Genomic DNA, 44,352 nt, shown 5'->3' with positions numbered 1-44,352 from the left:
CGCGACCCTAACCTTGGTCCCGAATTCTCGGGATGCTCTACCACTGAGCTATTCCCGCTTAATTCATTAAAATTCCCTTTCTGAAAGGGCAACAAATATAAGGGCTATTTCTGATACTATTCAACTCTTTTTTGAAATATCTTTCAATTTTTTAGAATTGATTTCAATTCAAGAATAGCGGCCCGAATCAGACATCTGAAACGGGTTTTGATCAGATGGATATCTTTTGAACCGACCCGAGTAATCTACCAAGAAATTTACTGCCGTACACTTTCTGAACATGTCCCATGTCTGCAATGATCACCAGCAATTCCTTGCTTCGAGAAAAAGCTACGTTCAATAATCTGGGTACCGACAGTCCGTTCTTTTTCTCATCAAAGGGGCGAACCGAATAATGCCTCATACCACCGTTTTGCCATTCACCACTCATCACGGTATCGAAAATGATCACCGGTTTTTCCCTGCCTTGAAAGGTGTGAATAGTTCCTACCTCTACCTCCCTGTATCCCTTTTCCCACAGGTGATTTCTCACCTTATACACACTATTTCTGAAGGGAACGATAATACCTATGTCATCGGAAGTATGATTTTTTGTCAGTCGTTTTACACTTTCCTCAATGAGTCTCATATGAACTTCATTAACCGGTTTAAACCCTTTTTCTCCGGATTCCTGTTCCAGAACAGGATTATATTTTGCCGAATCGATCAAAGCCACTGATGAAGACTCACCATTATCCAGATCACGACCATCCGCCGGTTTGCCTGACTTCAATCTCCCTTCATAAAACACAGAACTGATCACGCCCGCCAGATCATCCTTCATTCGATATTGCGTATCAAAAAAGCTTGTGAAGTTCGGATTAAAATCATGCCAGTTGAACAGATCCTCAGTAGATTCCGATTTTGACACATAGGTAAAAATATCCTGTTCCAGGAAATCTCTTGATTTAGGGTGATCTGTGATTGCAATGGGAGGTAACTGCATCGGGTCTCCGGCAACAACAAGATGTTGCTTACTTTTTCCAGCCATCAGCAACATGTAAGGGATACCTGCCATGGATCCTTCATCCACTACAACGGCGTCATAGCTGATGTTGTAGAATAGTTCTGAAGTGCACACTTTGGCCAGTGTGGTAGCTACCAGTTGCTTTTTCTTCAACTCATACCGTTCGTTCAAATTCAGAAGTCGGTCAATTTCGATCTCAACAGCTTCTTTCCCCCCATATTCATCCATTTTATTGGCAGCAAGCTGACATTCAAGGTCCATTTTTTCAGGTACTTCCTCCCCATTCCTCATCAGGTCATCCACCGTTTCCTGAAGTTTTTCATAATTACTCAACAAATTTGAAAGCTGTACCGCATCTGCTTTGCGCCCATCAAGTTTTGTTTTGACCTGATGTTCAAATAAGATGTCCTCCAGACGTTTATCATCCAAAGCGGCTTCCCCAAAACGTGTCGTATTCTGAAGATCGAATGCCGGATCGATCTCATACAACGCGTTGATAACACTGAGCAAACCCACATCAACAGCCCGATTGGTATTCGAGACAAAAAGTACCCTTTTATTCTGATTCAATAAATTGGCCACTATATACCCAAGAGTTGCTGTCTTACCGGTTCCCGGAGGTCCCCACACATACAGAATATTATTCTTCAATGATTTCTCGATCGCATCTTTCTGAGCCGCATTTCTCAGATCATCCACTTGGATCTGAACCGAATCCTGATAGACTTTAAAATGCTCATCAGGCTCAAGAAGAGCTTTTAATTGTGGAACCTCCTCAGCTTTGTCCTGAAGCTTGAATAAATGCTCTTCCATTTTTTTAAGAACGAAATCATTCTCCCATTCCAGGAATACTTCGTCGATCCTGCTTCCTACATTTTCAGGGAATTCCAGACGTACTTTCTTGTCTTTGAACTCCACAATGTGAACTTTGTATTCCTTTGAATCCACTTTTGCCCTTATTTCCTCGGCAAAACGTAGGCCACGGTTCTGTGACTCAAACGAGTAGATGTACTCCCCTGATATTTTCTCCAGTTCCCCGGTAAAGAGTACATCCGTGGATGGAGTCTCCCTGACTGCGACGATCTCTTTTTCAATGGCGTCAATGGCCTGCTGAATAACTTTCTTGATCAAGTAATACTTTATTTAAAAATTAATTTTAAAACTTATTGGTCCCACAATTCTGCACGGATCATTTCCGAGCTCTTTTCAGAAAGAAGGTAATCAAGCCTAAGCCGGCTTTTTTGAGGGATCTTCTGCTCAACCAGCCTGGCACTGTCTGAGGTATATAGGATCAGGTCCGACTCACGCACAAATAGCGGAAGTGATTTCCCATAGATCGTACCGGCCACAAACGAACCCTCAAAATGCACCGAACGCTTTAATTCCTCAATGATCTTAGGGATCGTTTCCTCAGCTCCTGTCACTAATCCGATAGTATCAATCGCTGCCCGGTCAACCATAGATAAAAGAATATCCGGATCGTAATCATACACGATCGGAATGACCAGTAAACTTTCCCGCAGGCTTCGGAAATGGCTCATCAGGTGAATAGGCACAAACAAGGCATCGTATTTGGCAGCCTTTTCATATTCATTTACACTGATCACTTCGCTTTTTACCCCAACCTGTTTTTTAATGGCATCAGATAACATTCTTCCCAACTCGTGATTTTCACCGACACTGGCTGATGTTTGGATACGATCGGGCCATTCCATGAATCCAAGCTGTTCCTGAAATAACAATTCTATCTCTGATTCATCTAATCCATATCCCACCAGTTCTTCTACCAATGCCTGAACCTTCTCTCCACCAACTTCAAGACGGGCGGATTTATCCAATAACGGGGTTTGGTTCTTTACGGTGAAACCCCGTCCCTGTTCGCCGAGAATCAATCCCTCATCCTCAAGTATATGATAGGCCTTACGAACCGTGTGAAAACTGGCTTCCAGCTGCTGACCCAATTCCCGGGTGGATGGCAACACCTCACCCACCTGAAACTGTTTGGTGGCGATCATCAGCCGAATACGGTCTGCGATATGTTTAGCTGACGTTTTCACTATGATCCGTAAAAATCCTCAATGATCTCAAGATAGGCTTTGACGGTTTTTTCCATGCCCCAGAACAAAGATTTACTGATCAAGGCATGCCCGATACTTACTTCATTGAGGTTTGGGATGGTTTCAAGTAGATCCGGCAAATTCTCTAAGTTCAGGCCATGTCCTGCATTGGCTTTCATGCCCAGTTCGTTGATCAATGCCGCCCCTTTTCGAAGCCGGGTTAATTCATGCTGTTTTTTGCCATCGGGTGCATTCGCAAAAGTTCCGGTGTGTAATTCAATGGCATCCACACCCAACTTATGGGCCAGCCGAATATCCTCAGGGTTTGGATCCAGAAACAAACTTATCTCTATACCGGAATCCTTCAAACGGGGAATGACACGAGAATTAAAATCATCAAAAACAGACTCCATTTTGAGTCCGCCTTCCGTTGTCAACTCTTCACGACCTTCAGGAACGAGCGTGCACAAATGAGGCTGAACCTCAATACATATGTCCAGCATCTCGTCTGTTGCAGCCATCTCAAAATCGAGCTTTCCTCGTACATGATCTTTCAACCGAAACACATCCGCATCCCGAATGTGGCGGCGATCTCCCCTTAGATGAAAAACAATACCTGCAGCCCCGGCTTCTTCACACACTTTGGCTGCTTCAATTGGGTCCGGATATCCCTCACCCCGGGCATTCCTTAATGTCGCGACGTGATCGATATTGACGAGTAAATTCATTTATATATCCGTCTTTATTATAATTTGAATTACATCATCAAAAGTAAGCATATCCGTTTATATTTACAGGTAATGAAACAAGACGGTTTTAAGATCATATCAATTGCGACTCTCTGTTCTATGTTGACCATTTTGGCGGCATGTGGTACGGTAAAACGCGGTTCGTACCAAACGGTTCAACCTAAGGAATCGGTATCGGAGAAAGCCGATTCTGCTGATCTCAAGCCGATGATGAGTGTAAGCAATGCATCTTCAGACATCATGCGCGAGAGGCAGGAAATTCTGCAGCTGGCTTATAGCGACTGGAAAGGCATTCCCTATATTTTAGGAGGAACCGGGTACAATGGCATCGATTGTTCTGCCTTTATGCAGGTGGTTTACGAAGATTATTTTTCTGTGATGCTGCCAAGAACGACCCTGGAACAACTCGAATTTGGTGAACCGGTTGCAAAGCGACGTGTAACACCTGGAGATATGGTGTTTTTCAAAACCGGAAGGCGAACCTATCACGTTGGGATCATGATCAATGCGACAGATTTTTTGCATGCCTCAACCTCAGAAGGAGTTACGATCTCGAAGCTCACGCACCCATATTGGGAATCGGCCTTTCTTGCTTATCGCAGAGTTTTAAAACTTAGTACTAACGATTCTTAAATATCCTGTACATCATTTTCTCATAATCCGGCGACAAAGCTACATCCCGTCTTTTCATCATAGCCTTCATGGCGTCAACAGCTTTGTCAAATTGATACTCACCGAACTCAGCAGAACCAACCCAAGAAAAAGAGGGAATGTATTTAGGTGGAAAACCACCCATGAAAATATTGGAACTCACCCCGCAAATGGTTCCGGTATTTAACATAGAATTGATGGCTGTTTTGGAATGATCTCCCATCACGGTTCCCAGAAATTGCTGTTCTGTTTCCATTTCCTCACGCTTTTCCCAATCCGTCAACCTTACGGTACTGTAGTTATTTTTAAGATTGGAAGTATTGGTATCTGCACCCAAGTTTACCCATTGACCGAATATTGAATTCCCGGAAAATCCATCATGTGCTTTATTTGAGTATGAATGAAAAATACAGTTCGATACCTCTCCACCAACTTTACAAACCGGACCAATGGTCGTCCCTCCCGATATTCTGCCACCCATTTTTATAGTAGCCCCTTTACCCACTACAACCGGTCCTTTGATGATGCTTCCCGCTTCTATGGTAGCGTCATTCATGATAACCACAGGACCATCTTTAGCGATAATAATGGCCCCGGGTTCTAAACTCACATTTTCTCCAATGTATGTATTATCAGCATCATAGATTCCCGGATGCTGATATTTTTCTGTTTCCTCAACTGAATGTAGCCCGGTTAATGGTATGTCCTTTGAAATTTCGAAGCTATTAAGAGTCAGCATATCCCACACATTCTCCAGGTGAATAACGTCATTCAGGTCTGTTACTTTAAGCCCCTGACTATTAAACTCATTTTCCTTAAACATCTTAAGAGAAAGCTCCCCTGATATTAAAGCAACAGCAGCACCCCCTTTAAAAACCAATACTTCATTTTGTTCAAGATTGGCTATTTCACTTAGAAGATCCTTCGATGGCAAAAAACGTGAATTGATCCACAGAACGGGCTTATCAGACTCGATCTCATTCCGGCGAAATACTCCGGAGAGATCTTGTCTTAGAACTCTTGCGTATCGATTCAGGCCCAGTGAATGCAACCATTTTTGCCGTATCGTAAAAACACCTACCCGGAGGTCATCAACAGGACGCGTTAAAGTCAGTGGATGGAATCTTGTAGTGAGATCATCCTCAAAAAAACAGACCTGAACATCTAAATGGTTAGCCATATTTTCAAAAAATCGTAATCGTTATTCAATATTATTGCCCTTATATTTACGCATTATCGCAAACAAATAAAATTATTTAAGAAGTATATCATATGTGCGGAATAGTCGGGTACGTTGGTGAGAAACAAGCCAGCAAAGTTATTATTGATGGTCTCAAGAGACTTGAATACAGAGGATACGATTCAGCCGGTGTAGCTATTTTGAATGGCGCGCTGAACATCACCAAGGGTAAAGGTAAAGTTTCCAATCTGGAGAAATTAGTCGGGAAAGATGAAAAAGGAACTTTAGGCATCGGACATACCCGATGGGCTACCCACGGCGAGCCAAACGATATCAATTCTCATCCGCATACGGTTGAGAGTGGTAAGCTGGCTCTTGTTCACAACGGAATTATTGAAAATTACAGTACGCTTAAGAAGAAATTAAAGGAAGAGGGTTTTTCTTTTTACTCTGAAACAGATACTGAAGTTCTTGCCAAACTGATCGAAAGCTTTCTTAAAAAAGATGCTTCCTCCCTGAAAAAAGCCATTCAATTAGCTCTGCATCAGGTTCATGGAACCTATGGTATTGCCGTGGTGCATTCCGATTTCCCTGACCAGATCATTGTGGCTAGAAAGGGCTCTCCCCTTTTACTTGGTGTGGGTGATGGCGAAATGCTCATTGCATCGGACGCCTCTGCAGTTGCCGCCTATACGGATAAGGTGGTTTACCTTGACGATGGTGAATTAGCTATAATCACAAAAGATAACTTTACGGTAGAAACGGCCGATAATATTGAGCTCAGCAAAGAGATCCATGAGTTGTCTCTCAGTCTTGAAGAAATTGAAAAAGGCGGATACGACCACTTTATGCTTAAAGAGATCTTTGAGCAGCCTCGTGCTTTGGCTGATTGCCTTCGTGGACGTATAGATACAGATAAAGGAACTGTCACCTTAGGGGGTATAGAAGAGATCATGGACAAGCTTGTCAATGCTAACCGTTTGATCATTGCTGCCTGTGGAACCAGCTGGCACTCCGGTCTGGTGGGCGAATACCTGTTCGAATACCTTGCCAAAGTACCGGTTGAAGTTGAGTACGCTTCTGAATTCAGATATAAGGAGCCCTTGGTTGGACCCGGCGATGTTATGATCGTAATTTCACAAAGCGGGGAAACCGCAGATACCCTGGCTGCCCTGAGGGAAGCTAAAGAAAGAGGTGCCACCGTTATTGGAGTTGTCAACGTAGTCGGCTCAACCATAGCGAGGGAAACGGAAGCCGGCGTTTACATTCATGCCGGACCTGAAATTGGCGTTGCCTCAACCAAGGCTTTTACCGGTCAGGTAACCGTTTTAACCATGATGGCGATCAAGCTTGGTTTGGCAAAAGGAACCCTGAAAAAAGCTGAGGCTAAAAAGCTGATCAGTGAACTTGCTAAGATCCCGGCTAAGGTTCAGGAGATCCTCGATAACACCGATGAGATCAAAAATATTTCTAACCTGTTTTCCTATGCACCAAATTTCCTTTATCTGGGAAGATCTTACAGCTTCCCGGTTGCTCTGGAAGGCGCCCTTAAACTCAAGGAGATCTCCTATATCCACGCGGAAGGGTATCCGGCAGCAGAAATGAAACACGGCCCAATTGCCCTGATCGATGAAATGATGCCGGTGGTCGTAATTGCTGCAACACAGCATACCAACGACAAAATGATCAGCAACATTGAAGAAGTTAAAGCCCGCAAAGGCCGCATTATTGCTATCACCACACCCGATAATGATGAGGTGGTTGATCTTGCGGAATTTAAAACCGTGGTGCCGGAAACAATGGATGTTCTGACTCCACTCCTGACGGTCATTCCGCTTCAGCTCTTATCCTACTATGTAGCTGTGAACCGGGGCGCCAATGTGGATCAACCCAGAAACCTGGCCAAAAGCGTGACTGTGGAATAATTCACACATTAATTGTGAATAATTTTAGGTCTTTGAGTTACCTCATAACTGATTTCCCTGTTTTGAAATGAAATTAAGGGGAATCAGTTAAAATTTTTTCAAATTTTGAATGTGGATAACTTGATTTTAATGTGGATAATTCGTTCTATCCAACTCATCACAGCATCGTTACACCCACATACAATGAAAAACTGGAAGGCAATACTCTTTAAAGTGGTGGTTTTAGTGCTGGTAAGTATCGTAATATTTACCGGGTGACCACCTGTTGGTTTTGATTAACAATCTTACCTAATCATAGACCGTGGGATTGTTACATCCATTTTTCAGATTCCTTTAGCTCCGTCCTTTTATTCTATTTATCTTCTCTCTCTTTAAAAACCTCTTAAATAATATCTGATCCGAAATGGGGAAAATTGATCTAAGTTACCTTGAAAACATGAGCGGTGGAGATAATGCGATGATCGTGGAGATGATCGAATTATTTCTGCAGGAAACTCCTCTACATCTTGACAATCTGAAAGAGGCTGACCAAAACTCACAATGGAATAAAGTGGCTTCTGAAGCTCATAAGATCAAACCCATTATGCTTTATGTGGGACTGTCTGAACTTAACCTTGTTTGCAAGAAGATCGAGGATAACGCCAAGGGAGATCAGGATCCGGAGTTAAGCAATGAACTTATAAAACAACTTGAGGCCGGGTATAAGGACGTTTCCGGAGACTTAGAGACAAAGATCGAGGAACTACGGTAGTACCATTTGAATATGATCTATCCCGTCAACCGGATAGATCTCACCTTCCTCTTGAAACCCAAGGTTATTGTAATATTGTAAAAGTGCAGATTGTGCTTCAATTCTAACGCTCCCCCCTTCACACAACTCGATCCCTTTTCTGATAAGTTTTTCACCAAGTCCGGTTCCCCGATATTTTGGGGCTACAACGATCCTTCCTAAACTGGCTTCATTATATTTTAATCCGGGTTTAAAGATCCTTAAATAGGCAGCAAGAATATCCTGATCGTAGATCAGTAAATGTTCAGCTTTTTCATCATATCCATCGATATCTTCATAAAAGCATTCCTGTTCAATTATAAAAACCTGTTGCCTTAACCTGAATAGATCTTCAAGTTCATGGTTCAAGAGGTCCTTATAGGATTTAATTACGGTGTTCATATATCTTGAAACTATTTTAGGTATCTGTTCGTAAAGAAAAGCGATTTTTAACTAATAGGAAATATTATGATCTGGGCTTGGATTTTAAATAGCATCTCTGTTTATGCAACGGCTTCCCTGCTGGAAGGAGTCGAAATTAAAAATTTCTGGAGTGCCGTGTTTGTTGCTGCACTGCTTGCCATTGTCAATGTATTTATTAAACCTATTTTGATCATACTAAGCCTGCCCATAACCATTTTGACGTTTGGTCTTTTCGTATGGGTGATCAACGCTTTACTCATTATGGTGGTCGATAAAATGGTATCAGGATTTAAAGTGCGCAGCTTCAGCTGGTCACTGATATTTGGCTTAGTGATGTCAGTCATCAGCTGGGTTTTGTTTAAGATCTTTGGCTAAGAAGTTAAATTTCATATATACCTCAAACAAAAAAGGCTACCTGAATTGGTAGCCTTTCTTTGTTTAAAAATATATGGACCGGTGTTAAATATTATCACACACAGCCTGAGTAAAGGTTGAAGTGGTTCCTTCTCCTCCAATATCCGGAGTACAGTACACTTTTTTCTCAACCAATGTTTTATAAATTGCCTTTCTGATATTTTCTGCAACTGCTTTTTGATCAATATGCTCAAGCATCATCAGTGAGGAGAACAACAGGGCCAGTGGGTTTGCCAAATTCTTGCCTACAATATCCGGAGCCGAACCATGCACGGCTTCAAACATAGCAGCGTCGTCTCCAATATTTGCTGCGCCGGTCACTCCAAGTCCACCTACTAATCCGGAAGCCAGGTCAGACAAGATATCACCAAATAGGTTTGTGGTTACCACCACATCAAACTGTCGGGGACGCATCACCATTTGCATGGCCATATTGTCAACAATGAGATCTTCAAATTCGATCTCAGGATATTCTTTCGCAACTTTGCGCCCAACTTCAAGAAATAAACCGGTTGTTAGCTTAAGGATGTTTGCCTTATGAACAAGCGTTACTTTTTTACGTTCGTGCTGTTTAGCATATTCAAAAGCAGCTGTAATAATTTTACGGCTGGCTTCTTCTGTCACCACAGCTATGGCTTCAGAGTGTTTCTTGTTCTCACCCTCTTCTATCCACTGCTCTTTTCCAATGTACAAACCCTGTGTATTTTCACGGAACAGTACCAGGTCGACATCTCTGAATGGAGACTCGATACTTGGTAAGGTATGTGCCGGACGAATATTACTATACAAATTAAATTTTTGACGTAAGGCCACGTTCACAGACCTGAATCCAGCACCAACCGGTGTTGTAAGGGGACCCTTTAAAGCAATTCTGTGCTCCTCGATCGCTTCAATCGTTTCATCAGGTAGTGGTGTTCCCAGTTCCTCATGAGCAGTCAGGCCAGCTTTGGCTCTCACCCAATTAACATCAGCGCCTGCCTTTTCAAGGATGGTAGTTACCGAATTCGTGATCTCTGGTCCGATTCCATCTCCGGGAATCAATACAACGTTTTTCATTTAGTTCTTTTTTTCTTCAAAATTTCGGCTTCAAATATATTGATAATAATATCCAAATGTGATGCCTTTAACCGTCTTAAGGCTTTCTTTATAAACTTTTTAAGATGCATCTTGTCAAAACGCTAATAGTGGATCAGGAATGATATTTTTTCGAAATCAATTATCCTGAGAAAAGCCCATGAAACGTTCTATCATCTGGTTTAGAAATGATCTTCGGGTTCATGATAATGAGGCCCTGGTCAAAGCAGCTCAAGCTAACGAAATACTCCCCGTATTTTGTTTTGATCCCCGTTCATTTGGAACCACAGGCTTTGGCTTTCCCAAGACCGGTTCACACCGTGCACAATTCTTGTATGAATCGGTACTTAACCTTAAGAAAAACCTGCAAACACTGGGGGCTGATCTTCTCATCAAGAAGGGTAAACCGGAAGAGGTTATTCCTGAGTTGGTCAATGAATACACCATCGATCTGGTCTTCACATCAAAGGAGATCACCCGTGAAGAAACAGAGGTTGAGCAGGCACTTAAGGCAAAATTAGAAAACAAACTATCATTTGTATGGCAAAGTACCCTCTTTCATATCAATGACCTTCCTTTCACAAAAGAGCTGATCCCGGATGTTTTTACTAAATACCGTAAGAAGGTAGAAAAAGACTCAGAGGTCAGGAAAATGTTTAGTCCCCCGGATGGGTTGGATCTTGTTTCTATTGAAGGATCATTCGATATACCGGAAACCGACTCCCTCTTCCCTATTGCAGGGAAAAAGCAAAATGACAAACATGCGGTATTGAATTTTTCAGGAGGTGAAGAGATGGCTTTGAAGCGCCTGAATGAATACATATGGCAGGGTGATCATCTCAAGCATTATAAACAAACACGAAACGAACTTCTTGGAGCCGATTTCTCCTCAAAGTTCTCCCCCTGGCTGGCCAACGGTTCTCTATCACCCCGAAAAGTATATTACGAGGTGAAGAAATACGAGAATGAACGAACACAAAGTTCTTCAACCTACTGGCTGATCTTTGAACTGATGTGGAGGGATTATTTCCGGTTTTCGGCCTGGAAGTATGGAGATAAGATCTTCCGTTCATCAGGTATTCAGGGTAAAAACAGAAACTGGCACACAAACAGAGATAAATTTACCCGGTGGGCTGAAGGTAACACAGGAATTCCTTTTATTGAAGCTAACATGAGGGAATTGAAAGCAACCGGGTATATGAGTAATCGGGGCCGGCAAAACGTGGCTAGCTTTCTGGCTCAGAATCTTAATTTAGACTGGAGAATGGGAGCTGAATATTTTGAATCGCAACTGGTAGATTATGATCCATGTAGTAACTATGGTAACTGGGCGTATAACGCCACTGTTGGACATGACCCAAGAAATCGGTATTTCAATATAGTGTATCAGTCCAAAACCTATGACAGTAACGGGACATACATTCGAACCTGGATCCCGGAGCTTAATGAGGTGCCAAATGAGTTTATTCATGAACCCCATAAAATGTTTCCCGAACAACAAGCGTTGTATAACGTAGAAATTGGCAACACCTACCCTGAGCCTATGATCAACCTGGAAGAAAGTTATGAAGAAATCAAAGCAAGAAATTAAAAACCGGATATTGACCTTTACAAAGAAAAGAGGGCCCAAAAAATCGGTGTGCCCTTCTGAGGTTACCAGAGATCTGTTTTCTGACGTTTGGAGAAACCACCTTGATGAGGTCAAAGACGTTGCTGCCGGCATGCAACAAAGTAAGCTTATCCGTATCACCCAAAATGGCAAGGATATATCCATTGATAAAGCGAGAGGTCCCATCCGGCTGTCAATTTACACATCGGATGAGTAACAGGCAGACACAGACCTACCGTAAACCTAATCTGCCGGAAAAAACTTGTCCGGTTTGTAACCGGCCGTTCACCTGGAGAAAGAAATGGAAAAAAGACTGGGATCAGGTAACATACTGTAGTGAGCGGTGCCGCAGAAATAAGTAATCAGATACGGTTCCAAATGAATTCAGGCACACATTTAGCCACCCAGGCAAGAAGCCTCCACCGTTTTGTAACATAAAAGATGTTCTTTTTTTTCTCTATACCTCTGATCATCTGTGCCGCAGCTTTTCCAACATCTGATACCCAAAACATACCTTTTGCCCGCTCTGTCATTTCGGTTAGGATGTAGCCTGCCCTGATCTCAGTAAGTGTAATATCAGCTTCCACTCGTTTAGCCTTTTGTCTGAATCCGATCATGTAATTAGACAAAAAATGCTTTGAGGCGGTATAAGCTGCTGCCCTGTGATGTGCAAGCAAAGCAGCCATTGAGGACATACCAACGACCTGCCCTCCACCGTGTTTCTTGAAATAATCGAAGGCAAAGTGACAACCATGCGCAAAGGCAAGTGCGTTAACCTCTATGAGTTTGGATTCCGCCCGCCAAGGGGGCATCATCTGAATTCGGCCCATACCGGCATTGAGGATCATCATATCTAACCCACCCATTTCATCGATCAACTCGGTGTACATTTTTTCAGCAAGCTCATGATCCGTCACATCAAGTGTACGAAAGTATGCCCGCTCACCGATCTCTTCTTTTAGCTCCTCAAGGCGTTCAGTTCGCCTGCCCAGTAAACCTACCTTATTTCCCTTTGATGCATACTGAAGAGCCAACTCCTTTCCAATACCTGAGGTGGCACCTGTGATTATGATCTTTTTCATAGCTCACTCAAATAAAAATGGGCTTCAATCAGAAGCCCATTTCGTTTCAATTACTTAGCGATCTGTAAAGCTGGTATCTTGAATTTTGCATACTCGAAAGCACCGAACATGACACCGGCGTAGATCAGGTCTCCAGCAACGGTGTAGTGAAAGAATGGAATTCCTGCTGCATAACTCATCATCAAACCTTCAATGGTCTGCGGATACATAGGATTTCCCAACCATGAACCAAAGTTTGTAACAAGGAAAAAGATCATGGATGCAGCCAGGCTTCCTCCGATGATAGTTTTCATATTCACCTTTTTCAGAATGAATATTCCGGCGATAACGATCAGAGCTATGGAACCGTACATCCAATAAAATCCTGGGGTAAACAATGTGAAACCGCCGTAAAAACTTGAATAAAGTATGTTATTCACCAGTAGATCACTGATAAAGAATGCGAACAGTGGCAGTAAGAATGCGAGCTTCCTGTTCGTGAAGTATGCCGCTCCAAAAATTGCCATTGCTCCCATTGGGGCAAAGTTATAAGGGTGAGGAAACACACGTGAGAGTGCTGCAATTAAGATAAATCCGGATAAAACTAATAAGCGTTTCTTATTCATTGATCTGATTAGGCTTTATGTGAATCCCTAAAATAAAAAAAGCATCGCCTCAAATGAAACGATGCTTTGGTAAAATTCCGAAATAACTGAATTATTTGTCGGCATTCAGTTCTAAATTCAGGTCAACGGTCACTTCATCACCTATCACAGCGTCTGAAGCCCAGTCTCCGGTTCCAACCGTATAGTCTGTTCTGTCGATCATCATGGAGGATTTGATACCGGCAACCAAGGTTCCTTCTTTCATTGGGTTATCCATTACACCCAATAGAGTAAATGGCAATGCCACATCCTTGGTTACATCTTTGATCGTCAGTTTACCATTTGCTACAAACTCATTTTCACCGGTTTTTTCTATGTTATCACTCTTAAATGTGATGTGTGGCCATTTTTCAGCATTGAAGAAGTCTGCTGTCTTAAGGTGACCATCTCTTCTTTCATTTTCAGTATCGATGCTGTTTACCATGATCTTAACATCGATCATACTTTCATCCAGGTTTTCTGGATCAAAATTCACGGTAGCTTCGTAATCATGGAATTGACCGTTTACAGGAGTAAAAAAGTGGGTCACTTCAAAATTAATAGCACTGTGTGCTTTGTCGATCGTCCAGCTGGTGGCAGCGATCTTCACCATTGCAAGTGATGAAACTGCAAAAATTGTAATGGCAAGATAGGTTGTTAATTTATTGAGTGTCTTCATTTGTTTGTTTTGTTAGATTTTTTCTGTTTAGATGTACGTATAACATTTTTACCATGGCTACCATTTCATTCAATGTTAAATTAATTTTCCCGGTATGACTCCCTACAGATGCACTTATCGGAACAGATCTTACCTTAAATGTTTCATCATGTAAAATTACGGCGCTAAGAGAACATTTTACCCGCTAAATAGTTTGCATTAGTACAGAAAAGCACGTTAGTTCACTCTATCGAATCAATTATTAATTAAATAACGAAATGAAGAATTTTTTTAAACTTACAACCACATTAATTTTTGGGGCACTGTTTATCTCTGCAACGGCTTTTGCTCAGCAACAAATGGCTCCCCCACAGCCTGAACCTCTGAGCCCGGAGGAAGTCACTGACGAACATCTTACCATGTTATCTGATATCATGAAGGTTGGTGAAGGCATTCAAAAAGATGCTGAAACCAAGATGAGGGATGCCGTTGAAGAAACGAGTATGGAGTTTTCTCGATTTGAAGAGATCATGATGTCTCAGCAAAATCCTCAAATGGCCGGTCAGCTTGAGTTGACTGAAGATGAGCAGCAAACCATTCAGGAAATTCAGCCGCAACTGATGCAGATCAACCAGCAAGCACAGCAGCAATATATGCAGGCTATTCAGGAAGCCGGTATGGATCTTCAGACATTCCAGCAAGTGGCACAAGCTTTACAAGCACACCCTGAGGTTCAGCAACGTTTTGAGGCCATCAATGGCGAAAACGAAGAAGACCCTGAGAACTGATCTTTAAGGTTTTTTCTTAAACGACTTTAATTTTAGCCCGATGTAAACCATCGGGCTTTTTTTATGTCTGTATTTTTTTACTGACCCATTTCGAGTCATTCAGCAGAAACCTCCAGGGTAAATTTGCATCCGCCCCTGCATAATCTACACCGATCCGTTTATCTGAAAGAACCTTACCATCCCCAATTTCAATATCTCTGTCTTCGATCCATACCTTTTCACTTTGAAGACTAATTTTATCATGATCCGTTTTAATACCCAGTGCCTGTGACAATTTTCCCGGACCGTTACTTATGGAAGGCTCAAGCATTTTCCGGTTTCTTCTGCTTAGCATTTCTTCTACTCCGTTGTCCGGTTCAACCGCTCGAATTAAGACTGCATCAGCTAATCCCTCTCGGTTCGTGACCACATTGAACAAATGATGAATACCATAACATAAATACACATAGGCCCTGCCCGGCGGACCATACATGGTTTCAGTTCGCTTGGTTCTAACATCAGGATAGGCGTGACTGGCCTTATCTGTTCGGCCCTGGTATGCTTCAGTCTCAACGATCATTCCACTCGTGAGTTTACCGTTGATGTTAGTACAGAGAAATTTACCGATCAGTTCACGGCTGACCTGAACCACATCATCACGGTCATAAAATGCTGACGGTAGTATTTCTGGCATCAGGATATGGCGGTATAGGGGTTTTCTTCAATAGATGGCTTATTGAGCATATATACATCCTTGTACGCGCGACCTATGATAGCACTGATCACGAAAAGCAGCGCCGTGTAAAACGTCCAAACCGATAATATGATCAGCACGGCATATCCCTGATAAAAATACCTGTACGTTTCAAATGCATACTCGAGGTACATACTTACACCATATTTGGCTATTTCAAACAACAGGGTATAAACCAAAGCAGCAAAAAGAGCCACTTTTGGTTTGATCCTTCTTTCACTCACAAACCTGAATATCACATACATCAACAAGAAAGCCAGAACAATGGGCAGTAACAGATTCAGAAAATCATAGATCCAGGGTAATTCGATCGTTATCTCTGTGAATGGTACATTGATCCTGCTCAGGTTAAACAGTGAGATGGTTGAGACTGCCAGGCTGAAAACCAGAAACAGGACCCCGATCAAACTAAAGCCAAAGAAATTATAGATAACATCCATCACCGGGTGCTTTCTCTCTTTGATATCGAAGGTATCAAACAATACATGTTTAAGGCTGTGCAACAATCCCTGAGTAAAGAACAGGAGTACCACAATACCCACGATCCCGAAGATCTGACGGGCCCCCACCAGCGGCTCGATCAAAGTTTCAATAGTGATGGCTCCCCGAAATACATCTTCACTCTGTGTTTCGTAGGTAAAACTTGGGAAGAATTCCCTTCCATACCTAACGATCTCATTGAACGCCTCCTCGGCAGATAGATAATACCCAATAATTGAGATCAGGATCAGAACAAACGGTACCGCACAAATAAACAGATTAAATGTGATAGCCGAGGCATTAAAGAAAATATCTTTTTTTGCAGCCAGCTTTAATACCCGCTTTCCAAAGTCTTTATATTTTTGCAAAACCTTCCACCAATTGGTTAACGGTTAAAATTCGCAGGATAGCCAATCAATTACAAGCTACATTTAATCCTTAGTTTTTCAACCAATTCATTGGTAAGTTCCACCCTTAATAATCAGCAATCTATCAGCTAAAAAGACCTATTTCGAGTGCATGAGTGCTAAGAAAAAGCAAACTCCGCTTATGCGGCAATATTTTCAGATCAAGGACGAACATCCGGGAACCATACTGCTTTTCCGGGTGGGCGACTTCTATGAAACCTTTGCCGACGATGCTCAACTGATCAGCAAGGAGCTTGGCATCACTCTGACCAAACGAAACAACGGTGGCGACCAAACCCCACTTGCCGGGTTTCCGTATCATGCACTTGATAATTACCTCCCTAAACTGGTTAAAAAAGGCTATAAAGTTGCTGTTTGTGAGCAGACCGAAGATCCTGAACAGGCTAAAAAAGCCGGCCGAAAGATCGTGACTCGCGAAGTTACAGAGATAACCACACCGGGGGTTACCCTTTCTGAAAAGCTTCTGGATCACAAGCGAAATAACTACATTGCTTCCCTTCATTGGGATGGTTCAACCATCGGTGTTTCCTTTTCTGATATCTCTACGGGGGAGTTTGCCCTGAGCCATATCAAAGAAGAACATCTTGAGAATTTCCTGGCTGCCATTCAACCTTCTGAGATCCTGATCCGTCAAAAGAAAAAGAATAAGCTTGATGATGCCCTGAACCATCATAACATCACTTACATAGAAGATTGGGTGTATGATGGAGATTACGGATATGACCTGTTAACCAAACATTTTGAAACCCACTCTCTGAAAGGATTTGGGGTTGAAGAGCTTGAGATCGCACACGTTGCGGCCGGAGCCCTCATGCATTACATGCAGGAAACCCAAAAGGCTTATTTGCGTCACCTGCGCCGGCTTTATGCGTACGAGAGCAGTGAATTTATGAGCCTGGATGCAGCTACCAAAAGAAATTTAGAGCTGACTGCCAGTATTCAGGAAGGTGGAACTGAAGGAACACTCATCTCCATACTTGATGACACCTGTACAGCTATGGGTGGGCGGCTTCTCAGGCGATGGATCATGCGTCCCCTCAAACGGCTCAAGCCTATTCAACAACGTTTGGATGCGGTTGAAACCTTGTATGAGAATAGCGAGATCAGAAATACTCTGAGAGAAGAACTGGAGCAGATCGGTGATATGGAGCGGCTTATCTCACGGATCTGCGTGGGCCGTACCAATGCCCGCGATGTCGTTCAGCTGAAATTATCCCTGGCTCAGATCCCACGACTAAAAAGTCAGATCGCATCCATTGATGATCCGCTGCTTCAGGACATATCAGGGCGATTGAAATTACTGATCGAGGTTCAGGAAAGGATCAACACGGCTCTTAAGGATGATCCCCCCGCCAGTGTGCGCGATGGAGGCATGATCGAGGAAGGATTCAATGATGAACTGGATGAATTGCGGGATATTGCCAAAAATGGTAAGAAGTACATTGCCCAGATCAAGGATGAACTTGCCAAAGAACATAATATCTCATCCCTAAAGATCGGTTATAACAAAGTGTTCGGATACTACATTGAAGTGACCAATACCCACAAAGATAAGGTCCCCGATACCTTTATTCGCAAGCAAACCCTTGTAAATTCTGAGCGATATATCACCCCTGAGTTGAAAGAGGTTGAAGAAAAAGTACTTTCAGCAGAAGAGCGCAGTAAAACGCTGGAATACGAGCTTTTTGAAGAGATCCGGCTTTATGTTGCTGATTTTGCCGATGATATTCAGCAGGTCTCTCAAGCCGTGGCGGAACTGGATTGCCTGCAGGGATTTGCAGAGGTAGCTTTCAGAAACAATTATGCCAAACCGGAAGTTGGTGATCACGAAGAGATCGACATTAAAAAAGGCCGACACCCTGTGGTTGAGAAATCACTGCCTATGGGTGAACCGTTCATCCCGAATGATATCAAACTTGATACGGATAATGAGCAGATCCTCATCATCACCGGGCCGAATATGGCCGGTAAAAGTATCATCCTGCGGCAAACCGGACTGATCGTACTGCTTGCTCAGGTTGGAAGTTTTGTTCCTGCAAAATCTGCCAACATCGGCCTGGTCGATAAGATCTTTACCCGTGTGGGCGCCTCCGATAACCTGGCAGCCGGCGAAAGTACCTTTCTGGTTGAAATGAATGAGGCAGCCAACATTCTGAATAACGCCACCCCGAGATCCCTGATCCTGTTGGACGAGGTAGGTCGCGGAACTTCAACCTTTGATGGCCTGAGTATTGCATGGTCACTGGCAGAGTATTTACATAATCATGCTCCGGTTGCGGCAAAAACCTTGTTTGCCACCCATTATCACGAACTGAATGAACTCGAACAAATGTATGAACGGATCCGGAATTACAATGTTCAGGTAAAGGAGCACAACGGGAAAGTGGTATTCCTGCGAAAACTCATTCAGGGTGGAGCCGATCACAGCTATGGTATTCAGGTAGCCGATATGGCGGGACTCCCACAAGTGGTCATTGAACGGGCCAAGGAGATCCTGAAAAACCTGGAAAGTCATAGTCTTGATATCACCAATAAAAACGGTGCCATAGAAAATGAAGCATCCTCTAAGAAAGAAGCATCCAAAAATTTATCTGAGAAAGTTGAAAAACAACCTGAAACTTCTCAGATGTCGATGTTTCAGACCCATGTTGATCCCAGAATTGAAACTGTATTGAATAAACTGGAAGCCACCGACCCCAACCGTATGACTCCAATTGAAGCTTTAATGATGATCACGGAATTGAAAAAACTAGTGGATTAGATGGTGTTGTGGTGTTACAGTGTTGCGGATCTTAAAGGGATCCGCAACACTGTAACACCCAATATTTAATTTAGAAAAGAAAATCCTCCCTTGAAGGAGGTGCCAGAGTGAGTGAATACGAACTCTGGCGGAGGGTGCCTGTGGTAAAAGTTCGAAACCTTATCCCCAACACCCATCCCGGCTAAAGCCGTACTTCCCTCAAGGGAAGACTTTTTTGGCTACAAATTTTATAATAAGTCAGATCATATGACCGAAACCAAACCACACAAATCCGGATATGTTGCCATCATTGGGAAACCCAATGCGGGTAAATCAACCCTGATGAATTACATACTGGGTGCGAAGATCTCTATTACTACCCATAAAGCCCAAACCACCCGGCACCAGATCGTAGGCATCTATTCTGATGAGGACACACAGATCGTTTTCCTGGATACCCCCGGGGTGATCTCACCGAAATATGAGCTTCAAAAAGCCATGATGAAAACCGTGGAACGCGCACGATCGGATGCAGATGTCATTCTTTTTATTCATGATCCCATGGATAAGCACCCAACTGATGATGTGATCGAATTGATCAGGTCCATTAACAAGCCGATTTATTTAGTGGTCAATAAAATGGATGTGGCCAATGAAGAGAAAGCCCGAAAATCAGCTGAGGAGATCCAGGAAAAATTAAAGATCCGATCTACCCATTTTGTTTCAGCTACGGCTGGAACCGGCGTAAAGGAACTGATGGAAGACATTCGGACTAGCCTGTTACCCGGACCTCCATTTTATCCAAAAGAAGACCTCAGTGAGCACCCGGTTCGATTTTTTGTTTCAGAGTTAGTACGTGAGCAGATCTTTCTTCAGTTTCATCAGGAGATCCCCTATTCCTGTACGGTTGAAGTGGTTTCTTATGATGCAGAACCGGACATCGACCGGATACATGCCGATATCATCGTGAATCAAAAATCCCAGAAGGGGATGTTGATCGGCAAGGGTGGCTCAGCCATCAAAGAATTGGGTATCGAAGCCCGTAAATCGATAGAGGAATTTATTGGCAAGCAGGTTTATCTGGAGCTGCATGTGAAAGTCCGCGAAAAATGGAGAGAGAAGGAAGGTTGGGTTCGGAACCTGGGATATGGGAAATAGACATTGATCGCTCATAGGATCTCTAAATCCTGCCTCATCTTAGGAAGCGCATTGAACTGAAAGGGACTGAAAAACCCAATCAAATCAAACACATCCGTAACCGTAAAACTTTCATTTGCACGATCCAAAATCTTACCATAGCTTTTAAGCCATGAAATTAAACGAACTAAATATGACCAGCGCTTTTGCAACCATGTGTTGCATGTATATGTGTTTTAGACACATATAAGGGCTGTAATATGATTTAACGATTTTGACAAAGCCCTTTTGAATGTAACACAGAAGGGCTTTTTTAGTGACTTTAATTTTCAACGTTCTTTAAACATACTGTTGCATTCTCATTACGAAAGGTGGAGGGATCAGGTCCTGTGAAGCCTTGGCAACCGTTTCCCGCTCATAAACATTTATGTGCGGGGGAAAAGGTGCCACATCCTGTTTCGCACATAATAATCTATGTGTCGGAAAAAGATGAGTTCGATAAGACCCGGTTTTTGTAAGAAAAGCCTCTTTCGGATTCATCTCTGAAAGAGGCTTTTTTTGTTAGTTCAAATTAAGTCTCGCAGAGGAGGATCATCAGTTTTGAAGATTCAAAACAAACAACTAACACTTACTCAAACAACCCATTATCATGAGCAACGAAAAAGATACACGAGACTTCAAATTCGAAACCCTGCAGCTTCACGCCGGTCAGGAACCTGATTCAGAAACCGGTTCCCGCGCAGTACCAATTTATCAAACCACCTCCTACAATTTTGACAGTACTGAACATGCCGCCAACCTTTTTGCCCTGAGGGAATTCGGGAACATCTACACCCGGATCATGAATCCCACGACTGATGTTTTTGAAAAAAGACTGGCTGCCCTGGAAGGTGGTACGGCAGCAGTGGCAACAGCATCCGGACAGGCCGCTCAGTTTCTGGCTATTACGAACCTGGCCAATGCCGGAGACAATATCGTTTCCACTCAATTCCTTTACGGCGGCACCTACAATCAGTTCAAGAATTCCCTTCCCCGGCTTGGGATCAATGTCCACTTTGCTGAAGAAGAAACCGTAGAAGCCTACGCTAAACATATTGATGAAAACACTAAAGCGATCTATGTCGAGTCGATCGGTAATCCTCGTGGAAATGTTTCTGATTTTGAAGGGCTCTCAACTCTCGCCAAAGAACACGGAATTCCTCTTGTCGTTGATAACACCTTTGGCGCCGGCGGAGCCTTGGTTCAACCCTTAAAACACGGTGCCAATATTGTAACCGCCTCAGCCACCAAATGGATCGGTGGCCACGGCACCTCCATCGGAGGGGTGATCGTGGATGGCGGTAACTTCAACTGGGGGAATGGAAAATTTCCCGGATTAAGTGAACCTAATCCCTCCTACCACGGGCTGAATTTCTGGGAGGTTTTCGGGGAAGATGGTCCGTTTGGGAATATTGCCTTTGCCATAAGGGCACGGGTTGAAGGCCTGCGAGACTTCGGACCATCTCAATCACCGTTCAACAGTTTCCTCTTGCTGCAGGGGATGGAAACATTGTCGCTAAGAGTGGAGCGCCATAATGAAAACGCCCGGAAACTTGCGAACTGGCTCAAGGATCATGAAGCTGTGGAATGGATCAACTATACCGGACTGCCTGACCATGATCATCACGAACGGGCCAAAAAATATCTGAGAAACGGACAATTCGGATCTGTTTTCACTTTTGGTGCAAAAGGAGGCTATGATGCTGCCCGTGAGTTCATTGAGAATACAGAGTTATCAAGTCATGTGGCTAACATTGGGGATGCCAAAACGCTTGTCATCCATCCGGCCTCAACCACGCACCAGCAGCTCAATGAGGTTGAACAGAAAGCCAGTGGCGTAAAGGGTGACCTTATCCGTGTATCGGTTGGTATCGAACATATCGATGATATCATCGAAGATTTTGAAAAAGCCTTTGCCAAACTGCAGGTGACCGCATAATTCTACCATTGTACTCCATTGCGGATGTGGTGGAAATCCATGTCCGCTTTTATCAAACAAACCTCAGGAGAACCTGCGAGCGTCCAACGGTACTCGCAGCGTTCGGCTTTAAATTTATTACCTATATACGCAACGCTCGCAGGTCTTATCGGTCGCTTCGAGCTTGCTCACTAACAGAATAAATATGAACAAAGGAATAACAGTCACAACATTACAGAAAAACTGGACTACAGAATCAGGTTATACTTTCTCTTCAGTAGATATTGCATGGAAAAGTTGGGGAACACTCAATGAAAAACGTGATAATGTGATCCTTATTTGCCACGCATTGACCGGACACGCTGCAGCCGATGAATGGTTTGGCGGTTTATTTGATCAAGACGGTATCCTCGACCCTGAAGAGCATTTTATTCTTTGCGTCAATGTTCCGGGAAGTTGTTATGGTTCCACAGGTCCCACTTCCATCAACCCTAATACAGGTAACCCCTGGCAGGCAGATTTCCCTCCCATCACCATCCGGGATATCGTCACATTTCATCAACTCTTGCTTGATGAATGGCATATTCAGGGTATTGAGCTGGTGTTAGGAGGATCCATGGGAGGAATGACAGCCCTTGAGTTTGCCCTTATGGATGACAGGGTTAGATCAGCCGCTCTTTTTGTAATGGGGAAAGCTCATTCTCCATGGGCTATTGGTATCAGTGAGGCACAGCGGATGGCCATCCGGGCTGATCGAAAATGGAAGCATGGTTATTACGATACCCAAGATCCTCCCATCAAAGGGATCGAGGCGGCAAGAGCCATGGCTATGATCACCTATCGTACCCCTGAAAACTACGAGGAAAAATTCTCCCGAAGGGTTCATCCTGACAAACAGATATACCAGGTGGAATCTTATCTGCACTATCAGGGAAAGAAGCTGGCCGATCGATTCGATGCCAATACATACATCATTTTATCTCAGGCTATGGATTCACATGATGTTTCCAGAGATCGGGGAACCTTTAAGGAGGTTCTTGGCAACCTAAAGATACCTGTTTTAGTGGTCGGCTTTGACAGTGATCAGCTTTATCCCATTCATGAACAGAGAGAGCTGGCCGATCTATTGCCCAACAGCACCCTTGCTGAATTAAGCTCACCCTATGGGCATGATGCCTTTCTGATCGAGTTCGAGCAGCTTAACGCACAACTAAAACCCTTTTTTCACTCACTTAAAAAATCTCATTCATCATGACACTTGCATTAAAACAATCACACCCTGAAACAAAGCCGGATAAGAAAAAAATTTCCATATTTCTGGCCGGAATCGGTGCCGTAGGTGGAACCCTGCTTGAGCAGATCAGGCATTTAGAACATCCCCGATATGATCTAGAGATCGTAGGATTTTGCAATAGCCGATTCACTTGCTGGGAACCGGATGCAGAACAACTCAATGACCCAACTAATATCTGTTGCGGAGCAAAAACTGACTGGGACTCCATACCCAAAAAGATACTGGGCCGAGCCGACCACGATCTGGTATTTGTGGATGCCACCGGGAGTGAAAATGTCGCCCGGGTTTACCATGACCTTCTTCAACATGGAATTCATATAGCCACGCCCAGTAAACTGGCAAACACCTTTGAACAGGAATACTTTGATACACTCGATAAGGCTTATATCGAACATAATTCGCATTACCGGTACGAGACTGCGGTTGGCGCAGGCCTTCCTGTAGTAAGCACCATCAAAACCCTGCTTAACAGTGGGGATGAGATCACAAAAATTGCAGGGGTCGTTTCAGGCACCATGACCTACTTATTCAATCAGCTGGAGGCGGGAGTCTCTTTCAGTCAGTCGGTTCAAAATGCTAAAACTAACGGCTACTCGGAGCCTGACCCACGCGATGACCTTTCAGGAGAGGATGTAGCACGCAAGTTTCTCATTCTTGCCCGAATAAGTGGTTTTGAATTTGAAAGAGAACAGATCCGGGTTGATTCGCTGGTTCCTGAAAAACTGGTATCACTGACAACCGATGAATTTCTTCAAAAATTACCTGATTATGATTCCCATTGGAAAAGCCGTAACGCTCAGGCCTTGGTCAACAATAAGAAGTTACGATATGTAGGAGAATTTACCCCGGATGGTATTTCAGTCGGCGTCAGTGAAGTGAAGTCGGATTCTCCCCTATCCCATTTAAAAGGCACCGACAACCTGATACAGATCTATACGCGCAGATATAGCGACTCACCTATTGTAATACAGGGACCGGGCGCCGGAAAAGAGGTTACAGCCGCAGGCGTGTTGGGAGACATCATTGATATAGGTGGGTTGATTTAGGGAGAATTCAAATTTTTGAAGACCTATTATAAGTGGTATTTATCATTCAACCATTTAGAGGGGTTATTGCGAATATATTCTGAGATGCGATTATAAGATTCTTTGTCTCGAACAATATGATCATAATATTTGGGCTGCCATTTAAAATCAGGATCTATTTTCCTGGCAGTTTTGGTTACCCCGATTTTAAACCCACGAATTATTGATGGCAGGTTTTTGGATTGAGGTCCAAATTTATTCAAAGGTTTTTGTTTGCTCGTTCGTGGGGATACAATATTTTGAGATCCTACCTTCTCACGGGCATCATGATCCTTATCAATGATAATTATTCCATGGACATGATTTGGCATCACAATAAATTCACCCAATTTGACAAACGGGAAATGATCCGGTATCTCCAGCCAGCAGGTTTGTGCAATTAACCCAATTTTAGACAAATGCATTTTGGCATCTGGATTTGAACCGATCTTATCGTTCGAATTCGACCGTAGTGACGCAAGATTTTGCGTCACTACGGTATCGAAAATTTCATCGTTTTTTGATCCCAAAATTTTTCCAAAATAACAAAATCTATTGTGGGTGCATATGGTCACAAAATAGCCCCCATTCCATCCATAATCCCACGACCTCAATCGAACAGTTTCTGACCTATATTTTTTATATCTCTTCTTTTGCATATCTGTTTCATTGGTACGACCTTCTTTCAAAATAACAGATTTCCCAAAAACCACAATTCAATGCGATACTTGATCCTTTTTCTAACCGCTGTCCTATCGCTCCAAACTGCGCAATCTCAGGAGAGGCAACGAGCCAGAGATCTTGGTATCAAACCGGGAATTCTTACCCCCGGCCCCCTGAATGCCATCACGGATGTTGAAGGGGTTAAGGTTGGGCACCGCACGATCATTGAAGGTGATGATATCCGAACCGGTGTAACCATGATCTTGCCACATGATGGAGACCTGTTCAGATCTCGCGTACCGGCAGCAGTTTACGTGGGTAATGGGTTTGGGAAGGCTTTAGGATTCACTCAGGTTCAGGAACTGGGTGAGATCGAAACACCGATTGGACTGACCAACACACTGAGTATTCACACGGTGGCTAATGGCATTGCCGACTACATACTACGTCAACCCGGTAATGAAAATGTACGGTCTGTCAATCCGGTGGTAGGAGAAACCAATGATGGTTGGTTAAATGACATCCGCGGAAGACATGTGACCATGAACCATGTTTTTGAAGCCATAGATAATGCCAAAACCGGTCCGGTTGAAGAAGGAAGCGTGGGAGCCGGAACTGGAACCTCAGCTCTGGGTTTTAAAGGAGGGATCGGCACCGCATCCCGAATACTCCCTGAAAAACTGGGAGGATATACCATCGGTGTTTTAGTACAGTCCAACTTTGGTGGCGTCTTAACTATAGATGGAGCTCCGGTCGGGGAAGAACTTAACAATCACTACCTTTCCAGCGAAGTACCCTATGATGTAGATGGTTCGATCATGATCGTGATCGCAACGGATGCGCCCCTCCTTTCCCGAAATCTTGAACGACTTGCCAAACGGGCTTTCATGGGAATTGCCCGGGTGGGTGGATTTGCCTCCAATGGAAGCGGGGATTATGTGATCGCGTTCTCTACCAATGAAGATGTCAGGATTGATACCGAAAGATCCGGTTCGACCCAAAATTATACGGAGTTGAATAACTCTGAAACAACCCCGCTATTCCTTGCAGCCGTTGAAGCTACCGAAGAAGCCATTCTCAATTCTTTGTTCATGGCCACTACTATAACTGGAGACCGTGGGCATACTCAAAAAGCCCTACCCGTTGAAGAAGTTCTTCGGATCCTGAAAACCTACAATTTGCTTGAAAATTAAGCCGCAAAAACACGCAGAATTTGATCAATATCTAAGCACAGGTTTTATCCAACTGATGAAACAGTATTTCCTGATCAAACATTCTACCACTCTCTCCCACTATTCATCCCCACCTGTCACTAATCCTGACTTTAGTTAGAAAATCAGCCTTCTTTATAACAATAGGGCCTCTTTCTTCTTTCCCAGAATTACTTCTCGTGCTCTTCCTGATGAGATCTCAACCCATTTAAAAGAATTAATGGAAAGGTCTTGACAGATTGTGGCTCTTTAGGGTACATTGTGGGGTGAAGTGGGAGATAGTGGGGACTTATCTCTGTACAGTTATTTAGCAATCATAAACACGCGGGATATCGTGCCAAGTTTCAAAGGACAATACGAGCATAGTATAGATGCCAAGGGGCGAGTGGCCTTTCCTGCGAAATTACGCAAATCCCTCAGCCCTGCTGCACAAGAACGCTTCACCGTGGTACGCGGGCAAGAACCCTGTCTTTATCTATATCCCGAAGACGAATGGGAGAATGTCGAAGCTAAGCTATCCCGCATTAACAACTTCACAAAGAAAGGCCGTTTAGCTAAAAGAAACTTTCTCCGCTATGCTGAGGATGTCTCCCTTGATAAGCAAAACCGTATCGCCCTGCCCTCAGACCTTATGGAATACGCTGCTATAAATGGTAAAGCTGTGTTCCTTGGAATGGGTGAATTTATAGAGGTTTGGGATCCGGATAAACTGGATGAAATGGATTCAGCCCTGGATGATGGTGCATTTGAAGAAATTTTTGAACAGGTAATGGGAGATGAACCGGAAAGTGATGGTGCATGATATGACCTCATATATAGAACATATTCCGGTACTGCTTCACGAATCAGTCGATGCTCTCGTTACTGATAAGGATGGCATATATATAGACGGCACCTTAGGTGGTGGCGGCCATTCTAAAGAAATACTAAAAAAGCTTGGTGAAGACGGACGGCTATACGGCATCGACCAGGATGATGAAGCTCTTGAAGCGGCATCAAATAATATTGGCGATGACCCCCGTTTTATCCCCATAAAAGGCAATTTTGGCTATCTGACAACTATCCTACCTCCCCATACCCACAGTCAGATAGCCGGAATCCTTTTGGATCTTGGCGTATCAACCCATCAGATCAAGGAACCGGAACGCGGCTTCAGCTTTCAGGAAGACGGTCCGCTTGATATGCGTATGGGTAACCTGTCAGGCGTTTCTGCCTATCAGGTGGTTAATGAGTACGATTACGAAAAGCTGCGTGATATCATATTTCATTACGGAGAAGAAAAACAAAGCAGAAAGATCGCAAGAGCTATCATTGATGCTCGCCCTATTGAAACGACCGGAGAGTTACGTAAAGTCATCTCATCGGTTGTGAATCAACGTTTTGAAGTGAAATCTTTGGCGCGTGTTTTTCAGGGTATTCGTATTGAAGTTAACCGCGAATTGGAAATGCTCGAAAATGTATTAGAGCAATCTCTCGAAGTTCTAAAACCCGGTGGACGTATTGTTGCCATTTCCTATCACTCCCTTGAAGACCGTATTGTAAAGCGATTCTTTAAGGCCGGTAATTTCAAAGGAAAGGTTGAGAAGGATTTTTACGGGAACCCTATTTCCCCGATCCGTCCGGTCAATAAGCAGCTCATAACACCATCCAAAGAAGAGATCGAACGAAATTCAGCCTCCCGGAGTGCTAAACTCAGGGTTGCAGAAAAAACAGAGGGGTAAGCATTATGATGGTACAGTCACCACTTAAAAAACATGATGTACGACCAAACCTCCGCAAGGTTGAGAAACCTTCAGGCAACGGAAAGATCGGTTCTGCTCCAAATGGCAAGCATGCCGGCTCAAGTAAGGTAAAAGGTAAGATCACCCTTCCAAAGATCAAGCCCTGGAAGATCATTATGGGAAGTATCATCATCGGGATCCTCGGCTTTGCGTACTTGACCCATGTTTTTTCTACTCAAAGGCTGCTTGAAGAAGTTCAATTTCTGGAAGCAGAGTATAATCGATCCCGTGCCCAATTCGATGAATTGAAACTGAGATACGACCGCATGGTTGGCCCCGCTGATATCTATGACAAGGCGGAAGCCCAGGGCTTCATCAATGGTGGTCCGGCAGATAAAGTCATCGTTATAAAGGAATAGGGGAACATGGACGAACGTACTGCCATACTGAGCCGAATGTTTATCATTTTAGGGTTTGTTCTCCTCATACCCTGTGCTTTAGGGTTTCAGCTAATTCGCGTCAACTACTTTGAGGGTGAAGAACTTCGAGCTTTGTGGAGCAAACAGGCTATTGATCAGATCCCTATCCCGGCACAAAGGGGCAATATCTACGACGCCAATGGAACCTTGCTGGCAACCAACGCGATCGATTACCGACTTGCTTATGATCCAAAGGTGCCTTTCAACGGAGGTATCGGTGTTCCTAAGGAGCTTGAAAATAAACTGATCCAAAAATTAGCCACACTGACCGGTAAAAGTGTTTCTCATTATAGAAATAAGATCAACAGTGCTCCTCCCCAATCCCGATACATCGTTTTAGAAGACGAACTATCAGTGATCATAAAGGATGAGATCAAAGCCTTGGATATTAAAGGAGTTATCCTGGAAGAAAATTATAAAAGAAAATACACCTTTGGCCCTCTTGCCTCACATGTGCTTGGCTTTGTAAACCATGAAACCGATGGACGTATCGGCCTTGAAGCCTATTATAATGAGGAATTAAAAGGTGAGAATGGTGTTCGTCAGGTTCGCCGCGATCCATTCAACCGTATTTTTGAATACATCGGTGCCCCCAAAAAATTACCGCGTGACGGTTACTCTCTCCATACCACTATCGATGCCTACATTCAGGCCATTCTGGAAGATGAACTGAAAGCCGGCGTTGAAAAACATCTTGCTAATTATGGGACGGGGATCATCATGGATCCCAAAACCGGAGCCATTAAAGCCCTGGCGAATTATCCGACTTACGATCCCAATTATCCTGCCAGTTCCGATGAGGAAAATCGTCGTAATTTTGCCATCAGTGATATGATCGAACCCGGTTCAACCTTTAAACTGGTGACCGCAGTCGCAGCTGTTGAACAAGGCGTCGTGAGTTTTGACGAAATATTTGAAACACCGGATAACGGAGAAGTCGTTATTCATGATCTGGTTTTAAGAGACCACGATCCACTTGGAGATCTTTCCTTTGAAGAGGTGATCCAGAAATCATCGAATGTTGCAACCGCTGAGATCGCCATGCGGATGAAACCGGAAGTGTTTTACCAGTATGCCAGAAACATGGGCTTTGGAACAGAAACTAACATTGACCTGATCGGTGAAGTACAAGGAAGCCTGGCAAAACCTTATGAATGGAGTTTGGTGACCCTGCCCTGGATGTCGCACGGATATGAGATCCAGACTACCTCTCTTCAGATCGCTCAGGCCTATGCCGCTTTTGCCAATAAAGGGTTAATGATGAGACCCTACCTGGTTGAAAAAATTGAAGATAAAAATGGTGATGTGATCATGGAACATGAGCCGGTTGAGATCCGAAGGATCGCAAAACGGTCAACCCTTGAAAAGTTAATGCCGGTATTTGAAAGTGTAGTAGCTGATTCCGGTACCGGTGATCTTGCTCAGGTTGAAGGCCTCAGAATTGCCGGTAAAACTGGTACAGCCAAAAAAGTGGTTAACGGCCGATATACTAACAATTATCGTGGGTCATTTGCAGGATTTTTCCCGGTCGATGATCCGCAATATGTGGCTTTTATCCTATTGGATGAGCCCAGAACCAGTGGTTATGGTGGGTTCACAGCAGCCCCAATTTTCAGGAATATTGCCCTTCGCATTGCCGGATTGGATAATGATATCCAACGAAGCATGACCACGATCGAAGAAGAAGCCCCATTGGCTGTTCGTACCCCTTTCCTGAGAGGATTAAGTCGCGAAGAAGCAAAAACATTGTTAAGGGAACTGAATATACAATTTGAAATAAACGGCAACTCAGGATATGTAGCTGCTCAGATACCTGAAGCAGGAACAGAGCTGAAAGCCGGTGACAAAATTTCTCTCACTCTCTCAGAAACATTTACTGAAGCTGAAAGTGAGACTGTAAAAGAAGGATATGCTGAGATCCCGGAATTGAGAGGCATGAACATGCGTAAAGCCACAAACTTGCTGGCTGACCTGGGTTTAGAAACTGAGATCATCGGCTCAGGAACCGTCTTTGCTCAATATCCCAAACAGGGAGAATGGTTAAGAAAAGGATATACCGTCACTCTTCGAGGCAAAGCACGATCACTCGAAACACTAACAGACGCAACAAAAAGATAATTGACCTTAGAACGACTCATAGAAATTTGTAACCCACTGCATGTAACCAATGCCAATTATGGTATTGAGTTAGGCTCCCCGGTTCTTGATTCGCGGGAAGCCCAGGATCGGTCCGTTTTTATTGCCGTAAGAGGCACCCGGGTTGATGGCCACATGTTCATTGAAGACGCCGTTGAACGCGGAGCTTCAGTGGTGATCTGTGAGGATTCATTTTATAGCCATGAAGATGTTTGTGTGATCGAAGTGGAAAACACTAAGACCCTCACCGGTATTATCGCTCAGGAATTCGCCGGAAATCCGGCTAAAAAGTTGCAGATCGTTGGGATCACCGGAACCAATGGGAAAACCACTACAGCTACTTTGGTTTATCAGGTATTGAGAGACTGTAATAAAAAAGCATCCCTTTTGGGCACCGTGAGTAAAAGGATACTGGATGATGAATTTGACAGTAAACTGACTACCTCTGACCCGATCGAATTGGCCAAAGACATGCAAAAAATGGTTGAAGCCGGTTCTGAGTACCTGGTTATGGAAGTATCATCTCATGCCCTGGATCAGCATCGGGTGGCCGGTGTACCATTTAAAGTGGCTGCTTTCACTAACCTGAGCCATGACCATCTGGATTATCACGAAACACTTGAAGAATACGCAAACGCCAAAAGCCGACTGTTCGATTCATTACAAGAAGATGCTTTTGCGGTTGTTAATATGGATGACAAGCACGGTTCCGCGATGCTTGACAGCTGTAAGGCTCAAAAGGTCACGCTAAGCTTTGAACATGATTCGGCTTACATCCTTGAGAATACAGCTAATGGAATTTCCATTATTATTGACGGGCAAAAAATTGAGAGCCCACTGGTAGGCAAATTCAATGCTTATAATTTAGGAGAGGCCTATTTTATATGTAAATGCCTGGGTCTTGAACCGAAGGATATCGTTAAGGCCTTATCAGAAGCGAAAGGGGCACCCGGCAGAATGGAGACCGTATCGGGTTCAGGGGAACATGGTCCTTTAGTTATTGTCGATTATGCCCATACCCCTGATGCCCTGCAAAATGTTTTGTCTACACTTTCGGCTGTAAAAGATGCTTCCCAAAAATTAACCGTGGTATTTGGCGCCGGCGGTGACCGGGATTCTGCAAAAAGACCCGAGATGGCCAAGGTATCCGAATTATTCGCCGATAAAGTGATCGTTACGAGCGACAATCCCCGAACAGAAAACCCGGACGTGATCATCGCTGATATCATTGCAGGTTTTGAAAACCTTGATAAAGTGGCGAGTGTGACCAATCGGCGTGATGCTATTGAAAAAGCCATTCAGGAAGCTGATGACAATGAGATCATATTGATAGCCGGTAAGGGACATGAGGATTATCAGGAGATAAACGGTGAACGGCATCATTTTGATGATCGTGAGATCGCATCTGAACTTCTGCAACTTAAGGTTGGGGAGGGTCAGTAATGCTTCACGAACTATTCACCTGGCTTGACTCCGTTTACGATGTACCCGGCACCGGTGCAATTGCTTTTATTTCTACCAGAACGGCACTTGCTGCCATTACCTCTCTGCTCATTAGCCTTTTCGTTGGTAAGAAGATCATTCACTGGCTGAGTAAACTTCAGCTCAAAGAGGTGATCCGTGATGATATCGGACTGGATCATCATCTTGCCAAAGGCTCAACCCCCACCATGGGTGGTGTGATCATCATTCTGGCCATTATCATTCCAACCATACTCTGGGCACGACTTGATAGTATTTACAGCTGGCTCATCGTATTTGTAACACTGACCTTAGGGGCTGTAGGCTTTATTGATGACTACATCAAAGTGGTCAAAAAGGATAAGAGTGGTCTGGCCGGTTGGTTCAAGATCGCCGGACAAGTTTTTGTTGGCCTGATCGTAGGCGCGACCCTTTATTTTCACCCCGAGTTTGAGTCGTTCAATTCGCTCTCGACGGTTCCTTTTTTGAAAAATGTAAACATAGACTACGCCTATTTCGGTGACACCATTGGCTGGATCATTTATATCACCGTTGCCGTATTCATTATTACGGCAGTCAGTAACGCAACTAATTTGACAGATGGCCTGGATGGACTTGCTGCCGGTACCTCAGCGATCTGTGGGATCGTCTTTGCGATATTCGCCTACGTCTCGGGCCGTGTTGATTTTTCCGGCTTTCTCGACATCATGTATCTGCCCGGAGCCGGTGAGCTAACCATATTTACCGCCTCACTTATTGGAGCCTGTATCGGGTTCCTTTGGTACAACACGAACCCGGCCTCGGTTTTTATGGGTGATACCGGTTCCCTTGCCCTTGGTGGTGCTTTCGGTGCTCTTGGCCTTATGCTGCACAAGGAACTTTTACTACCGTTTATTTGCGGGATCTTCTTTTTTGAAACACTGTCAGTGATCATTCAAACCACCTATTTCAAGTACACAAAACGAAAATATGGGGAAGGTAAGCGTGTCTTTTTGATGACCCCTATCCACCATCATTATGAGAAAAAAGGATGGCCTGAGCAGAAGATCGTGGTCCGATTTTGGATCATTACCATTTTACTGGGAATTCTAAGCTTGTTAACCCTTAAGATCCGATGAGAGATATAAAGGGAACACATATCGTCGTGATCGGTGCTGCAAAAAGCGGCATAGCTGTGGCACTTCTGCTTAAGCAGAAAGGGGCCGAAGTATTTGTAACTGATCATGGATCGGTCAACCGCGATTTCAGGTCAAAACTTGAAGCGGCTGACATTCCTTTTGAGGAAAAAGGTCATACCGATGTAGCAAAACAGGCCGAATTTGCGGTCGTAAGCCCCGGTGTGCCCACCGAATCCCCTATGGTTCAGTATTACCTGGATCAGGGAAAAGACGTGTTTTCAGAAATTGAAGTGGCAAGCTGGTTCACAGACAGCAGGATTGTTGCCGTAACCGGCAGTAATGGTAAAACAACCGTTGCAAACTGGCTGGATCACTTATGGACCGTTGCCGGCCGTGATCATAAACTATCAGGGAATATTGGAATTGCTTTTTCTGATGTAGTGTACCACACAACCTGTGATCACCTGCTGGAAGTAAGTAGTTTTCAACTCGATCATATATCCACTTTCAAACCTGATATCAGTTTGATACTGAATATCACACCTGATCACCTGAATCGGTACAACTATGATCTTGAGGCCTACGCGGCAGCTAAATTCAGAATCACAGAAAATCAGACTGAAAATGAGCGGTTCATCTTCAATTATGATGACCCGATCATCGAAAAGCATGTGGAGTCCCTCAAACAAAAGCAATCCAACCCTCAGCTGTGGGCTTTTTCTCACAAAAATGAGGTGCCGGAAGGTGCTTTTGTTCGCAACAACCAAATCATTTTCAAATTCAACAACCAGGAAGAATCACTTATGCCAGTAGAAGAAATCGGACTACGAGGTCAACACAACCTGAGCAACGGATTAGCAACCGCACTTGCAGCACGGGCAGCAGAGATCAAAAACGATGCGATCAGGGAAAGCCTTCGCACCTTCACCGGAGTTGAACACCGTCTTGAACTGGTTCGCAAGGTGGATGGAGTGAAATACATCAACGACAGTAAAGCGACCAACGTAAATGCCGTTTGGTTTGCACTGGATAGTTTTAACGTCCCGCTTACTCTCATCCTTGGAGGGCGCGATAAAGGCAATGATTATTCGGAATTGATCCCACAGATCAAGGAAAAAGTACATACGATCATTGCGATCGGGGAATCAAAAGACCGCATTGAAGAACAACTTGGAGATGTTGCCCCGCATTTTGTACGTGTAGAAACCATGGGTGGCGCTGTGAGAGCAGCCTACAAAGGTGCCAAAAAAGGTGAAGCCGTTTTGCTGAGTCCTGCCTGTGCCTCATTTGATATGTTTGACAGTTATGAGCACCGCGGCAAGATCTTTAAAGACGAAGTAAACAAATTATAAAACAGACTATTGATCTATACATCACCACATAGCAATTTATCCAATGTAATAGGCACTACTGCCGAGGACATTGATACACCCAAGCAGGGAAGCGACCGCTACCTGCTGATGGCCGTGGTCATACTGATGACATTCGGGTTGCTGGCCGTGTATTCATCCATAGCTTTTTTCGCTGAAACCAAATCTACGACCGCGGGTCAACTCATTCTGAGTCATTTGATTAAGCTTGGGATCGCCTTTTTTGTCATGCTTCTGGTGTCAAAGATCAATTACCATGCTATTGCCAAATTAAGCCGGATCGGTATGGTCGTCAGCCTGTTTTTACTGGTTGCAGTCCTGGCATTTGGAACTGAACAGTTTGGTGCAAAACGATGGCTGAATGTAGGTGGATTCTCATTTCAGCCTTCCATGGTCGCCTCTGTGGCCTTATTGATCCATATCTCCGTGTTACTGAATGAGAAACAGGAATACATCAAAGACTTTCAAAAAGCCTTTTTACCGATCATGTTCTGGGTAGTGCTAACCTGCGGACTTATCGGAATAGAGGATTTCAGTAGTGCCGGCATTTTAATGGCGATCTGTTTGCTGGTCATGTTTGTTGGCCGGATCAGCGTGATACAGATCGGAAGCCTGATCGCGATCGGGATACTGGGAGGTATTTTGCTTTTGAGTCAGTCAACCAACCGGCAGGATCGCATTGAACAGTATATCACGCAGATCAAAGACATTCCAAGTGAACAGATCATTCAGGGAAGCGGATATCAGGCCCAGCAGGCTCATATTGCAATTGCCAAAGGTGAGCTTTTTGGTGTAGGCATTGGAAAAAGCTCTCAACGTGACTTCCTCCCTGCTCCCTACAACGATTTTATTTTTGCCATCATCGCTGAAGAGTATGGACTGTTTGGAGCCATGGGACTTGTGCTGATGTATACCCTCATTTTGATACGTGGTGTCGTCTTTGTTGCACGTAATGCGGAAGACCACCTCGGGTCCCTGCTGGCTGTTGCCTGCACCATGATGATCGTACTATATGGATTTGTGAATGCAGGAGTTGCCAGTGGCATACTGCCGGTAACCGGACTGCCCATGCCGTTTGTAAGTTACGGCGGTACCAGTATGGTGTTTGCAGGAATTATGGTGGGCATTTTACTGAATATCTCAAAGCATAACCGGAACAGGAGGACCTTGTATTATGGATAACCCAAGGATCTTACTGGCAGCAGGCGGAACCGGCGGACATGTGTACCCGGCTATTGCCATCGCTGATGCTTTGAAAGATGAAAACCCCGATACAGAGATCCTGTTTGTGGGTACCAAAGATCATATGGAGTGGAAAGCTGTACCCAATGCCGGATACGATATCCGAAATGTATGGATCAGTGGTTTTCACCGCCGGTTCACCCTGAAAAACCTTGTTTTCCCTGTTAAATTGATCACCAGTTTAGTGCAAAGTCTCAGAATTTTAAAAGCGTACAATCCTCAGGTTGTGGTATCCTGTGGGGGCTATGTAGCCGGACCCATAGGCTGGGTGGCCGGAAAACTGGGCATACCTATTGTGATTCAGGAACAGAACAGCTTTCCGGGCGTTACGAACCGATTACTGGCAAAATTTGCCTCTAAGATATTTACCGCATTCAAAGAAGCCGATAACTTTTTACCGGCCAATAAAACCACGGTTAGTGGTAATCCAACCAGAGCCACCCTTAAGGAAGCAGATAAACCATCCGCTTTGGAATCATTTGGATTCACTTATGATAAACCTGTGCTGTTGGTCATGGGCGGAAGTGGTGGTGCAAAGACCATCAACGACGCCATGAAAGCCAATATTAAAGCTCTGCATGATCAGGCCGGCTTACAGATCATCTGGCAATGCGGGTCACGATATTATGATACTCTTTCCACAGAAATTGATACGGAAACCATGAAGGATCTGCGACTTACAGCCTACCTCGACAATATGGCCGAGGCTTATGCTGCTGCAGATCTTGTGATCAGCCGTGCCGGAGCAAGTTCATGTTCCGAACTGATGCTGACCGGTAAACCGAGTGTATTAGTACCCTCTCCTAATGTTGCAGGAGATCACCAAACCCAAAATGCCAAAGCCATGGCGGATGCAGGTGCATCTATACTTCTGGAGGATGATAAAATGAAAGATACAGTCACTGAATTAGTGGAGCAGCTGATCCGGGATCAGCAAAACCTAAAGCGTATGAATCAGGCAGCCCTGAAGCTGGCTAAACCTGATGCCGCCCGGTTGATCGCAAAAGAAATTTTAGAAATCGCAACCTCGAAACTATAAGACCTTAGTGGAAAAACGAATCGAAACACAACCCGTATTTGGTAAAACCAGGCATATCCACATGGTGGGTATAGGTGGCATTGGTATGAGCGGCATGGCCGAGATACTACTGCAGCGGGGCTATAAAGTGACCGGTTCGGATGGTGCAGTTACCGAAACCACCAAAAGATTACAAGAACTTGGGGCCACAGTGCACAAAGGCCACAAGGCAGAATATATTGAAGATGCCGATGTAGTGGTGTACACCAGCGCGGTCAAAGCCGATGAGAATGTGGAAACCATTGCTGCCATGGAAAAGCGGATCCCAACCATCAAACGGGCAGAAATGCTGGCAGAGCTAATGAAAATGAAGTTTGGTATCGGTGTGGCGGGAACACATGGAAAAACCACAACCACCACCATGATCGGCCATGTGACACAAGATGGTAATTACGATCCGACTATTATTGTGGGTGGTAAAGTGCACAGTTTCGACAAGACCAACGCTGTGGTTGGGAAAGGCGACCTTATTGTGGTTGAAGCCGATGAATTTGACCGAACATTCCTCCGGCTCAACCCCTCCCTTGCCATTATCACGAACATTGAAGCCGAGCATCTGGATATCTACAACGATCTGGATGATGTAAAGCAGGCGTTTATTGATTACGCCAACAAGGTGCCATTTTATGGAGCAGTCATTGTCTGCCTCGACGATCCAAATGTTCGAAGCATATTACCACAACTTGAAAAACGGGTTATCACCTATGGGTTGAATCCTCAGGCTCAGCTTAGGGCTGTGGATATTCGCAGTGATGCATTCACCAGCACCTTTACCGTGATGTATGAAGGCGAAAAGCTTGGGGTCGTCACTTTAAAAGCTCCCGGCGAGCATAATGTGAAAAATGCCCTGGCCGCCATCGCTACCGGTATTGAACTGAATATTGATTTCAAACTGATCAAAAAAGGAATCGAACATTTTGAGGGTGTCTTCAGAAGGTTCCAGCTGAAATATGAAAATGGGTGTATGGTGATCGATGACTATGCCCATCACCCAACTGAAGTGCAGGCAACCCTTCAGGCGGCCAGAAAAGGCTGGCCCGACAGACGAGTAGTCGCGGTCTTTCAGCCGCACCTGTACTCCCGAACTCAGGAATTGTACAAGGAATTCGGCCTGTCCTTCTTTGATGCCGAAATGCTCATTGTAACCGATGTGTATCCTTCCCGCGAAAAACCGATCGAGGGGGTTTCCGGTAAGTTGATCTCGGATACGGCTGAACAGTATGGCCACAAGAATGTGATGTATTTAGAAAACAAAGAGGATGTCACTAAAACCCTTAAAGAGGTGGCTGAGGAAGATGATATCATCATTACAATGGGTGCCGGCGATATTTATCGTTTCGGCGAAGATTTTATTAAAGCACTGGAATCAGGATCATTCAAACCAAAAAAGAAATAGTTGAGTAAAAAGGATTCAAATACCACCCTTTTACCCTGGGTCACCGGTATCATGATGGTGATCGCGGTTGCCGTATTGGCCGCCGTGTACTGGACCCGGACTGTTACGGTTGATGAACTTGATATCAATGCCCTGACGTTTACAGAACCCGAAGAAATTGAAGCGGCAGCGTCTGTGCCATTCGGTATTCAGCCGGATAGCCTTGACATACAGGCGGTAGTTCAACGTGTTGAAGAACTAAGATACGTTCGTTCTGTTGTACCGTATATCGAACCCAGTGGAGATCTCAGACTGACCGTTTCAGAACGGGAACCGATCGCCATGTTGATCGATGGATCCCAACGGGCTTATGTGGATGCCGAGGGAGTGATCCTGCCCATACTTGAGAACAAAACCCGCGATGTGCCTCTGCTTTATGGTTATTCCGTACATGCCACTGATACATTGAAAGATGAACCCTTTTCACAGGTCAGGGATTTTCTGATGAAAGCGAAGGTCGATCAGTTTGGATGGGCAACGATCAGTGAAGTGGCTTTTGACCCGGTTGACGGAGTGGTGGCCCTGAGTCATGAAAACGGGGTTAAGCTCCTTTTTGGGCGCAATGATTTTGAAATGAAACTTGAAAACTGGAAAGCATTTTATAAGCAGGTAGTTCGAACAAAAGGAATACAGTCAATGCAGCAAGTTGATCTGCGTTTCTCAAATCAGGTGGTGACCCGTGAAATATAGTTTTGAATACTTACAGTTTACTAAAAAGAGGAAGAAAAAAGAGCCTTCAAAGGCCACATCCTCTCCTGCAGCAGAGCATGATCATAATCTGGATGATGAGGCGGTCAACTTATTCAATGCATTGGTTGGATCACCCTACCCTGCTGAAGATGATAAAGTATCAGGATTTTACTCTGAAGTGAGAAGCAGAAGTGAACAAGGTATCGGTACGGCTGCAAAATGGTTTGACCGGATCACCTTCAACATAAATAAAGAACATTAGCAATCAACAAACACAGCGGATCATCATGGAAGAACAGGAAAACATAATGGTAGGTCTCGATATAGGGACCACAAAAATTTGCGCAATCGTAGCATCTATTGATGAACAGGAAAGGATCAACATTCTTGGCGTTGGTAAAGCCCAAAGTGACGGATTGAATCGAGGCGTGGTCGTCAATATCGACAAGACCGTGAACGCCATTAAGGATGCCATAGCGCAAGCAGAGCTGGCTTCCGGTATTCAGGTACAATCTGTGAACGTCGGAATTGCCGGAGACCACATCAGAAGCATGCGCAGTAAGGGTGTGATCACGATCAATAACAAAGACAATGAGATCACTGCCAAGGATGTGGAACGCCTGCTGGAAGATTGTCAGCGTATCATGCTTCCTACCGATCAGCAGATCCTGCATGTGATTCCGCAGGAGTTTGTGGTTGATGGTCAGGATGGCATCAGTGATCCTGTTGGAATGAGCGGCATGCGTATGGAAGCAGAAGTTCACATCATCACAGGCTTGGTTTCTGCCGCTAAGAATATGTACCGCTGCGTTGAAAGAGCCGGCTATCAGGTTGCCGATCTGATCCTTGAGCCCCTTGCCTCTTCTTACTCTGTTTTAGACGAGGAAGAAAAAGAAGCCGGAGTGGTTCTCGTTGATATTGGAGGCGGAACCACAGACCTGGCCATTTTCCAGGATAACACGATCAGGCACACAGCGGTAGTAGCTATTGCCGGACAGAAAGTGACCGATGACATCCGTTTAGGACTGAGTGTACTCGATGATCAGGCTGAGACGCTTAAGCGGAAACACGGTGAATGTTATGCCGATCTCATAGAAGAGGACGAAGTGATCACTGTACCCGGAATTGCCGGCAGACCTCCAAAAGAGATCACCAAGAGTATCCTTGCCAAGATCATACAGGCTCGAATGGAGGAGATCCTTGAGATCGTTGGCATTGAGATCAAACGCAGCGGATATGCCGATGCTATGAGTGCCGGTGTGGTCATCACAGGTGGCGGATCCCTGATCAAGAATATCTGCCCGCTTGCAAACGAAATTTTAGGCCTTGATGCCAAAGTGGGTATACCACTTGGAATCACAGGTGGACTTAAGGAAGAGGTCAACAGCCCGATCTACGCTACCGGTGTAGGTTTGGTGATGCACGCTCTTCGTTCAGGAACAAACAAAAATGCGGAACTCTTTCCATCAGACACAAAAGGAACCAACGTGGAAGAAGTGATGCAAAAGATAACCGACCGTATGAAGAGTTGGTTCAAAGAACTATAAACAGTGAACAGTTTACAGTAATTAGTTTAACAGTTATAACAATGAAACCGTCTTACGAATTATTTGAGAGAAGATGCTTTAACCATCCATCAGACCGTCTTATAGCGGTCAGTGGGTGTAAGGAGCTTTCGTCTGACGGGTCGATTAAAACAAGCAATCATCTACAACAATAACAATCCAGTAAAATACAACAACTCAAAAGGAGTTAACATCATGGCTAAAAATACACGTTTCTTTTTCGACGAGCAGAGCCAGGAAAACGCTAAGATCAAGGTGATCGGCGTAGGCGGCGGTGGCGGTAACGCCATTAACAATATGATAAATATGGGGCTTGAAAGTGTGGAGTACATTGCCCTTAACACAGATGCTCAGGCTCTTAAAAACAGCATGGCAGACATCAAGATACAGGTGGGCTCAGCCCTTACCAATGGACTTGGTGCCGGTGCCAGACCTGAGATCGGTCGTGAGGCGGTTGAAGAAAACCGACATGAGATCGAGGAATCCATCGAAAATGCCGATATGGTATTTGTAACGGCCGGTATGGGTGGTGGAACCGGAACCGGAGGTGCCCCTGTGGTAGCCGGTATTGCCAAACGACGTGGTATCCTGACCGTGGGTATCATTACCACCCCATTTGAATGTGAGGGTAAAGTTCGTAAGAAATATGCCCTGGAAGGCATCACCGAACTGAAGAAAAATTGTGACACGGTCATTGTGATCCCCAACGAGCGCCTTCTCGATATCGCGGATGAAAACACATCCCTGATGGAGGCATTCGCCATGGCTAACGAAGTACTTTATAATGCCACTCGTGGTATCAGTGACCTCATTCTCATGCCGGGCCTTATCAATCTTGACTTTGCTGACGTTCGCACAACCATGAGCGACGGTGGAGCAGCCATTATGGGATCTGCCACAGCCGAAGGTGCTGACAGAGCAGAGAAAGCGGCCCGTGCAGCCATCAACTCACCATTGTTAGACGGTGTCAGTATTCGGGGTGCACGCAACGTATTGGTCAACATCTCAGCCGGTTCAAACCTTGGTATGCGTGAGACCACTACGGCCACGAATATCATTCACGAGGAAGCCGGTGAAAATGCAGAGATCATTCTCGGTACGGTTCTCGATGAGAATTTCGGAGACGAGATCAGAGTGACTGTCATCTCAACCGGTTTTGAATTATCAGAAGACCGCTCAACGGCCAAAGTTGCCAGTAATGAGAAGAAAGATGGCATGTTGAACAAAGCGGCTCAAAACGCACAAACAAACTTTCAGAAACGCTCTGAGGAATCTGATGTTCCTAAGCGTTTTCAGCGGGCTACCGGCGATTACTACAAAGGTGAAAACAACCTGAAAAAGCTGGACACCCCTTCTTACCTGCGCCGTGATATCAATGTGCGTCGTAAGGAAGAAGAAAACCTGGAAATGCCTGAACAGGATGAACAACAAAATTCAGATGCTCAGGATAACATAGCTCCATTCCAAAGCAGAACGGAACGCATTCGCAAGGATGACACCGATCAGCCTGCTTTCCTTCGAAAGATAATGGACTAAGTAAGTTGTTGATTATACCGGTTCAATGACGGTACCATGGGATTGGTATCCCTGAGAACCACCTTTTTTACTGGATATAGCTTAATTCAAGCTATAGATTGCTAACAACAGGAAAGGCTCCTTGATAGGGAGTCTTTTCTTTTTTTATATCTGTAAGCCTCTTCTCAGGCTTTTCGTTGGAACAAATTTCCTCCGGGTTGTATAAGAATTGAATCAAGCAAAACCTGTACAACCTAAATCGTTTTATGAGACATCTATCCTTTTTGTTCCTGCTTTTAACCCTACTACTTAGTGTGAACCAAACAGCTAACGCTCAAAGTACAGAGCTGGGAGTGATCATTGGCGAGCCGACCGGTGTTAGCGCTAAATTCTGGACCTCGGGCAGAACCGCGGTAGATCTTGGCGTGGCCTGGTCATTGGGTGAGTCGGGTAACATGCATCTTCACTCTGATTATTTATGGCATTTCTGGAATCAGTCTGGGTTAGCCTTTTATACAGGCCTTGGGGGACGTTTGATCCTTAATGATGACACTCAATTGGCTGCCCGTATTCCACTCGGACTTCAATTTAACGTGGCAAGGCGATTGAGTTTATTCTTTGAATTAGTACCTACACTTCCAATCATACCTGAAACAAGTTCTGATTTTGATATGAACGGTGGGGCGGGTTTAAGGATCAGGTTTTAAGACAACTGAATTATAAAATAGACCAGATCAGTCTGAAAGCCATGGCAAGTGCCAATACTGCGAATCCCCACTGCAGCCATTTACGATTGATCTTCAGGTTCAAATAGGCTCCCCCAAATCCACCGGCTAACCCTCCAATAGATAATGGAAAAGCCGCTCCAAAATCGACATAGCCTATACTAAAATCAGTAAGACCTGAAACGGCACCGGGTTCCAGAGCCAGCTGTAGCCATCCGGTGGTTACCATGATGATCATACCGAGGTGAGATATACTGACGGCTTTCCGGAATGGTTGTTTATAAAACAGATTCATGATTGGTACCATCACGCCTCCCCCTCCAACACCGGCCAGTGAGGCGACGAATCCTCCAATCCCACCGGTTACAAAAGACCGACCTGCAGTCATATCCGTATAATCTCTGTCCACTTCCACTGAGGTATCCTTTCCCCGTCTATACATCATCCATGACACATAGATCAGCATGATGGAGAAAAAGATCACGAACTCGGTTTCTTTATAATAGGGTGAGGTCAGAACCTGCTTACCTGTAAATATTCCAAGGGCTCCCATCACACCAAGCATTATCCCTTCTTTCAGGAACACGTTCTTTTGCATGTATTGCCTTACCATGCTGCCTGATGCTGCAATGAACGTACAAAACAGGGCGGAAGCTATGGTCCAGATCACCGGGTTTTCAACACCGGCTCCACTAAATAAAAAATATAACACCGGGGTGAATATGATGCCTCCACCTATACCCAAAAGTCCTGCCAGAACACCGGCTCCTAAACCAATTAACAATAACAGAGCTATTTCACCCAAAACTGATCTCTCCTTTGAGGTAAGTGATAGCATGACCCAGAATCTCCACCCGGTCTCCTTTCATTCTGCAAACAAGATCGCCACCGCGATGTGAGATCTGCCGTGCCTTGAGTTCAGTTTTATTGAGTTTCTTACTCCAATAAGGGGCACTTTTAGTGTGAGCCGAACCGGTTACCGGGTCCTCATCCACTCCCGATTGTGGCGCAAAGAAACGGGAAACAAAATCCACCTTATCCCCTTTGGCCGTCACGATCACACCCCGTGCGGGTATTTCTTTTAACATTTTCAGGTCAGGCT

The 44,352-nt window shown here is 44.5% G+C and carries 42 protein-coding genes, 2 pseudogenes and 1 riboswitch (1 of these 45 cut by a window edge); of the genes and pseudogenes, 30 read left to right on the top strand and 14 right to left on the bottom strand.

The features are described 5' to 3' along the window. Positions 1–211: 211 nt before the first annotated feature. Genes C3B73_RS09895 through C3B73_RS09885 form a run of 3 tightly spaced genes read right to left on the bottom strand, consistent with a single transcriptional unit; the run spans position 212 to position 3,791 of the window. Positions 212–2,137: a DEAD/DEAH box helicase gene (locus C3B73_RS09895; protein WP_103665446.1), complete on the bottom strand. Its 1,926-nt coding sequence runs from the start codon at positions 2,135–2,137 to the stop codon at positions 212–214. A gap of 32 nt (positions 2,138–2,169) precedes the next feature. Then, positions 2,170–3,063, bottom strand: a complete 894-nt coding sequence (locus C3B73_RS09890) for a GntR family transcriptional regulator (protein ID WP_103665445.1) — start codon at positions 3,061–3,063, stop codon at positions 2,170–2,172. Further along, complete coding sequence (locus C3B73_RS09885; protein WP_103665444.1) at positions 3,063–3,791, bottom strand: pyridoxine 5'-phosphate synthase; 729 nt, start codon at positions 3,789–3,791, stop codon at positions 3,063–3,065. Before C3B73_RS09885 ends, C3B73_RS09890 begins: the two co-directional genes overlap by 1 nt. Positions 3,792–3,863: 72 nt before the next feature. Between C3B73_RS09885 and C3B73_RS09880 the strand changes: the two genes are divergently transcribed. Continuing rightward, on the top strand, positions 3,864–4,445 hold the full coding sequence (locus tag C3B73_RS09880; RefSeq protein ID WP_157939470.1) for an NlpC/P60 family protein: 582 nt from the start codon (positions 3,864–3,866) through the stop codon (positions 4,443–4,445). Here the strand turns inward: C3B73_RS09880 and C3B73_RS09875 are convergent. After that, positions 4,432–5,643: a putative sugar nucleotidyl transferase gene (locus C3B73_RS09875; protein ID WP_103665442.1), complete on the bottom strand. Its 1,212-nt coding sequence runs from the start codon at positions 5,641–5,643 to the stop codon at positions 4,432–4,434. The genes C3B73_RS09880 and C3B73_RS09875 overlap by 14 nt on opposite strands. Positions 5,644–5,735: 92 nt before the next feature. Here C3B73_RS09875 and glmS point away from each other — a divergent pair, with 92 nt between their 5' ends. Both glmS and C3B73_RS09865 read left to right on the top strand, forming a co-directional pair. Beyond that, positions 5,736–7,568, top strand: a complete 1,833-nt coding sequence (gene glmS / locus C3B73_RS09870) for a glutamine--fructose-6-phosphate transaminase (isomerizing) (protein ID WP_103665441.1) — start codon at positions 5,736–5,738, stop codon at positions 7,566–7,568. A 403-nt stretch (positions 7,569–7,971) separates the two neighbouring features. Then, a complete protein-coding gene (locus C3B73_RS09865) occupies positions 7,972–8,319 on the top strand; it encodes an Hpt domain-containing protein (protein ID WP_103665440.1) in 348 nt (115 codons plus the stop codon). Here the strand turns inward: C3B73_RS09865 and C3B73_RS09860 are convergent. Further along, positions 8,311–8,739 carry a GNAT family N-acetyltransferase gene (locus C3B73_RS09860; protein WP_103665439.1) on the bottom strand — a complete coding sequence of 143 codons (429 nt, stop codon included), beginning with the start codon at positions 8,737–8,739 and terminating at the stop codon, positions 8,311–8,313. The genes C3B73_RS09865 and C3B73_RS09860 overlap by 9 nt on opposite strands. Positions 8,740–8,805: 66 nt before the next feature. On the opposite strand from C3B73_RS09860, the gene C3B73_RS09855 reads away from it, so the two are divergent. Further along, on the top strand, positions 8,806–9,135 hold the full coding sequence (locus C3B73_RS09855; RefSeq protein ID WP_103665438.1) for a phage holin family protein: 330 nt from the start codon (positions 8,806–8,808) through the stop codon (positions 9,133–9,135). Positions 9,136–9,219: 84 nt separating this feature from the next. Here the strand turns inward: C3B73_RS09855 and C3B73_RS09850 are convergent, their stop codons facing one another. Continuing rightward, positions 9,220–10,230: an isocitrate/isopropylmalate dehydrogenase family protein gene (locus C3B73_RS09850; protein WP_103665437.1), complete on the bottom strand. Its 1,011-nt coding sequence runs from the start codon at positions 10,228–10,230 to the stop codon at positions 9,220–9,222. Between the two features lie 178 nt (positions 10,231–10,408). On the opposite strand from C3B73_RS09850, the gene C3B73_RS09845 reads away from it, so the two are divergent. From C3B73_RS09845 to C3B73_RS14250, 3 genes are read left to right on the top strand one after another with little or no spacing between them, the layout of a single operon-like run. Next, on the top strand, positions 10,409–11,839 hold the full coding sequence (locus tag C3B73_RS09845) for a DASH family cryptochrome (protein ID WP_103665436.1): 1,431 nt from the start codon (positions 10,409–10,411) through the stop codon (positions 11,837–11,839). Beyond that, a complete protein-coding gene (locus C3B73_RS09840; RefSeq protein ID WP_103665435.1) occupies positions 11,814–12,074 on the top strand; it encodes a DUF3253 domain-containing protein in 261 nt (86 codons plus the stop codon). Before C3B73_RS09845 ends, C3B73_RS09840 begins: the two co-directional genes overlap by 26 nt. Continuing rightward, on the top strand, positions 12,067–12,219 hold the full coding sequence (locus tag C3B73_RS14250; RefSeq protein ID WP_103665434.1) for a DUF2256 domain-containing protein: 153 nt from the start codon (positions 12,067–12,069) through the stop codon (positions 12,217–12,219). Before C3B73_RS09840 ends, C3B73_RS14250 begins: the two co-directional genes overlap by 8 nt. On the opposite strand, the gene C3B73_RS09830 is transcribed toward C3B73_RS14250, so the two are convergent. The 3 genes from C3B73_RS09830 to C3B73_RS09820 all read right to left on the bottom strand — a co-directional run bounded on the left by C3B73_RS09830 (position 12,220) and on the right by C3B73_RS09820 (position 14,241). Then, positions 12,220–12,939 carry an SDR family NAD(P)-dependent oxidoreductase gene (locus tag C3B73_RS09830; RefSeq protein ID WP_103665433.1) on the bottom strand — a complete coding sequence of 240 codons (720 nt, stop codon included), beginning with the start codon at positions 12,937–12,939 and terminating at the stop codon, positions 12,220–12,222. A 50-nt stretch (positions 12,940–12,989) separates the two neighbouring features. Next, positions 12,990–13,544, bottom strand: a complete 555-nt coding sequence (locus C3B73_RS09825) for a DUF6580 family putative transport protein (protein ID WP_103665432.1) — start codon at positions 13,542–13,544, stop codon at positions 12,990–12,992. 91 nt (positions 13,545–13,635) lie between these two features. Continuing rightward, positions 13,636–14,241, bottom strand: coding sequence for a YceI family protein (locus tag C3B73_RS09820; RefSeq protein WP_103665431.1), 606 nt, complete (start codon positions 14,239–14,241; stop codon positions 13,636–13,638). 257 nt (positions 14,242–14,498) lie between these two features. On the opposite strand from C3B73_RS09820, the gene C3B73_RS09815 reads away from it, so the two are divergent. Continuing rightward, positions 14,499–15,008: a DUF4168 domain-containing protein gene (locus tag C3B73_RS09815; protein WP_103665430.1), complete on the top strand. Its 510-nt coding sequence runs from the start codon at positions 14,499–14,501 to the stop codon at positions 15,006–15,008. A 61-nt stretch (positions 15,009–15,069) separates the two neighbouring features. On the opposite strand, the gene C3B73_RS09810 is transcribed toward C3B73_RS09815, so the two are convergent. Together C3B73_RS09810 and C3B73_RS09805 are read right to left on the bottom strand one after the other, a co-directional pair. Next, the gene (locus C3B73_RS09810; RefSeq protein WP_103665429.1) at positions 15,070–15,681 is read right to left on the bottom strand and encodes a DNA-3-methyladenine glycosylase; all 612 of its coding nucleotides are present in this window, start codon (positions 15,679–15,681) and stop codon (positions 15,070–15,072) included. Continuing rightward, a complete protein-coding gene (locus tag C3B73_RS09805; protein ID WP_103665428.1) occupies positions 15,681–16,589 on the bottom strand; it encodes a YihY/virulence factor BrkB family protein in 909 nt (302 codons plus the stop codon). Before C3B73_RS09805 ends, C3B73_RS09810 begins: the two co-directional genes overlap by 1 nt. A gap of 151 nt (positions 16,590–16,740) precedes the next feature. Between C3B73_RS09805 and mutS the strand changes: the two genes are divergently transcribed. The 6 genes and pseudogenes from mutS to C3B73_RS14240 form a co-directional block, all read left to right on the top strand. Beyond that, entirely contained in the window at positions 16,741–19,410 is a 2,670-nt protein-coding gene (gene mutS / locus C3B73_RS09800; protein WP_103665427.1) for a DNA mismatch repair protein MutS, read from the top strand. Positions 19,411–19,656: 246 nt separating this feature from the next. Then, positions 19,657–20,547, top strand: coding sequence for a GTPase Era (gene era / locus C3B73_RS09795; protein ID WP_103665426.1), 891 nt, complete (start codon positions 19,657–19,659; stop codon positions 20,545–20,547). Between the two features lie 335 nt (positions 20,548–20,882). Beyond that, positions 20,883–21,022, top strand: a riboswitch (SAM riboswitch). A gap of 153 nt (positions 21,023–21,175) precedes the next feature. Then, the gene (locus C3B73_RS09785; RefSeq protein ID WP_103665424.1) at positions 21,176–22,504 is read left to right on the top strand and encodes an O-acetylhomoserine aminocarboxypropyltransferase/cysteine synthase family protein; all 1,329 of its coding nucleotides are present in this window, start codon (positions 21,176–21,178) and stop codon (positions 22,502–22,504) included. A gap of 184 nt (positions 22,505–22,688) precedes the next feature. Further along, positions 22,689–23,738: a homoserine O-acetyltransferase MetX gene (metX, locus tag C3B73_RS09780; RefSeq protein ID WP_103665423.1), complete on the top strand. Its 1,050-nt coding sequence runs from the start codon at positions 22,689–22,691 to the stop codon at positions 23,736–23,738. Next, positions 23,735–24,133: pseudogene (locus tag C3B73_RS14245) on the top strand (hypothetical protein); the annotation flags it as partial. The gene metX and the pseudogene C3B73_RS14245, both read left to right, overlap by 4 nt. Positions 24,134–24,226: 93 nt before the next feature. After that, positions 24,227–24,823, top strand: a pseudogene (locus C3B73_RS14240) (hypothetical protein); the annotation flags it as partial. A gap of 26 nt (positions 24,824–24,849) precedes the next feature. Here C3B73_RS14240 and C3B73_RS09770 read toward each other — a convergent pair. Then, positions 24,850–25,554 carry a transposase gene (locus C3B73_RS09770; RefSeq protein WP_198597332.1) on the bottom strand — a complete coding sequence of 235 codons (705 nt, stop codon included), beginning with the start codon at positions 25,552–25,554 and terminating at the stop codon, positions 24,850–24,852. Positions 25,555–25,560: 6 nt separating this feature from the next. Here C3B73_RS09770 and C3B73_RS09765 point away from each other — a divergent pair, with 6 nt between their 5' ends. The 16 genes from C3B73_RS09765 to C3B73_RS09690 all read left to right on the top strand — a co-directional run bounded on the left by C3B73_RS09765 (position 25,561) and on the right by C3B73_RS09690 (position 43,232). Next, positions 25,561–26,697 carry a DmpA family aminopeptidase gene (locus tag C3B73_RS09765; RefSeq protein WP_103665421.1) on the top strand — a complete coding sequence of 379 codons (1,137 nt, stop codon included), beginning with the start codon at positions 25,561–25,563 and terminating at the stop codon, positions 26,695–26,697. Positions 26,698–27,049: 352 nt separating this feature from the next. Then, positions 27,050–27,517 (top strand): division/cell wall cluster transcriptional repressor MraZ, encoded by a 468-nt coding sequence (gene mraZ, locus C3B73_RS09760; RefSeq protein WP_103665420.1) that lies wholly within the window; start codon positions 27,050–27,052, stop codon positions 27,515–27,517. Continuing rightward, a complete protein-coding gene (rsmH, locus tag C3B73_RS09755; RefSeq protein WP_408609858.1) occupies positions 27,507–28,436 on the top strand; it encodes a 16S rRNA (cytosine(1402)-N(4))-methyltransferase RsmH in 930 nt (309 codons plus the stop codon). The genes mraZ and rsmH overlap by 11 nt, the downstream gene beginning before the upstream one ends. Before the next feature lie 5 nt (positions 28,437–28,441). Then, entirely contained in the window at positions 28,442–28,855 is a 414-nt protein-coding gene (locus C3B73_RS09750; RefSeq protein ID WP_103665418.1) for a hypothetical protein, read from the top strand. Positions 28,856–28,861: 6 nt separating this feature from the next. Next, a complete protein-coding gene (locus C3B73_RS09745) occupies positions 28,862–31,033 on the top strand; it encodes a peptidoglycan D,D-transpeptidase FtsI family protein (RefSeq protein WP_103665417.1) in 2,172 nt (723 codons plus the stop codon). Then, positions 31,034–32,494, top strand: a complete 1,461-nt coding sequence (locus tag C3B73_RS09740; RefSeq protein ID WP_103665416.1) for a UDP-N-acetylmuramoyl-L-alanyl-D-glutamate--2,6-diaminopimelate ligase — start codon at positions 31,034–31,036, stop codon at positions 32,492–32,494. Beyond that, entirely contained in the window at positions 32,494–33,630 is a 1,137-nt protein-coding gene (gene mraY, locus C3B73_RS09735; protein ID WP_103665415.1) for a phospho-N-acetylmuramoyl-pentapeptide-transferase, read from the top strand. Before C3B73_RS09740 ends, mraY begins: the two co-directional genes overlap by 1 nt. After that, complete coding sequence (gene murD / locus C3B73_RS09730; RefSeq protein WP_103665414.1) at positions 33,627–34,982, top strand: UDP-N-acetylmuramoyl-L-alanine--D-glutamate ligase; 1,356 nt, start codon at positions 33,627–33,629, stop codon at positions 34,980–34,982. Before mraY ends, murD begins: the two co-directional genes overlap by 4 nt. Positions 34,983–34,991: 9 nt before the next feature. Then, entirely contained in the window at positions 34,992–36,182 is a 1,191-nt protein-coding gene (locus tag C3B73_RS09725; protein WP_103665413.1) for an FtsW/RodA/SpoVE family cell cycle protein, read from the top strand. Then, positions 36,175–37,281: an undecaprenyldiphospho-muramoylpentapeptide beta-N-acetylglucosaminyltransferase gene (murG, locus tag C3B73_RS09720; protein ID WP_103665412.1), complete on the top strand. Its 1,107-nt coding sequence runs from the start codon at positions 36,175–36,177 to the stop codon at positions 37,279–37,281. The genes C3B73_RS09725 and murG overlap by 8 nt, the downstream gene beginning before the upstream one ends. Before the next feature lie 61 nt (positions 37,282–37,342). Continuing rightward, positions 37,343–38,716: a UDP-N-acetylmuramate--L-alanine ligase gene (gene murC, locus C3B73_RS09715; RefSeq protein ID WP_408609857.1), complete on the top strand. Its 1,374-nt coding sequence runs from the start codon at positions 37,343–37,345 to the stop codon at positions 38,714–38,716. Next, positions 38,717–39,445 carry a cell division protein FtsQ/DivIB gene (locus C3B73_RS09710; protein ID WP_103665410.1) on the top strand — a complete coding sequence of 243 codons (729 nt, stop codon included), beginning with the start codon at positions 38,717–38,719 and terminating at the stop codon, positions 39,443–39,445. Then, a complete protein-coding gene (locus C3B73_RS09705; protein ID WP_103665409.1) occupies positions 39,435–39,707 on the top strand; it encodes a hypothetical protein in 273 nt (90 codons plus the stop codon). The genes C3B73_RS09710 and C3B73_RS09705 overlap by 11 nt, the downstream gene beginning before the upstream one ends. Positions 39,708–39,732: 25 nt before the next feature. Continuing rightward, positions 39,733–40,992: a cell division protein FtsA gene (gene ftsA / locus C3B73_RS09700; protein ID WP_103665408.1), complete on the top strand. Its 1,260-nt coding sequence runs from the start codon at positions 39,733–39,735 to the stop codon at positions 40,990–40,992. Between the two features lie 213 nt (positions 40,993–41,205). Then, positions 41,206–42,546 (top strand): cell division protein FtsZ, encoded by a 1,341-nt coding sequence (ftsZ, locus tag C3B73_RS09695; RefSeq protein ID WP_103665407.1) that lies wholly within the window; start codon positions 41,206–41,208, stop codon positions 42,544–42,546. Between the two features lie 245 nt (positions 42,547–42,791). Continuing rightward, positions 42,792–43,232: a hypothetical protein gene (locus tag C3B73_RS09690; protein WP_232803132.1), complete on the top strand. Its 441-nt coding sequence runs from the start codon at positions 42,792–42,794 to the stop codon at positions 43,230–43,232. Between the two features lie 10 nt (positions 43,233–43,242). Here the strand turns inward: C3B73_RS09690 and C3B73_RS09685 are convergent, their stop codons facing one another. Together C3B73_RS09685 and C3B73_RS09680 are read right to left on the bottom strand one after the other, a co-directional pair. Further along, a complete protein-coding gene (locus C3B73_RS09685) occupies positions 43,243–44,088 on the bottom strand; it encodes a sulfite exporter TauE/SafE family protein (protein ID WP_232803131.1) in 846 nt (281 codons plus the stop codon). Further along, positions 44,048–44,352, bottom strand: partial view of a PhzF family phenazine biosynthesis protein gene (locus tag C3B73_RS09680; protein WP_103665828.1) — the end only. Its footprint extends 481 nt past the window's final position; only the last 305 of its 786 coding nucleotides appear in the window; its start codon lies beyond the right edge, outside the window; it ends in the stop codon at positions 44,048–44,050. Before C3B73_RS09680 ends, C3B73_RS09685 begins: the two co-directional genes overlap by 41 nt.

Source organism: Gracilimonas amylolytica (assembly GCF_002911695.1).
GTDB lineage: Bacteria > Bacteroidota > Rhodothermia > Balneolales > Balneolaceae > Gracilimonas > Gracilimonas amylolytica.
The sequence above is the reverse complement of the archived record's forward strand: the minus strand, read 5'-3'. Positions and strand labels throughout refer to the sequence as shown.

What these genes read in the sequence shown, in the direction of transcription:
- C3B73_RS09855 (WP_103665438.1), top strand. Translation starts at nt 8,806, where the DNA reads ATGATCTGGGCTTGGATTTTAAATAGCATCTCTGTTTATGCAACGGCT.
- C3B73_RS09830 (WP_103665433.1), bottom strand. Translation starts at nt 12,939, where the DNA reads ATGAAAAAGATCATAATCACAGGTGCCACCTCAGGTATTGGAAAGGAG.
- ftsA (WP_103665408.1), top strand. Translation starts at nt 39,733, where the DNA reads ATGGAAGAACAGGAAAACATAATGGTAGGTCTCGATATAGGGACCACA.
- C3B73_RS09850 (WP_103665437.1), bottom strand. Translation starts at nt 10,230, where the DNA reads ATGAAAAACGTTGTATTGATTCCCGGAGATGGAATCGGACCAGAGATC.
- C3B73_RS09845 (WP_103665436.1), top strand. Translation starts at nt 10,409, where the DNA reads ATGAAACGTTCTATCATCTGGTTTAGAAATGATCTTCGGGTTCATGAT.
- C3B73_RS09815 (WP_103665430.1), top strand. Translation starts at nt 14,499, where the DNA reads ATGAAGAATTTTTTTAAACTTACAACCACATTAATTTTTGGGGCACTG.
- glmS (WP_103665441.1), top strand. Translation starts at nt 5,736, where the DNA reads ATGTGCGGAATAGTCGGGTACGTTGGTGAGAAACAAGCCAGCAAAGTT.
- murC (WP_408609857.1), top strand. Translation starts at nt 37,343, where the DNA reads ATGGTGGGTATAGGTGGCATTGGTATGAGCGGCATGGCCGAGATACTA.
- C3B73_RS09690 (WP_232803132.1), top strand. Translation starts at nt 42,792, where the DNA reads ATGAGACATCTATCCTTTTTGTTCCTGCTTTTAACCCTACTACTTAGT.
- C3B73_RS09875 (WP_103665442.1), bottom strand. Translation starts at nt 5,643, where the DNA reads ATGGCTAACCATTTAGATGTTCAGGTCTGTTTTTTTGAGGATGATCTC.
- era (WP_103665426.1), top strand. Translation starts at nt 19,657, where the DNA reads ATGACCGAAACCAAACCACACAAATCCGGATATGTTGCCATCATTGGG.
- C3B73_RS09785 (WP_103665424.1), top strand. Translation starts at nt 21,176, where the DNA reads ATGAGCAACGAAAAAGATACACGAGACTTCAAATTCGAAACCCTGCAG.
- C3B73_RS14250 (WP_103665434.1), top strand. Translation starts at nt 12,067, where the DNA reads ATGAGTAACAGGCAGACACAGACCTACCGTAAACCTAATCTGCCGGAA.
- ftsZ (WP_103665407.1), top strand. Translation starts at nt 41,206, where the DNA reads ATGGCTAAAAATACACGTTTCTTTTTCGACGAGCAGAGCCAGGAAAAC.
- C3B73_RS09885 (WP_103665444.1), bottom strand. Translation starts at nt 3,791, where the DNA reads ATGAATTTACTCGTCAATATCGATCACGTCGCGACATTAAGGAATGCC.
- C3B73_RS09840 (WP_103665435.1), top strand. Translation starts at nt 11,814, where the DNA reads ATGAAGAAATCAAAGCAAGAAATTAAAAACCGGATATTGACCTTTACA.
- C3B73_RS09765 (WP_103665421.1), top strand. Translation starts at nt 25,561, where the DNA reads ATGCGATACTTGATCCTTTTTCTAACCGCTGTCCTATCGCTCCAAACT.
- C3B73_RS09810 (WP_103665429.1), bottom strand. Translation starts at nt 15,681, where the DNA reads ATGCCAGAAATACTACCGTCAGCATTTTATGACCGTGATGATGTGGTT.
- C3B73_RS09750 (WP_103665418.1), top strand. Translation starts at nt 28,442, where the DNA reads ATGATGGTACAGTCACCACTTAAAAAACATGATGTACGACCAAACCTC.
- C3B73_RS09865 (WP_103665440.1), top strand. Translation starts at nt 7,972, where the DNA reads ATGGGGAAAATTGATCTAAGTTACCTTGAAAACATGAGCGGTGGAGAT.
- metX (WP_103665423.1), top strand. Translation starts at nt 22,689, where the DNA reads ATGAACAAAGGAATAACAGTCACAACATTACAGAAAAACTGGACTACA.
- C3B73_RS09825 (WP_103665432.1), bottom strand. Translation starts at nt 13,544, where the DNA reads ATGAATAAGAAACGCTTATTAGTTTTATCCGGATTTATCTTAATTGCA.
- rsmH (WP_408609858.1), top strand. Translation starts at nt 27,507, where the DNA reads ATGGTGCATGATATGACCTCATATATAGAACATATTCCGGTACTGCTT.
- murG (WP_103665412.1), top strand. Translation starts at nt 36,175, where the DNA reads ATGGATAACCCAAGGATCTTACTGGCAGCAGGCGGAACCGGCGGACAT.
- mraY (WP_103665415.1), top strand. Translation starts at nt 32,494, where the DNA reads ATGCTTCACGAACTATTCACCTGGCTTGACTCCGTTTACGATGTACCC.
- mutS (WP_103665427.1), top strand. Translation starts at nt 16,741, where the DNA reads ATGAGTGCTAAGAAAAAGCAAACTCCGCTTATGCGGCAATATTTTCAG.
- C3B73_RS09685 (WP_232803131.1), bottom strand. Translation starts at nt 44,088, where the DNA reads ATGCTATCACTTACCTCAAAGGAGAGATCAGTTTTGGGTGAAATAGCT.
- C3B73_RS09820 (WP_103665431.1), bottom strand. Translation starts at nt 14,241, where the DNA reads ATGAAGACACTCAATAAATTAACAACCTATCTTGCCATTACAATTTTT.
- C3B73_RS09860 (WP_103665439.1), bottom strand. Translation starts at nt 8,739, where the DNA reads ATGAACACCGTAATTAAATCCTATAAGGACCTCTTGAACCATGAACTT.
- C3B73_RS09745 (WP_103665417.1), top strand. Translation starts at nt 28,862, where the DNA reads ATGGACGAACGTACTGCCATACTGAGCCGAATGTTTATCATTTTAGGG.
- C3B73_RS09880 (WP_157939470.1), top strand. Translation starts at nt 3,864, where the DNA reads ATGAAACAAGACGGTTTTAAGATCATATCAATTGCGACTCTCTGTTCT.
- murD (WP_103665414.1), top strand. Translation starts at nt 33,627, where the DNA reads ATGAGAGATATAAAGGGAACACATATCGTCGTGATCGGTGCTGCAAAA.